This window comes from Erwinia sp. B116, from assembly GCF_002865965.1.
Classification (GTDB): domain Bacteria; phylum Pseudomonadota; class Gammaproteobacteria; order Enterobacterales; family Enterobacteriaceae; genus Erwinia.
Genome location: NZ_JRZZ01000015.1, coordinates 1 through 56,511, shown reverse-complemented (window position 1 = coordinate 56,511; position 56,511 = coordinate 1). Strand labels below are relative to the sequence as shown.

The 56,511-nt window shown below is 58.9% G+C and carries 54 protein-coding genes (1 of these 54 only partly in view); 31 read left to right on the top strand and 23 right to left on the bottom strand.

The features are described from left to right. From ybiO to rhtA, 7 genes are all read right to left on the bottom strand, one after another. Positions 1 to 1,406: the 5' portion of a mechanosensitive channel protein gene (gene ybiO, locus NV64_RS12385; protein ID WP_101506026.1), read on the bottom strand. Its footprint begins 868 nt before the window's first position; only the first 1,406 of its 2,274 coding nucleotides appear in the window; the start codon lies at positions 1,404 to 1,406; the stop codon falls past the left edge of the window. A gap of 269 nt (positions 1,407 to 1,675) precedes the next feature. Then, entirely contained in the window at positions 1,676 to 2,398 is a 723-nt protein-coding gene (gene glnQ, locus NV64_RS12380; RefSeq protein WP_056237006.1) for a glutamine ABC transporter ATP-binding protein GlnQ, read from the bottom strand. Then, complete coding sequence (gene glnP, locus NV64_RS12375) at positions 2,395 to 3,054, bottom strand: glutamine ABC transporter permease GlnP (RefSeq protein ID WP_056237004.1); 660 nt, start codon at positions 3,052 to 3,054, stop codon at positions 2,395 to 2,397. Before glnP ends, glnQ begins: the two co-directional genes overlap by 4 nt. A 155-nt stretch (positions 3,055 to 3,209) precedes the next feature. Beyond that, positions 3,210 to 3,956 carry a glutamine ABC transporter substrate-binding protein GlnH gene (gene glnH / locus NV64_RS12370; RefSeq protein WP_056237002.1) on the bottom strand — a complete coding sequence of 249 codons (747 nt, stop codon included), beginning with the start codon at positions 3,954 to 3,956 and terminating at the stop codon, positions 3,210 to 3,212. Between the two features lie 290 nt (positions 3,957 to 4,246). Further along, positions 4,247 to 4,510 (bottom strand): DksA/TraR family C4-type zinc finger protein, encoded by a 264-nt coding sequence (locus tag NV64_RS12365; RefSeq protein ID WP_056237001.1) that lies wholly within the window; start codon positions 4,508 to 4,510, stop codon positions 4,247 to 4,249. A gap of 86 nt (positions 4,511 to 4,596) precedes the next feature. Next, positions 4,597 to 5,100 (bottom strand): DNA starvation/stationary phase protection protein Dps, encoded by a 504-nt coding sequence (gene dps, locus NV64_RS12360; protein ID WP_056237189.1) that lies wholly within the window; start codon positions 5,098 to 5,100, stop codon positions 4,597 to 4,599. Positions 5,101 to 5,466: 366 nt separating this feature from the next. Then, positions 5,467 to 6,363 carry a threonine/homoserine exporter RhtA gene (gene rhtA, locus NV64_RS12355; protein ID WP_056236999.1) on the bottom strand — a complete coding sequence of 299 codons (897 nt, stop codon included), beginning with the start codon at positions 6,361 to 6,363 and terminating at the stop codon, positions 5,467 to 5,469. Positions 6,364 to 6,729: 366 nt separating this feature from the next. Here rhtA and ompX point away from each other — a divergent pair, with 366 nt between their 5' ends. Continuing rightward, a complete protein-coding gene (gene ompX, locus NV64_RS12350) occupies positions 6,730 to 7,239 on the top strand; it encodes an outer membrane protein OmpX (protein WP_056236997.1) in 510 nt (169 codons plus the stop codon). Between the two features lie 99 nt (positions 7,240 to 7,338). Here the strand turns inward: ompX and NV64_RS12345 are convergent, their stop codons facing one another. Further along, complete coding sequence (locus NV64_RS12345) at positions 7,339 to 8,919, bottom strand: phosphoethanolamine transferase (RefSeq protein ID WP_056236995.1); 1,581 nt, start codon at positions 8,917 to 8,919, stop codon at positions 7,339 to 7,341. Positions 8,920 to 9,433: 514 nt separating this feature from the next. Between NV64_RS12345 and mntR the strand changes: the two genes are divergently transcribed. The 8 genes from mntR to NV64_RS12305 all read left to right on the top strand — a co-directional run bounded on the left by mntR (position 9,434) and on the right by NV64_RS12305 (position 18,493). Next, a complete protein-coding gene (gene mntR, locus NV64_RS12340) occupies positions 9,434 to 9,886 on the top strand; it encodes a manganese-binding transcriptional regulator MntR (RefSeq protein ID WP_056236994.1) in 453 nt (150 codons plus the stop codon). A gap of 24 nt (positions 9,887 to 9,910) precedes the next feature. After that, entirely contained in the window at positions 9,911 to 11,026 is a 1,116-nt protein-coding gene (locus NV64_RS12335) for an SLC13 family permease (RefSeq protein ID WP_101506025.1), read from the top strand. Positions 11,027 to 11,146: 120 nt separating this feature from the next. After that, entirely contained in the window at positions 11,147 to 12,286 is a 1,140-nt protein-coding gene (locus tag NV64_RS12330; protein WP_056236990.1) for an HlyD family secretion protein, read from the top strand. Then, positions 12,283 to 13,848, top strand: a complete 1,566-nt coding sequence (locus NV64_RS12325) for a DHA2 family efflux MFS transporter permease subunit (protein ID WP_056236988.1) — start codon at positions 12,283 to 12,285, stop codon at positions 13,846 to 13,848. Before NV64_RS12330 ends, NV64_RS12325 begins: the two co-directional genes overlap by 4 nt. Before the next feature lies 1 nt (position 13,849). After that, entirely contained in the window at positions 13,850 to 15,397 is a 1,548-nt protein-coding gene (locus NV64_RS12320) for an efflux transporter outer membrane subunit (RefSeq protein WP_101506024.1), read from the top strand. A gap of 510 nt (positions 15,398 to 15,907) precedes the next feature. Continuing rightward, positions 15,908 to 16,513 (top strand): TetR/AcrR family transcriptional regulator, encoded by a 606-nt coding sequence (locus NV64_RS12315; RefSeq protein WP_101506023.1) that lies wholly within the window; start codon positions 15,908 to 15,910, stop codon positions 16,511 to 16,513. A gap of 110 nt (positions 16,514 to 16,623) precedes the next feature. Continuing rightward, positions 16,624 to 17,304 carry a type 1 glutamine amidotransferase domain-containing protein gene (locus tag NV64_RS12310; protein WP_101506022.1) on the top strand — a complete coding sequence of 227 codons (681 nt, stop codon included), beginning with the start codon at positions 16,624 to 16,626 and terminating at the stop codon, positions 17,302 to 17,304. A gap of 223 nt (positions 17,305 to 17,527) precedes the next feature. Continuing rightward, on the top strand, positions 17,528 to 18,493 hold the full coding sequence (locus NV64_RS12305; RefSeq protein ID WP_056236982.1) for a zinc-binding alcohol dehydrogenase family protein: 966 nt from the start codon (positions 17,528 to 17,530) through the stop codon (positions 18,491 to 18,493). A 134-nt stretch (positions 18,494 to 18,627) separates the two neighbouring features. Here the strand turns inward: NV64_RS12305 and NV64_RS12300 are convergent, their stop codons facing one another. Both NV64_RS12300 and NV64_RS12295 read right to left on the bottom strand, forming a co-directional pair. Continuing rightward, a complete protein-coding gene (locus tag NV64_RS12300) occupies positions 18,628 to 19,098 on the bottom strand; it encodes a GNAT family N-acetyltransferase (protein WP_056236980.1) in 471 nt (156 codons plus the stop codon). A gap of 84 nt (positions 19,099 to 19,182) precedes the next feature. Beyond that, positions 19,183 to 20,121: a LysR family transcriptional regulator gene (locus NV64_RS12295; protein ID WP_056236979.1), complete on the bottom strand. Its 939-nt coding sequence runs from the start codon at positions 20,119 to 20,121 to the stop codon at positions 19,183 to 19,185. A 103-nt stretch (positions 20,122 to 20,224) separates the two neighbouring features. On the opposite strand from NV64_RS12295, the gene NV64_RS12290 reads away from it, so the two are divergent. Together NV64_RS12290 and NV64_RS12285 are read left to right on the top strand one after the other, a co-directional pair. Beyond that, positions 20,225 to 21,433 carry an MFS transporter gene (locus NV64_RS12290; RefSeq protein WP_101506021.1) on the top strand — a complete coding sequence of 403 codons (1,209 nt, stop codon included), beginning with the start codon at positions 20,225 to 20,227 and terminating at the stop codon, positions 21,431 to 21,433. 253 nt (positions 21,434 to 21,686) lie between these two features. Next, positions 21,687 to 23,279 carry an ABC-F family ATPase gene (locus NV64_RS12285; protein ID WP_056236975.1) on the top strand — a complete coding sequence of 531 codons (1,593 nt, stop codon included), beginning with the start codon at positions 21,687 to 21,689 and terminating at the stop codon, positions 23,277 to 23,279. Here NV64_RS12285 and NV64_RS12280 read toward each other — a convergent pair. The 3 genes from NV64_RS12280 to moeA all read right to left on the bottom strand — a co-directional run bounded on the left by NV64_RS12280 (position 23,276) and on the right by moeA (position 26,959). Further along, positions 23,276 to 24,862 (bottom strand): sensor domain-containing diguanylate cyclase, encoded by a 1,587-nt coding sequence (locus NV64_RS12280; protein WP_056236974.1) that lies wholly within the window; start codon positions 24,860 to 24,862, stop codon positions 23,276 to 23,278. The genes NV64_RS12285 and NV64_RS12280 overlap by 4 nt on opposite strands. A gap of 105 nt (positions 24,863 to 24,967) precedes the next feature. Beyond that, positions 24,968 to 25,726 carry a molybdopterin-synthase adenylyltransferase MoeB gene (gene moeB, locus NV64_RS12275; protein WP_056236972.1) on the bottom strand — a complete coding sequence of 253 codons (759 nt, stop codon included), beginning with the start codon at positions 25,724 to 25,726 and terminating at the stop codon, positions 24,968 to 24,970. Next, on the bottom strand, positions 25,727 to 26,959 hold the full coding sequence (moeA, locus tag NV64_RS12270; RefSeq protein ID WP_056237188.1) for a molybdopterin molybdotransferase MoeA: 1,233 nt from the start codon (positions 26,957 to 26,959) through the stop codon (positions 25,727 to 25,729). It abuts the gene before it with no gap. Between the two features lie 283 nt (positions 26,960 to 27,242). Between moeA and NV64_RS12265 the strand changes: the two genes are divergently transcribed. The 6 genes from NV64_RS12265 (at position 27,243) to NV64_RS12240 (ending at position 34,714) form a co-directional block, all read left to right on the top strand. Next, positions 27,243 to 28,199 carry an isoaspartyl peptidase/L-asparaginase gene (locus NV64_RS12265; RefSeq protein ID WP_101506020.1) on the top strand — a complete coding sequence of 319 codons (957 nt, stop codon included), beginning with the start codon at positions 27,243 to 27,245 and terminating at the stop codon, positions 28,197 to 28,199. Continuing rightward, complete coding sequence (gsiA, locus tag NV64_RS12260; protein ID WP_101506019.1) at positions 28,196 to 30,046, top strand: glutathione ABC transporter ATP-binding protein GsiA; 1,851 nt, start codon at positions 28,196 to 28,198, stop codon at positions 30,044 to 30,046. Before NV64_RS12265 ends, gsiA begins: the two co-directional genes overlap by 4 nt. A 33-nt stretch (positions 30,047 to 30,079) precedes the next feature. Then, entirely contained in the window at positions 30,080 to 31,615 is a 1,536-nt protein-coding gene (gene gsiB / locus NV64_RS12255) for a glutathione ABC transporter substrate-binding protein GsiB (RefSeq protein ID WP_199177658.1), read from the top strand. 51 nt (positions 31,616 to 31,666) lie between these two features. Further along, entirely contained in the window at positions 31,667 to 32,587 is a 921-nt protein-coding gene (gene gsiC / locus NV64_RS12250; protein WP_056236967.1) for a glutathione ABC transporter permease GsiC, read from the top strand. Positions 32,588 to 32,596: 9 nt separating this feature from the next. After that, positions 32,597 to 33,502 (top strand): glutathione ABC transporter permease GsiD, encoded by a 906-nt coding sequence (gsiD, locus tag NV64_RS12245; protein WP_056237184.1) that lies wholly within the window; start codon positions 32,597 to 32,599, stop codon positions 33,500 to 33,502. A 102-nt stretch (positions 33,503 to 33,604) separates the two neighbouring features. Further along, a complete protein-coding gene (locus NV64_RS12240) occupies positions 33,605 to 34,714 on the top strand; it encodes a PQQ-dependent sugar dehydrogenase (protein WP_056236965.1) in 1,110 nt (369 codons plus the stop codon). A gap of 12 nt (positions 34,715 to 34,726) precedes the next feature. Here the strand turns inward: NV64_RS12240 and NV64_RS12235 are convergent, their stop codons facing one another. Continuing rightward, positions 34,727 to 35,380 (bottom strand): HAD family phosphatase, encoded by a 654-nt coding sequence (locus NV64_RS12235; protein ID WP_101506018.1) that lies wholly within the window; start codon positions 35,378 to 35,380, stop codon positions 34,727 to 34,729. A 276-nt stretch (positions 35,381 to 35,656) separates the two neighbouring features. Here NV64_RS12235 and NV64_RS12230 point away from each other — a divergent pair, with 276 nt between their 5' ends. Beyond that, positions 35,657 to 36,859, top strand: coding sequence for a serine hydrolase (locus tag NV64_RS12230; RefSeq protein ID WP_056236962.1), 1,203 nt, complete (start codon positions 35,657 to 35,659; stop codon positions 36,857 to 36,859). Positions 36,860 to 36,987: 128 nt separating this feature from the next. On the opposite strand, the gene NV64_RS12225 is transcribed toward NV64_RS12230, so the two are convergent. The 3 genes from NV64_RS12225 to NV64_RS12215 all read right to left on the bottom strand — a co-directional run bounded on the left by NV64_RS12225 (position 36,988) and on the right by NV64_RS12215 (position 41,531). Then, positions 36,988 to 38,271: an HAAAP family serine/threonine permease gene (locus tag NV64_RS12225; RefSeq protein ID WP_056236960.1), complete on the bottom strand. Its 1,284-nt coding sequence runs from the start codon at positions 38,269 to 38,271 to the stop codon at positions 36,988 to 36,990. A 619-nt stretch (positions 38,272 to 38,890) separates the two neighbouring features. After that, a complete protein-coding gene (gene ybjG, locus NV64_RS12220; RefSeq protein ID WP_101506047.1) occupies positions 38,891 to 39,496 on the bottom strand; it encodes an undecaprenyl-diphosphate phosphatase in 606 nt (201 codons plus the stop codon). Positions 39,497 to 39,842: 346 nt separating this feature from the next. Next, positions 39,843 to 41,531, bottom strand: a complete 1,689-nt coding sequence (locus NV64_RS12215) for an aspartate:alanine antiporter (RefSeq protein ID WP_056236959.1) — start codon at positions 41,529 to 41,531, stop codon at positions 39,843 to 39,845. A 272-nt stretch (positions 41,532 to 41,803) separates the two neighbouring features. Between NV64_RS12215 and ybjM the strand changes: the two genes are divergently transcribed. Beyond that, complete coding sequence (ybjM, locus tag NV64_RS12210) at positions 41,804 to 42,178, top strand: inner membrane protein YbjM (RefSeq protein WP_056236957.1); 375 nt, start codon at positions 41,804 to 41,806, stop codon at positions 42,176 to 42,178. Between the two features lie 231 nt (positions 42,179 to 42,409). Here ybjM and NV64_RS12205 read toward each other — a convergent pair whose 3' ends face one another. Then, complete coding sequence (locus NV64_RS12205) at positions 42,410 to 42,673, bottom strand: GrxA family glutaredoxin (RefSeq protein WP_101506017.1); 264 nt, start codon at positions 42,671 to 42,673, stop codon at positions 42,410 to 42,412. Between the two features lie 246 nt (positions 42,674 to 42,919). Here NV64_RS12205 and NV64_RS12200 point away from each other — a divergent pair, with 246 nt between their 5' ends. The 10 genes from NV64_RS12200 to rlmC all read left to right on the top strand — a co-directional run bounded on the left by NV64_RS12200 (position 42,920) and on the right by rlmC (position 52,105). Beyond that, positions 42,920 to 43,207, top strand: a complete 288-nt coding sequence (locus NV64_RS12200; protein ID WP_056236954.1) for a YbjC family protein — start codon at positions 42,920 to 42,922, stop codon at positions 43,205 to 43,207. Beyond that, complete coding sequence (gene nfsA, locus NV64_RS12195) at positions 43,191 to 43,913, top strand: oxygen-insensitive NADPH nitroreductase (protein ID WP_101506016.1); 723 nt, start codon at positions 43,191 to 43,193, stop codon at positions 43,911 to 43,913. Before NV64_RS12200 ends, nfsA begins: the two co-directional genes overlap by 17 nt. Before the next feature lie 24 nt (positions 43,914 to 43,937). Further along, a complete protein-coding gene (rimK, locus tag NV64_RS12190; RefSeq protein WP_056236950.1) occupies positions 43,938 to 44,840 on the top strand; it encodes a 30S ribosomal protein S6--L-glutamate ligase in 903 nt (300 codons plus the stop codon). An 86-nt stretch (positions 44,841 to 44,926) separates the two neighbouring features. Then, positions 44,927 to 45,412 (top strand): YbjN domain-containing protein, encoded by a 486-nt coding sequence (locus tag NV64_RS12185; protein ID WP_056236948.1) that lies wholly within the window; start codon positions 44,927 to 44,929, stop codon positions 45,410 to 45,412. 439 nt (positions 45,413 to 45,851) lie between these two features. Next, positions 45,852 to 46,961, top strand: coding sequence for a spermidine/putrescine ABC transporter substrate-binding protein PotF (potF, locus tag NV64_RS12180; protein WP_101506015.1), 1,110 nt, complete (start codon positions 45,852 to 45,854; stop codon positions 46,959 to 46,961). Between the two features lie 129 nt (positions 46,962 to 47,090). Further along, positions 47,091 to 48,224, top strand: a complete 1,134-nt coding sequence (gene potG, locus NV64_RS12175) for a putrescine ABC transporter ATP-binding subunit PotG (protein WP_199177659.1) — start codon at positions 47,091 to 47,093, stop codon at positions 48,222 to 48,224. A gap of 10 nt (positions 48,225 to 48,234) precedes the next feature. Continuing rightward, complete coding sequence (gene potH / locus NV64_RS12170; protein WP_056236942.1) at positions 48,235 to 49,200, top strand: putrescine ABC transporter permease PotH; 966 nt, start codon at positions 48,235 to 48,237, stop codon at positions 49,198 to 49,200. Further along, positions 49,197 to 50,039 (top strand): putrescine ABC transporter permease PotI, encoded by an 843-nt coding sequence (gene potI, locus NV64_RS12165; RefSeq protein ID WP_056236940.1) that lies wholly within the window; start codon positions 49,197 to 49,199, stop codon positions 50,037 to 50,039. The genes potH and potI overlap by 4 nt, the downstream gene beginning before the upstream one ends. A 383-nt stretch (positions 50,040 to 50,422) precedes the next feature. Beyond that, positions 50,423 to 50,908: a YbjO family protein gene (locus NV64_RS12160; RefSeq protein WP_101506046.1), complete on the top strand. Its 486-nt coding sequence runs from the start codon at positions 50,423 to 50,425 to the stop codon at positions 50,906 to 50,908. Positions 50,909 to 50,977: 69 nt separating this feature from the next. Continuing rightward, positions 50,978 to 52,105 (top strand): 23S rRNA (uracil(747)-C(5))-methyltransferase RlmC, encoded by a 1,128-nt coding sequence (rlmC, locus tag NV64_RS12155; RefSeq protein WP_056236938.1) that lies wholly within the window; start codon positions 50,978 to 50,980, stop codon positions 52,103 to 52,105. A gap of 57 nt (positions 52,106 to 52,162) precedes the next feature. Here rlmC and NV64_RS12150 read toward each other — a convergent pair whose 3' ends face one another. The 5 genes from NV64_RS12150 to artP form a co-directional block, all read right to left on the bottom strand. Next, the gene (locus tag NV64_RS12150) at positions 52,163 to 52,894 is read right to left on the bottom strand and encodes an arginine ABC transporter substrate-binding protein (protein WP_101506014.1); all 732 of its coding nucleotides are present in this window, start codon (positions 52,892 to 52,894) and stop codon (positions 52,163 to 52,165) included. A gap of 124 nt (positions 52,895 to 53,018) precedes the next feature. Then, positions 53,019 to 53,687: an arginine ABC transporter permease ArtM gene (artM, locus tag NV64_RS12145; RefSeq protein ID WP_056236933.1), complete on the bottom strand. Its 669-nt coding sequence runs from the start codon at positions 53,685 to 53,687 to the stop codon at positions 53,019 to 53,021. Further along, positions 53,687 to 54,403, bottom strand: coding sequence for an arginine ABC transporter permease ArtQ (artQ, locus tag NV64_RS12140; protein WP_101506013.1), 717 nt, complete (start codon positions 54,401 to 54,403; stop codon positions 53,687 to 53,689). The genes artM and artQ overlap by 1 nt, the downstream gene beginning before the upstream one ends. Positions 54,404 to 54,406: 3 nt before the next feature. Continuing rightward, entirely contained in the window at positions 54,407 to 55,138 is a 732-nt protein-coding gene (artJ, locus tag NV64_RS12135; protein ID WP_101506012.1) for an arginine ABC transporter substrate-binding protein, read from the bottom strand. Positions 55,139 to 55,152: 14 nt separating this feature from the next. Continuing rightward, positions 55,153 to 55,881 (bottom strand): arginine ABC transporter ATP-binding protein ArtP, encoded by a 729-nt coding sequence (gene artP / locus NV64_RS12130; RefSeq protein ID WP_101506011.1) that lies wholly within the window; start codon positions 55,879 to 55,881, stop codon positions 55,153 to 55,155. A gap of 177 nt (positions 55,882 to 56,058) precedes the next feature. On the opposite strand from artP, the gene NV64_RS23430 reads away from it, so the two are divergent. Both NV64_RS23430 and NV64_RS12125 read left to right on the top strand, forming a co-directional pair. Beyond that, on the top strand, positions 56,059 to 56,235 hold the full coding sequence (locus NV64_RS23430) for a hypothetical protein (protein WP_156365592.1): 177 nt from the start codon (positions 56,059 to 56,061) through the stop codon (positions 56,233 to 56,235). A gap of 16 nt (positions 56,236 to 56,251) precedes the next feature. Next, a partial coding sequence (locus tag NV64_RS12125) for a heavy metal-binding domain-containing protein (protein ID WP_101506045.1) occupies positions 56,252 to 56,511 on the top strand: 260 nt, incomplete at its 3' end.

Below are 56,511 nucleotides of genomic sequence, written 5' to 3'. Positions count from 1 at the left end.
CAGTGCCACAGGTCAAACAGGTGCCAGGCGCTGAGCAGCATCAGCGTTACCGCAAACACGCTGACGATGCGGGCCAGCTTGAGCAGCGCCGAGACCCAGCCGTTGATGCGCTGCTGCAGCGCCGGGTAGCTGCGCTGCGTCTCCGGCGAGAGGATAATGGTCTTGTTGATCCAGCGGGTCAGCATGCCGGAGACCAGCGCGCCGATGGCGACAATCGCCAGCGAACGCACGGTGGCCGACATCATAAACTGCAGGCTGTCGCCGGGGTTAAACAGCGACATAAAGAACAGCGCGATAAAGTAGGCGCTGGCCAGCCAGTGCCACACCAGGGCAAAGGCGCGAATAAACAGGCCAAAGAAGGCCAGCGAACGGTCGGCCAGCCGGTGCAGTTCGTGGCGGATATTCAGCCGGTTGTGGAAAATCAGGTACAGCGCCCAGACGGTAATCAGCCCCATAATCACCACGTTGGTCAGCGCGCCGATCTGCACGTTCACCTGGTTTGAGACGATCGGCACGATCACCAGCAGGCCGTAACCGATCAGCCCGATCAGCCCGCTCAGCCAGCTCAGGCGGGTATTCCAGTAGTGGGCGCGGTTATCCGCAAGGTGGAAGAAGCGCAGCTGCGGGTAGCGCGGGCAGAACAGCAGCCGCAGCACCGCCTTGAAGAACTCGATCAGGGCAAAGGCGTTGAGGAATAACCCCTGCTGGTAGGCGATGGTGCGGCTGCCGCCGTTCATATTGTCGATGAGGATCTGGCCTGTAAACAGCGCCAGCGCCAGCAGCAGCAGGTCGATCACGAACGCGCCGGTAATCATCGCCGGCAGCTGCAGCCAGTTGTTGCGCGCGCTGTTTTTCCTGTGCCCCCAGTCGCCCATGCGGCGATAGAGCGGGGTGACGGCGAAACGGATCAGCCAGTAGAAGGCGAACAGCGCCGCCGCCAGCATGGCAAAGTGGCTGACCGCGTTGAAGAAGGTGGCCTGGTTAAACGGCTTGTGCGGCGCGTTGGTAATATTGTGGTGCAGCGCCTGCAGCCGGGCGGCAAACTCGCCGCCGAAGTGACGGCTGACGTCGGTAACGCCCTGCAGCACCGTTTTATCCTCCGCCTCCTGCGGCGGCGTCAGCACCGGCTCGTTGTTAACCGGTGGGGTAACAGAGGCGCTGCGCAGCTGGTCGATCAGCTCTTTTCTGGCGCTGTCGTTTTCCAGAATATTGGCCAGCGCGGCATAGGCGGCTTTTTTGTCCGCGATGTCCGGTGCGTTCTCGCTGGCGGCCGCAGGTTGCGTGCTTTGCGAAGCCGCCACGGCGGCGGCGGGCAGGGTAACGGCATGGGTAAACGGGCTGGCGAGCAGTAACAGTAACAGCATTGATTGCAGCAGCGCGCGAAGCGATGGCGTAATTCCTGACATCCGGTTCTCCTGAAGTCCGACGGCGACAACAGAACAGTATAGACGGCGTGAGTGGACGGAAGGGCAGAAGGGTACCGCACAGAAAGCAGGGCGGACTGAAAGAGAGCACAAAGAAAGCAGTATAGATAGAATGAGAGAAGCAGGGAGGAAAGAATGAGAGCGACAGAAGGCAGCATGGACAGAATGAGAACGAACAGAAAGCAGGGTGACAGATAAGGTCGGCAGGTAAATAAAACGGGGCAGGCGGATGCTGCCCCGGGAGTGCAGGATTAAGAAACGTGCTGCAGGAACTCGCGCAGGCGTGCGCTTGGCGGGTTAGTGATCAGCTCGTCCGGGTTACCGTCTTCGGCAATCCGGCCTTTATCGATAAAGATCAGCCGTGAGGCCACCTTCTGCGCGAAGCCGACTTCATGGGTCACGATCACCATGGTCATGCCCTCTTCGGCCAGGTCCTGCATCACTTTCAACACTTCATGACGGAGTTCCGGGTCGAGCGCGGAGGTCGGCTCATCAAACAGCATCATCTTCGGTTTAACCGCCAGCGCACGGGCAATCGCCACGCGCTGCTGCTGGCCACCGGAGAGCTCGGACGGGAAGTGGTTGGCGCGCTCGGCCAGGCCAACTTTACCCAGCAGCTCGCGCGCCAGGCGCTGTGCGTCTTCTTTCTTCGCACCGCGTACGCGGATCGGGCCAAAGGCGACGTTGTCCAACGCGCTCATCTGCGGGAACAGGTGGAACTGCTGGAACACCATGCCGGCTTCCTGACGGATCAGGCGGTCGTCCACTTTCGGGTCGTTAACCTTCAGGCCGTCGACGATCAGCTCGCCGCTGGTGATCTCTTCCAGCTTGTTGATGCAGCGCAGCAGGGTAGATTTACCTGAGCCGCTCGGGCCGATAATCACCACCACTTCACCCTGATTGATTTTCAGGTCGATGTCGTGCAGCACCTGGGTCTGACCGAAGTGCTTGGATACGTTTTTAAATTCAATCACAGGATTTTCATCCTTCTCTCAAGGCGACGCAGAACAAAGCTCAGCACCAGCGTAATAATCAGATAGATGACGGCAACGGCGCTCCAGATCTCCAGCGCACGGAAGTTACCGGCAATAATTTCCTGCCCCTGACGGGTCAGTTCAGCCACGCCGATCACGATAAACAGCGAGGTATCTTTGATGCTGACGATCCACTGGTTGCCCAGCGGCGGCAGCATACGGCGCAGCGCCAGCGGCATAATCACGTAGCGCAGCGTTTCACGGCTGGAGAGGCCCAGCGCCAGGCCGGCTTCGCGGAAGCCGCGGTTAATCGACAGCACCGCACCACGGGTGATTTCAGCGATATAGGCACCGGAGTTGATCATAATGGTGACCACCGCCGCGCTGAACGGGTCAATGCGCAGGTCGGTGAAGGCCATCGGCAGCGCAAAGTAGATGAACATCACCTGCACCACGATCGGGGTGCCGCGAATTAGCTCAATAAAGACCAGCGCAACGTTGCGCGACAGCCAGCCGCCGTAGGCGCGGGCAAAACCCGCCGCCAGGCCGATAATGACGCCGCCGAGCAGACCGAGGACCGAGATCCACAGGGTCATCTTGGCGCCTTCAAGCAGGATTGGGATAGCAGGCCAGATGGCGCTCCAGTCAAACTGCATGTTTATTCTCCGGTTCAAAAACCATTTTGTTGATGTGGAAAAACGCAGGAGCGCCGTGTAACGCTCCTGTCATTAATGTATACCCTTCCTGCTTTATCCCCGATGCCAGAGTTAACCGGCACCGGGGTCGAAAATCATTTGGGTATCTTCTGTTATTATTTTGGCTCAGTACCGAACCATTTTTTGTAGATCTGGTTATAGGTACCGTTGTCGCGAATAGTTTTCAGCGCGCCGTTAATCTTCTCACGCAGGTCATCACTGCCTTTTGGCAGAGCGATGCCGTACTGCTGGGCTTCAATAGACTCACCGACTGACTTGAACTGGCCTTTACCGGCGGTGTTGATGAAGTAGAGGATATTTGGCGTGTCGTGCAGCACCGCGTCAGCACGGTTGGTACCCAGTTCCATATAGGCGTTATCGATGTTCGGGAACTGACGCAGGTCTTTGGTTTTGATGTGCTGTTTCGCGTAGTCTACAGAACCGGTACCGCTCTTCACCGCCACCACTTTACCGTTCAGATCGTCGATGCCTTTCACTTCGGTGTTGTTGGCTTTGACCATCACCAGCAGGCCGCTTTTGTAGTAGCCGTCGGAGAAGTCGATCGCTTTCTTACGTTCTTCGGTGATGGTGATACCGGCCAGCGCCACGTCAACGTTTTTGGTCTGCAGCGCAGGGATGATGCCGCTGAAGTCCATTGGCTTCAACTCGTAGGCAACGTTCAGCTGCTTAGCGACGGCGTCCCACAGGTCGATGTCGAAACCGACATACTTATCACCCTGCTTGAATTCGAAAGGAACAAAAGCGGTGTCGGTAGCGACAACCAGCTTCTTGTCAGCAGCGGTGGAAGTAACAGCGAATGCCAGCGTTAATGCGGCAAGTGACAGCTTGAAAATCGACTTCATCATTTTATCCTTTTTGCTTCTCGGGAACGGTAGTCGCCCAATGTTGTGCCTGCAGCGCTATGAAAAAATCGTGCCAGCTTTGCAATGGTAATAAAAAACAGTGGCTTGAACACGCTTTTTCTGACGATTCCTGGCGCGCACTGGGGTGCTGCACGAAAGTGGGGCACCGTTTTGGTGCGAATCATCTGTCGTGGTGCAGGTGAAGTTGTAGCAAACTGGCGGATAAAAACAACAGATAGTGCCGCAGGAAATGAATTTGTTGCTGTACAGCGCTGGTTTTGTAAAAAAATTCAGCGCAGCTGGCTGTCCTTACTGCCCCGGCGGTTGAACAGCGCCGCGTCATGACGCTCGTCGTGCGCCTGCTGGCACGCGATGCAGTAACGGACGCCGGGCAGCGCTTCACGGCGCGCCTGCGGAATCGGCTCACCGCACTCCTCGCAGAACTCGGCGCTGGCCCCGTGGTGCAGCGCCCGGCGCGCGCGCAGCACGGCATCATCAATGGTTGAGTCAATCTGCTCCTGCACGGCATCATCCCGTGCCCAGCCGCTGGCCATGGTTACCCCCTGAAATGCAAAAAAGCAGAGGAGTGAGCCTCTGCTTTGGTATCGTTCAGCTGGCCGCCGCGGGCGGCCGGCGTGGATTACTCAATATTGGCTTCGATAAACCACAGGAACTTGTCCAGATCGCGCGAGGCGGCGGTGAAGATATCGGCGGTGTCTTCATCAGAGACTTCGCCAATCGCCTTACGGGTGTCGTTGGCGACGATAGCATAACGATCGGCCAGCGCTTTCAGGTGGTCCTGCACGCTGTGAATGTTCAGCGGGTAGCTTTTCAGCGGGCTTTTGTCCGCCACGATCTGCGCGGTACCCAGCGCCACGCCGCCCAGCTGCACGGCACGTTCGGCTATGGTGTCCTGGTGGTCGGTAATGGCGGTACGGAAGCCGTCCAGCATCTCATGGACGCCGATAAAGTTGGCACCGCGCATGTTCCAGTGCGCCTGTTTGGTGATCAGCGACAGGTCGATAAATTCAATCACCAGACGGTTAAGCACGTCGATGGTGGCTTTTTTCTCGCCGTCGGCCACGTCGTTACGGGTGTAAATCAGATCGGAAGATTTGGCTTTAACCAGTTTTGCGGTACTCATCATTAACGTCCTCTTAATAGTCGGGGTGTCCTGAATTTCTACGAGGTTAAGTATAGCACCGGATCCTGACTCTGCAGCGACGTTAACAGCTATCGCTTTAATAGCGGCTGACTGTCGCTGGTGAAGAGCTGATAATTTGGTAAAAGCGGAGAGGAAAGTATTATTGAGAATTATTACTATAATTGTTTGTGTTTTATGTTATTGATTTAAAATGTTTTGCTTCTGAGGTGATGGTGAGGTTGCGATATTTTATTCGCACCGGTAACAGAATGTTTCATGTAACCGGTGTGAGATCCGCAGATTAATTCACCGCTCAGCGCCTGCGCCGGCAAATAAGGCGCGGCACCCCATCAATCCGTTAACATTTTATTTACCCGACGGCTTCACCGGCACGATCTCAGATTTTGCCGGTCGTAGGGTCAGCGTTGAGCCGACCGAGGCGCTGATAATCGCCAGCAGCGCCAGCCACTGCACCGGGCTGAGCACTTCACCGAGAAACAGCATACCGGACAGCGCGGCCATCGCCGGCTCAAGGCTCATTAAGGTGCCAAAGGTGCGGGACGGCAACCGGGTCAGCGCCACCATCTCCAGCGAGTAGGGCAGCGCGCTGGAGAGAATGGCAATCAGCAGGCCGATCGGCAGCAGCGCCAGCGTCCAGGCTCCGCCGTTGGCCAGCGCCAGTCCCAGCGGCACAAACACCAGCGAGCCGATCAGCGAACCCATCGCTACCGTGGCCGGGCCGTGTTCACTGCCGGCGCGCTGGCCGGCGAGGATATAGACCACCCACAGCGCGCCCGCGGCCAGCGCCAGCAGGGCACCCTGAGGGTCGACGCCGTTAATCTCATTGCCGATCGGCAGCAGCCAGTACATACCCAGTATCGCCAGCGCAACCCAGACAAAGTCCAGCGGCCGCCGCGAGCCGAGCAGCGCCAGCGTCAGCGGCCCGATAAACTCCAGCGCTACCGCGATGCCCAGCGGCACGGTGCGCAGCGAGAGATAAAACAGAAAGTTCATCCCCCCCAGCGACAGGCCATAGAAAATCAGCGGCAGCGCCTGCTGGCGGCTGAAGCGCAGTCGCCAGGGGCGGAAGATGGCGCAGAGGATCAGCGTGCCCAGCCCCAGTCGCAGCGCGGTGATCCCCGGTGCGCCAACCTGCGGAAACAGCGTCTTCGCCAGCGCCGCGCCGCCCTGAATCGAGGTCATGGCGATAAGCAGCAAAAGCACCGAAAACCAGGGGGACTCTTTAACCGTTGGTGAGAACATCCTGTTTGCGCCTTCTATTCCAGTAATCAGTCGGGGGGATCGGCCATGAGTGTAACGGATATGTCTGGCAAAACAGGAGAGGGAAGTAAGAAAAAAACGTCGCGGTAGGGCAAAAAGGGCGATTTTTGGTAAAGAAACGTCAGCTTTTGATTAGGATTACTCTTAATGAACTTTTTTTTACAACGGATGACAATAGCGCATTAATTCCGATAAATATAAGTAAAAAGAATGACATAGGTTGTTTCATTAACTTCCTGTTACACCAAACATTCTATTGGACAACAAAATCAGGGCAGAGTTTCTCGCTGACCTTTGTTATATTTTCAGCGTTGTCAGGAGAGAAGTACTTTCACATTTGAGGTGGTTATGAAAAAAATTGCATGTCTTTCTGCGCTGGCTTGCGTACTGGCCGTTTCTGCTGGTTCTGCGATGGCACAAAGCACCGTCTCTGCCGGTTATGCTCAGGGTGATGCCCAGGGCGTGGCTAACAAAGCTAACGGTCTGAACCTGAAATACCGTTATGAGAACGGTAACGACCCACTGGGTTGGATCGGTTCCTTCACCTACATCAACAAAAACCGTACCGAGTCTGGCGACTACATCAAAGCCCAGTACTACGGCTTCACCGGTGGTCCGGCTTACCGTCTGAACGACTGGGCAAGCGTATACGGTGTTGTAGGTATCGGTTACGGTAAGTTCCAGTACAACGAACCAAACCGCGAAAAAAATGATTCAAGCGACGTAGGTTTCTCCTACGGTGCAGGTCTGCAGTTCAACCCAATCCAGAACGTTGCTCTGGACATGGGCTACGAGCAGAGCCGTATTCGTAACGTTGACGTTGGCACCTGGACTGCTGGCGTAGGCTACAGCTTCTAATCGCTGCTGCCTGACCCGCCAAGCGGGTCCGCGTGAAAATCCGCCCCCCGGGGCGGATTTTTTTTGCCTGTTAACCGGACGTGCGGCGCGGTTAAGCGGCTATTTGAGGATCGGGTCCTGCTGCAGCTGGCTGAACGGCAGCCGTTTCAGCGCAAAGTTAGTCACCTCCACCGGCGGGGCTTTCTCAGCGGAGATAAAGCGGTAGCCTGGGGTGATTTCGCGGGTGCGGATGCCGGTCCACTGCGAGAACAGCGTTAAAAAGTCGTTTGCCGAGCGCGGCTGGTCAATCACCTGATGGTGGGTATCGCCGCTCGAGGCGACGAACAGCGGCACCTCAAAGTTCTGCCGGTACTTATCATCGTGGGTCAGGTATTCGTTGACGGTGCCTTTCTCTTTAAAGGCCAGGCCGTGATCGGAAAAATAGATCATCGAATAGCTCAGTCCGCTGTTGTGCAGCTGCTGCCACAGCTGCTGCAGAAAACCGTCGGTCTGGGTGATGCTGTAGAGGTAGCAGGACGTCTCTTTCGAGTGCAGAAACTCGACGTAGCGCCCCCGGGTGCGGTCGCAGGCCTTAGGATGCGACCCTACCAGGTGATAAACCAGCAGGCGCGGGGCATCCACCGGGCGCGCCAGCGCGGCAGCGGTAAAAGGCAGCAGGTCTTCATCACGGGTGTTCTTATCGGCTTCAAAATCGCCCTGCTTGAGAAAGTGAACGTTTTTCGCCCGCAGGGCGATGCTGGCTACCGGCGTATCGTACTGGCCGATCTGCCCCTGATTTGAGATCCACCAGGTGTCAAAACCGGCGCGGTTGGCGAGGCTGATGATGTTGTTCTGATACTGCGGCGTGCCGTCACTCACCAGGTTTAAGGTCAGCCCCAGCGATTTCTGCGTTGACGAGGCGGCAGAGGTATAACGGGTGAAAAACTGCCCCGGTAGCTGGCTGGCAAACGGCGTGTTATCCCAGCGGCCGCCAAAAGCGCCGAGCGCATCGCGGCGGGCGCTCTCACCGATCACCACCACGTAGATCTGCCGGTCAGGCTTCACGCCGAGCAGGTGCCAGTCGTCCTGCAGGGTGGAGAGCTGCTGCATGCGGCTGATTTCACGGTTGACCGACAGCTTGCTCTCCAGCGTGTCTTTCACAAAGCGCACCAGCGGAATACCGGCATCTTTCGGGTTAAACACGCCGCCGGTAAGCTGGTTAAGCACCGGCTGCGTCAGCCAGGCGATCGCCACCAGCGCCAGGCCGGCGCTGTGCAGATGACCCCAGCGCCGTCTGACCGGTGCTTTTCGCCACAGGGCGATCGCGCCACAGACGACGATCAGCAGCCCCAGCAGATAGTCATGCAGCGGGAAGATCAGCAGCGTTTCGCTGGCCTCTTCCACGCTGGTGGCGTGCATCGCCAGCAGGGTATTGAAGTTGGGCGGGCCGAACGCCTGGCCAAAAGGATAATAGAGCCCGGCGACCAGCGCGGTACCTGCCACCAACACTTTCAGGCTGCGCGGCGCAACGGCGGCCAGCAGCAGCAGCAGCACGGTAAACGCCACGCTGTAGGGCAGGCTGAGCGGGTAGCCAAAAGCCAGATTAATTAAAACAGAAAACAGCAGGTACAGTCCGGTCCACGGGCTCAGCCACGCACGGTAGCGGCCTGCCGCGGCAGTTTTTATCAGTGTCAGATTCATTCTCGGTTCTTAATCAAAAGCCAAAGCGCGTCGCTTCAGAGGGCTGAAGTGGCAGAGTGCCTGAAACAGCTCGTCAGAAATGGGGGGGACGGGAGGAAGGTGATCCGGTCTGCCTGCACTCTTTACGAAAGGCTGGCAAGATAATCGCTGTTTTAAAGAAAGGCAACCAGTGAAATGAAGTCGTTATGTGAGGGACTAAACAAAAGTGTCATATTGGCCGGGGGTCAGGAAGCCTGACGGGCAGGCTTCCGATCGGTCAGCATTTCCAGCAGCATCAGGCGCAGGGTAAACGGCGAGCGGCAGAGCAGTTTCAGCAGCAGCGGTCGTTTCATGGCAATGTCCCTCCGGTTAATCGGGGTAAGGTCGAATTATCAACAGGTATAGCACAGGCTATACCCTATAGCCAGAGCTAATACGCTAAATTTTGTGCTTCTTTGAGCTTCGATTACAATGTCACTCCAACAGACCGACGCGGTGTTGAAAATGACGTCGGTTAATAAGAAGAGGAAGCTGAATGAGTCGTCGCGCAAAAGTTGCAGTGCCCGCGCCACTGAAAGAGATTGAAGAGCATGTCGAAGGCTTCCGCCAGGTACGTGAGGCCCACCGTCGCGAATTAATCGATGACTATGTTGAGCTGATTTCCGACCTGATCCGCGAGTTTGGCGAGGCGCGTCAGGTTGATATGGCCGCCCGCCTTGGCGTGTCACAACCCACCGTGGCGAAGATGCTGAAACGCCTTGCGGGCGGGGGCCTGGTCGAGCAGGTGCCGTACCGTGGCGTGTTCCTGACCCCGGAAGGGGAGAAGCTGGCGGAAGAGAGCCGCGAGCGCCATCACATCGTCGAGACCTTCCTGCTGGCGCTGGGCATCAGCCCCGATACCGCGCGGCGCGATGCGGAAGGCATCGAACATCACGTCAGCGACGAGACGCTGGCGATTTTCAGGCAGTTCAGCGACAGCCGTCAGTAATATCTATCACCTTTGCGAGCCAGTATGACAACCCTGCTCAGGCCTTTTTTGCACGATCGTTTTCTGCATCTGTTAGTGGTTCTGGGCCTGCTGCTGGCCTGCTTTGTTCCGTTCACCTTCGCCGAGCTGCCGCGCGCCGTCGACTGGCCGACCATGGTAACCCTGTGCGGCCTGCTGATGCTGACCAAAGGCATCGAGGCCAGCGGCTATTTTGACGTGCTCGGCCGCCGCCTGGTACAGGGCTTTCACCGGCAGCGCTCGCTGGCGCTGTTTCTGGTGGCCGCCGCCGCGCTGCTCTCCACCTTTCTGACCAACGACGTGGCGCTGTTTATTCTTGTGCCGCTGACGCTGTCGCTGCGCAAGTACTCGGCGCTGCCGATCGCCCGGCTGATCATCTTTCAGGCGCTGGCGGTTAACGCCGGTTCGCTGCTGACGCCGATCGGCAACCCGCAAAACATTCTGTTATGGCGGCACGCCGGCAGCGGCTTTTTCACCTTTATCGGCCAGATGGCGCCGCTGGCGGCGATGCTAACCGCCAGCCTGCTGCTGCTGACCGCCTGCTGCTTCTCCGGTAAACGCATTGAGCGCCACGAGCACGTTGAGGAGAGCGGCTGGCAGCGACCGCTGCTGTGGACCAGCGCCGTGCTGTACGGCGTGTTTCTGGCGGCGCTGGAGCTGGATCTGGCGCTGTGGGCGCTGGGGCTGGTCGTGGTGGTGTTCCTGATGATGGCGCGGCGCATTCTGCTGACCATCGACTGGAGCCTGCTGGTGGTGTTTATCGCCATGTTTGTCGACGTGTTCCTGCTGACAAAGCTGCCGCTGCTGCAGACTGGCCTGCAGGCGGCGGGTTCGCTGTCGGAACTGCACGGCTTCCTGCTGGCCGCCGGGCTCTCCCAGCTGATCAGCAACGTGCCGACCACCATCCTGCTGTTAAGCAGCCTGCCGCCGACGGTGTTGCTGGCCTGGGCGGTAAACATTGGCGGCTTCGGTCTGTTACCCGGCTCGCTGGCCAACCTGATCGCGCTGCGGATGGCGAAAGATCGCCGGATCTGGTGGCATTTCCACCTCTACTCCGTGCCGATGCTGGTGTGGGCGCTGGTCAGCGGATGGCTGCTCTACCTGGCTATTTATGCTATTTAGCCACGCTTAGCACAAGTTTTGTCAGGAAAGCCTGGTATATGTCAATTTTGGCTCTATGTTTATATACCAGACTGACCACTTGCGGCCTCAGTTTGGGGCCGCCTTATCCTGACGGGAATTATGGCTAATCAAACTTCTTCTGCGGACGACGCACATCGTCCGCAACACGCACCAGAGACTTCATCACAACCCGAACCGCAGCAAGACGATGACGCGCCGCGTAAAACCCCCGGCAAAAAGCCGCTGATTATTCTGGCTCTGGTGGTGGTGATAGCGCTGATCGTCGGCCTGTGGTTCTGGCTGACCACCCGCAATATCGAAACCACCGATGACGCCTTTACCGAAGCGGACGCGGTGACCATCGCCCCAAAAGCCTCCGGCTACGTTACCGAACTGCGGGTGAAGGATAACCAGCGGGTGAAGAAGGGCGATCTGCTGCTGGTGATCGACCCGCGTGACAGCACCGCGCAGCGCGATCAGGCGCAGGCACAGCTGGGGCTGGCCGAGGCGCAGCTGCATCAGGCTCAGGCGCAGCTGGCGCTGGCCCGCGTACAGTACCCGGCGCAGAAGGATCAGGCGCTGGCCCAGCAGGCGCGCGCCGAAGCGAACCTGAAAAATGCCCAGGCGGACGATAAACGCCAGCGCGGCGTCGACCCGCGCGCCACCTCGCAGCGTAATATCGACAGCGCCAGCGCCCAGCTGCTGAGCGCCAGAGCGGAGCTGGCCAACGCCCGCGCGCAGGTTGAAGTGGCCTCGCAGATTGCCCTGCAGATCCGCCAGCAGGAGACCAACGTTGAAGCGCGCCAGAGCCAGGTGCAGCAGGCACAGGCGCAGCTGAACACCGCTAACCTCAACCTCTCCTATACCGAAGTGCGCGCGCCGTACGATGGCTTTGTTACCAAGCGTAACGTGCAGGTCGGCACGCTGGTGCAGGCCGGCACCTCGCTGTTTTCGCTGGTGTCTGCCGATACGTGGATTGTCGCCAACTTTAAAGAGTCGCAGCTGGCGCGCATGAAGCCGGGCGACAAGGTTGAGATCAGCGTCGATGCCTGGCCGGATCGCCAGCTGCAGGGGCATGTTGACAGCGTACAGATGGGCAGCGGATCGCGTTTCTCCACCTTCCCGTCGGAAAACGCCACCGGCAACTTTGTGAAGATCGTCCAGCGCGTGCCGGTGAAAATCATCATCGACAGCGGGCTGGATGCGAATCAGCCGCTGCCGATCGGCCTGTCGGTTGAGCCGAAGGTGACGGTGGAATGAGCCCGCAGAGCTGGAAACCGGCCAGCAACCCCTGGCTGGTCGCCCTGACGGTGACGCTGGCGGTGTTTATGGAGATCCTCGACACCACCATCGTTAACGTTGCCCTGCCGCATATTGCCGGCTCGGTGTCGGCCAGCTATGACGAATCTACCTGGGTGCTGACCTCCTATCTGGTGGCCAACGGCATCGTGCTGCCGATCTCCGCCTTTTTCAGCCGCCTGCTGGGGCGCAAGCAGTTCTTCCTGATCTGCATCGTGATGTTTACCGTCTGCTCATTCCTGTGCGGCATCGCCACCGAGCTGTGGCAGATCATCCTGTTCCGCATTATGCAGGGCTTTTTCGGCGGCGGCCTGCAGCCGGTGCAGCAGTCGGTGCTGCTTGACTACTTTAAGCCGGAGGATCGCGGCAAGGCGTTTGGCCTGTCGTCGATCGCCATCATCGTCGCCCCGGTGCTCGGGCCGACGCTGGGCGGCTGGATCACCGATAACTACAGCTGGCGCTGGGTGTTCTTTATTAATATCCCGGTAGGCATCATCAGCGTGCTGGCAATTTACCAGCTGCTGGAAGATCCGCCGTGGGAACGCAAGTGGGCCAAAGGCAAACTGCGCGTCGACTATATCGGCATCAGCCTGATCACCCTCGGCCTCGGCTGCCTGCAGGTGATGATGGACCGCGGTGAGGACGCCGACTGGTTCCACTCCAGCTTTATCGTCACCTTTGCGCTGCTGGCCGTTGTCGGGCTGGTGGGGGCCACCTACTGGCTGCTGTATGCCAAAAGGCCGGTGGTCAACCTGGAGGTGCTGAAGGATAAAAACTTCGCCGTTGCCACGCTGCTGATGTCCGGCATGGCGGCGATCCTTTACGGCAGCTCGGTGGTGATCCCGCAGCTGGCGCAGCAGGACCTTGGCTACACCGCCACGCTTTCCGGGCTGGTGCTGTCGCCGGGGGCGGTGCTGATCGTGCTGTCGATTCCGCTGGTGCTGAAGCTGATGCCGCTGGTGCAGACCCGGCTGCTGATCATGTTTGGCTTTCTGCTGCTGGGCGGGTCGTTTATTTACTCGACGCGGCTGACGCCGGATATTGATTTCGGCTCGCTGGTCATGCTGCGCAGCCTGCAGACCATCGGGCTGGGCTTCCTGTTTGTGCCGCTGACCACCGTGGCGTTTATCACCATCCCGCAGCGGCTGAACGCCGACGCCTCGGCGATCCTCACCATGTTCCGTAACGTGGCCGGCTCGATCGGCATTTCGCTGTCGACGGCGATGATCACCGAGCGCACCCAGGCGCACAGCGCGCACCTGGTGCACAATATGACGCCGCTTAACGAGCCCTTTAATCTGGCGGTGGAGCGCTGGGCGCAGGGGGTGCGCGATGCGGTGCATGCGGCGGGCGATCCGCTGGTGATTGCCACCGGGCAACTCTATAAGCAGATGATCGTGCAGGCGCGTTTCCTCGCCTATATCGACGTCTTTATGTACCTGAGCGTGGTTGCGCTGGTCATGATTCCATTTTGTTTATTGCTTTCGCCGATTCGTAGCGAAGGCAGTGCGGGAGCACACTGATATGCTGGCATTACCTCAATTTTCCCGCGCGCGCGGCGCGCTGTTGATTTCTGCGGCGTTGCTGCTGAGCGCCTGTGCCGTCGGGCCGGATTTTAAAGCCCCGAAGCCGGCCACGCCAGGCAGTTTTAACAGCCTGCAGTCGGACAGCGCCTCAACGCCGCTGGCCGCGAAGATTAACGCCCGCTGGTGGCAGTCGTTTAACGATGCGCAGCTCAACGGCCTGGTCGAGCGGGCGATGCGCGATAATCTGTCGCTGCAGCAGACGGTGCTGCGCATCGCCGGCGCGCGGCAGCAGCTGAACCAGGCGCGCGGTGCCTGGGCACCTTCCGTTAACGGCAACGCGCGGTTTACCCGCCAGCAGCTGGGGATTAAAGGCGAGCTGGAGTCGGAGGGCGTGTACGATCGGGTGCAGCAGGCCGGTGGCGATACCGATCTGACCCCGGTGCTCGACAGCCTGTCGCAGCCGGTCGGGCTGTATCAGGGCAGCCTGGATGCGTCGTGGGAGCTGGATCTGTGGGGCAAGGTGCGTCGCCAGGTGGAGATGGCCGGGGCGCAGCAGCAGCAGCAGGTTGAGAGCCGCAACGACGCGCTGGTGTCGCTGCAGGCCGAGGTGGTGCGCGCCTATCTGCAGCTGCGCGGCGCGCAGTCGATTAGCCAGACGTTGCAGACGCAGATTGACGTGGCGCAGCAGACGCTGGAGCTGACGCAGAGCCAGCAGCAGAACGGCCTGGCGCCGCAGACCAGCGTGGAGAGCGCCCGCGCGCAGCTGAACGGGTTGCGTGCCCAGCTGCCGCCGTATCAGGCGCAGATCCATCAGGCGATGAACGGTCTGGCGGTGCTGACCGGCCGGGTGCCGGGGGCGCTGGACGGCGAGCTGACGGCGGTGAAGCCGCTGCCATTGCTGCCGAAGGTGGTGCCTGTGGGGGTGCCGTCGGAGCTGGCGCGTCGTCGTCCTGACGTGCGTGAGGCGGAGGCGCAGCTGCACGCCGCCACCGCCAATATCGGCGTGTCGATTGCCCAGCTGTTCCCGAGTTTTTCGCTGACCGGGCAGTTTGGTATGCGTAACAGCGACGCCGGTTATCTGGATAACTGGAGCAGCCATTTTTACAGTTACGGGCCGTCGGTGAGTATTCCGATTTTCCAGGGCGGGCGGCTGGTGTCGAGCGTGAAGCTGGCGCGGGCGCAGCAGGCCAGCGCGGCGCTGGGTTACCGGCAGGCGGTGTTGACCGCGCTGCAGGACGTGGAGAATGCGCTGGTGAGCTATCGTAGCGATCAGCAGCAGGTGGACGGTCTGGATGAGACGGTGGCGGCGCAGCAGACGGCCTTTACGTTGGCCAGCGATAGTTACCGGCAGGGGATTTCCAGTTTTGTTGAGGCGCTGGATGCGCAGCGGCAGCTGGCGCAGGCGCAGCAGCAGGCGGAGCGGGCGCGGGTGCAGAGCAGTCTGGATTTGGTGGCGTTGTATAAGGCGCTGGGGGGCGGCTGGGAAGTGTATCAGCAGGTTAAGCTGCCGGAGTATACGGTGTTTGGGGAGGCGGAGACGCCTTAACCTTTCTGGGAGGTTGCTGCTAAGGTCAACGTCAACGTCAACGGCCTGTCGTCTGGCAGATCGAGACTGTCGGCATTCCAAAAGCAACGTCAACGTCAACGGCCTGGGGTCTGCGGGATCGAGACTGTCGGGCCTGTCAGCGGGCGACCCTCCGCGGGTTACCCCGCTCCGGGCTCATCCCGCTGCCCTCCCTGTTAATTGGCACTTGTTTGGCCTGGCTGGGGCAACGTCCACTGCTTCGGTACGGTCAACGTCAAATGCTACGGCAGGGCAGGGCTTGGTGTCTGGTTGATGGAGACTCACAGCCGTCATGCGGGCGACCCTGCGCGAGTTACCCCGCTGCGTGCTCATCCCGCTGCCCTCCCTGTAATTTAGCTTCTTTTTGGCCTGCCTGGAGCTGCGGCCGCAGTTTTGGGCCTTGCTACAGGGTTGAACCGCAAATTTTTGACAAGGTCAGTAAAATGCATTTATTTTATAGACGACCGGTCGAATTGTTGTTATCTTAAGCTTATGAAAACTGCAACGTATCAACATAACCAGCAAGTCCGCGAACATATACTGGCCGTTGGCCAGCGGATTATGGCGGGTAAAGGCTTTTCAGCCGTTGGCCTGAAAGAGATCCTTGACGAGTCAGAGGTGCCTAAAGGCTCCTTTTACTATTATTTTGCGTCGAAAGAAGATTTCGGTGTGGCAATGCTGAGCCACTATTTCGCCGCCTATCTGCTGGAACTTGATGAAATGCTGGCGGATAGCAGTATGAACCATGCTCAACGGTTGATGAACTACTGGTTGCAGTGGCGTAAAACGCAGTCCTGTGAAGATTGCCAGGGCAAATGCCTGGCGGTAAAACTGGGCGCTGAAGTATCCGATCTGTCAGACAAAATGCGTGCCGCCCTGATGAACGGTACGGCAGGGATCATTTCCCGGCTGGCGGATGCGCTGGAAGCTGGCGCTGCGGAAGGCTCTTTGCAGTTTGAAGGTGAGGCAGAAAAGGTGGCCGAAGCGCTTTATCAGCTGTGGGTCGGGGCCAGCATTATGGTGAAGATTGTCCGTACGGCCTCGCCGTTTGATGCAGCGCTGAGCCTGACCCGACAGACTTTACGTATCTCCCTCTAGGAGGGGGTATTTTTTTATCCATTTTATAGACGACCGGTCAGCTTTAAGTGGTGTATTAATCATCACCCGGTCTGCTAATCATCACCACCGCGATAAACAGGAGTGAGACAATGAAAGTTCTGATGGTACTGACCTCGCATGACAAACTGGGTGACACCGGCCTTAAAACCGGCTTCTGGCTGGAAGAGCTGGCGGCACCGTACTACGCCTTTAAAGATGCGGGCGCGGAAATTACGCTGGCTTCACCGCAGGGCGGCAAGCCACCACTCGATCCTAAAAGCAATGAAACTGACTTCCAGACCGATTTTACCCACCGTTTTGAAGCCGATGCGGATGCCAATGCCCAGCTGGCAACCACCGTTAAACTGGACAGCCTGTCTCAGGCTGATTTCGATGCCGTATTCTATCCAGGGGGGCACGGCCCATTGTGGGATCTGGCAGAAGATAAACACTCTGTCGCGCTGATCGAAGCGTTCTTTGCCGCTGGCAAGCATGTCGCCTTTGTCTGTCACGCGCCTGGCGTGTTGCGTCATGTGAAAACACCGGACGGCAAGCCGTTGGTGGCAGGGCGTCAGGTTACGGGCTTCACCAACACCGAGGAAGAGGCCGTAGGTCTGACTCAGGTGGTGCCATTCCTGGTCGAAGATGAGCTGATAGCGAAGGGCGGTCTGTATTCAAAAGCCGCGGACTGGTCATCCTATGTTGTCACTGACGGCCTGCTGATCACCGGACAAAACCCGGGTTCATCAGAAGCCACCGCCGCACAGCTGATTAAAGCGCTGGCGAAGTAAATGCAATAGACGGCTGAGCGTTATTTTTCGCTCAGCCAGTCTGCAGCAGTAATGAAGGATTGGTATGCAACCTGAAGCACGGTTACAGCTGGCGCGCTGGGCCCTTTGCCACTGAACGCGCTGAACGCCGAAATCTGTACGGTGGCGCGGAACAGGGCTTCACTGATTATCCGCTTTATCACTCTTCATTTAAGTCATTCACTCATATTCAAGGACACTCAAGATGAAAGCAGTAACCTATGCACGGCCTGGCGGCCCGGAAGTTTTGCAACTAGTGGATATCGCTGAGCCGGCCATCAAACCGCATGAACTGCTGGTAGCGGTAGAAGCCATCAGTGTTGAGGGTGGCGATATCATTTCGCGCAACAGCCAGTCTTTGCAGCCTGATGAATGCCTCGGCTATGCGGCTGCGGGCACCGTTCTGGCAACCGGTAGCGAGGTACAGGACTTTGTCGTGGGGCAGAAAGTGGCCACGTTTAACTGGCGTGGCGCTTACGCCGAGCGGCGTGCGGTTGCGGCGTATAATTGTTTTCCCATCCCGGAAGGCCTGGATCCGCGCGTAGCGGCAGCGATCCCGGTTGGCCCCGGCACTGCCGCATGGGCATACCATCTGGGGAAACTGCAGCCCGGCCAGACTGTCTTGATCCTGGGCGCAGCGGGTGGCGTGGGTGTAGCAGCAGTCCAGCTGGCAGCACGGATGGGCGCACGCGTTATCGGTACCGGAACGCGTGCTGAATCACTTGAGGCGCTGCGCCAGTTTGGCCTGAATGATGCGATCGTTGTCGGCGAGAAGCTGGCGGGTGAGCAGGTTCGTGAACTGCTTGGCGGTAACCACGTCGACCTGCTGATCGATACCATCGGTGGCGATGCGTTATCTGATGGCGTTAAAGTCCTGCGCGATGGCGGTACGGCGGTTATCATCGGTATTCTGGCCGGTCGTAATCATATGATCGATACCGAATATCTGCTGCTGCACCGCATCACGCTGATTGGCTGCCTGTTAGGCGTCGAGTGGGGCGAAAAACAGATTGCGCGCGACCTGGTGAATGAGCTGCTGCATATGGCAGCTAAAGGTGAGTTGATTGTGCCGATTGACAGTACGTTCCCGCTGGAACAGGCTGTGGAAGCACATCAGCGTGCAGAAACACGCGGACGTATGGGTAGGGTCTTCATCACGTTAGCGCCGTAAAAGAATCAGGTCTAATCCGTTACCGGATCTGCAAAGCATCTTTGGCAACTAAGGGTTCCAGTAACAGGCCCTCTGTTGCGAGAATGGGTGTCTGTATGTTTAATTATCCTTAATAATTAATAGGTTGCTGACCATTATAGCCTGCAAATCATATCCATACAGCGCAGATCCGTTTCGGTAAGACCTGATGGATAGAGGCTTTCTCTGACGAGAGTAAAACCGTGTTTTTCATAAAAAGACTGTGCATTCGGCGTTGAGGATAAAGTTAACTCCTCAAACCCCTGTCTCCTCGCTTCGTCTTTGATAGCCTCGATAATCAGGCTACCAAAGCCCTTCCCCAGGTGCTCTGGCAGAGTGAAAACAGCCTCAACGCTTCCCGCAGAAATGTCCAGGAAACCCGTGGCTACCGGTCTGTTACCCGGACAATCAACGACAAAAAAAGGATTTGCCGCGATAACTCTCCTGAAACTCTCGGGCATTGCTGCTGGCGTCCACGCTTCAATAACCGCAGCGTCGTAGCTGCATTTGCATCCATAGCGAATAGCCTGGTTCCTGATGTTCCAGCATTCTTCTGCCTCAGCAGATGTTGCGAGTCTGGCCTTCATAGCTTCCCCTTATCTTTTCTGTACCAGCAAGTTACCCGAATTTACCATAGCATTTGTTGCCCGCCATTGAGCCAGTCGGGTGCTTTATGGCGATGCAATGCCGCACTCTGTTGCTAAGGAGGGATTGCTCAGTTTCTGCTGCATGAAATCAATCAGCGCTCTTGTTTTGGCGGGCAGGTAACGCCGGTTTGAATAAACGGCGAACAACTGCAATGGGGCTGCCGATTGTTCAAACCCGACCTCGATTAACCGTCCATCGCTAATCCAGGGTTGGCAGCCTTGTTTCGATAGTATGGCGAAGCCGACACCTGCCAGCGCAGCGCGTCCTGCCATCTCTCCGCTGTTAACCCGGTAATGCCCTTTAACCTTAATGGTCTCGAACCCTCCCTTTGCATTGACGAACTGCCAGGCAGCCCCTTTCAGTGCGCTTACCGTGGTTATACAGGGTAATTCTTCAAATTGGCGGATATGAGACGGGGTGCCATAACGCTGAATGACGGAGGGGGCTGCAACAATAGTGCAGGGGATAGTCAGCAGATGACGGGCTATATAGTCACTGTCATCCATCTGACCACGGGTAATAATGACCGCTAAATCCAGATCGTCTCGCAGGGAGTCGAAACCAGACAAATTGGTGATGCAGCTGATCTCCAGGTCCGGGTGCTGACAGGCAAACTCAGCAATAACAGAACCCAGTAACGCAGGACCTGATTCATTGGGAATACAGAGTCGTAATGGGCCCTTAAGTTGCATCTGCCGCAGCGTCAATTCTGCCTCAGTTTGCTCGAGTGCCTCCAGCAAGGGCTTCGATCGGGTATAGAGCAGGTGCCCCGACTGGGTGAGTTTCATATGCCGGGTGCTGCGCTCAATAAGCTGAAGATTCAGTTTTTCTTCCAGCTGAGCAATACAACGGCTGACATTTGATGTGGGCATTTCAAGGACTTTCGCAGCACCGACAAAACTATCCCTTTCAACCACAGCAATGAACACTTTCAGCGTATTAAAATCAAGAGCCGGACGCATTAATTATCCCATTTATGGTAATGGTGTGTGCCATTTTTACCCTATTATAACCATCATTGCCAGCGGTTAAACTCAGGTATCTTTCATCCACAGGTCGCTTGCTATGGCACTGGTCACACAAACGTTTAATCATAAAGCCCTTGCGCGGATAGCCATGGTAATGGCTTTTATTCAGTTCACCAATGCGCTGGAGTACATGGCGTCCACGCCCGTATTTGCTTTTATGGCAGACGGGTTTTCGGTTCCCGTAACATTTTCTGGCTATGTCTCTGGTATGTACACGCTGGGTGCTGTCCTTTCCGGAATTGCTGCTTTTTACTGGATCCACCGGTTTAATAAAAAACGGTTCCTGATCAAGAATATGCTGCTGCTGGGAGTGCTGACATTTTTGTCCACACTCACGGCTGATTTTGACACGCTGCTGGTGCTGCGATTTTGCGCAGGATTGGTGGGTGGCACAACAATGGGTGTGGGTATAAGCATTCTGATCAATGCGGCCCCGGAAAACTTACGTGGAAAAATGCTGGCAACGGTGATTGCATCATTTTCTATGGTCAGTATCGTCGGTATGCCGGCTGTCTTATTTCTTTGCACGCACTATGGCTGGCACACTGCGCTGTGGTTGATCGGCTTACTTTGTCTGGTGTCTGTACCCTTGATAATATCTATCCTTCCGGGAGATGCCGTACCATCAGACCTGAAGGCCAGCCTGTCTGTTAATACCCGAACCTTGCTTTTCGCCTCCTGCACTGCACTGGTACAGTTTAGTCCGATGCTGATTATTCCCATCCTGACGCCACTAATGATGCAGTTTCTGGGGGCACAACAGCACCTGTTGCCATTATTGTTCTTAAGTGGCGGGGTTGCTGGTTATCTGGCGACAAAAATAACAGGGATCCTGACGTCACGTTTGTCTGCTCTGATGCTGGCAACCCTTTCAACGCTGCTCTTTGTAGCCAGTTTGCTGATTCCTGCGCTGGGCTATCATCATGCATTTCTGTTTATAACCCTGTTTCTTGCGGCCTCATACAGCCGGCTTGTTTCCGCTTCGTCTGTCGCTGTGCGGTATCCTGAGGATGAACAACGCGCCAGTTTTTCTTCACTACAGTCAGCAATGATGTACCTGATAACCACTTTCGCATTCTTTCTGTGTTCCTTATTACTACCTGAGCAGGGCATAACAACGCAAAATCTAAACAGAGTGCTGGTTGTCAGTGCGTTGGCCGCATCCGGATTTCCCATATTAGTCATCATACTTCAAAAGAAACTGGCTAAACGCGCTGTGCCGCCTGACCACCCGATCGTTGATTAACGTAATGCCCGCTGTTGGCACAGGGTTGCGCTAGCAACCCTGAGAATATCAAACCGCAAACCTCAGTCGATGCAGATGGCCGAGGCGCGTCAGGTACTGATGATCTTTGTCGGCATCTGGCTGCCAGGGCGCATTGGCCGACAACTTCTTCCCGGGGCGACGGCCTTCTGCTCACTGCGCTGTATTCATACCGTCCTTTTTGGCATAATGCGCGCTGACTCACATCCCCATACGCTAACGAAAGGCTATCTCTGTGCTAGTTTCCAGCAACGTCACCATGCAGTTTGGCAGTAAGCCGCTGTTCGAAAACATCTCTGTTAAATTTGGCGGCGGCAACCGCTATGGTCTGATCGGTGCTAACGGCAGCGGCAAGTCCACCTTTATGAAAATCCTCGGCGGCGATCTGGTGCCGACCGCCGGCAACGTCTCCCTCGATCCGAACGAGCGTCTGGGTAAACTGCGTCAGGATCAGTTCGCCTTTGAGCAGTACTCTGTGCTGGATACGGTGATCATGGGCCACGGCGAGCTGTGGGCGGTGAAGGAAGAGCGCGATGCCATTTACGCGCTGCCGGAAATGAGTGAAGAAGACGGCTATAAAGTGGCCGATCTGGAAGTTAAGTACGGCGAAATGGACGGTTATACCGCCGAGGCGCGCGCCGGTGAACTGCTGCTGGGCGTGGGTATTCCGCTGGAGCAGCACTACGGCCCGATGAGCGAAGTGGCACCCGGCTGGAAACTGCGCGTGCTGCTGGCACAGGCGCTGTTCTCTAACCCGGAAATTCTGCTGCTCGACGAACCGACGAACAACCTGGACATCGATACCATTCGCTGGCTGGAGCAGGTGCTGAACGAACGTAACAGCACCATGATCATCATCTCGCACGACCGCCACTTCCTGAATATGGTCTGCACGCATATGGCCGATCTCGACTACGGCGAGCTGCGCGTTTATCCGGGCAACTATGACGAGTATATGACTGCGGCGACCCAGGCCCGCGAGCGTCTGCTGTCGGATAACGCCAAGAAGAAGGCACAGATTAACGAACTGCAGTCGTTCGTCAGCCGCTTCAGCGCCAACGCCTCGAAATCCCGTCAGGCCACCTCACGCGCCAAGCAGATCGATAAGATCAAGCTCGACGAAGTGAAGGCGTCCAGCCGCCAGAACCCGTTCATCCGCTTCGAGCAGGACAAAAAGCTGTTCCGTACCGCGCTGACGCTGGAAGAGGTGACCAAAGGTTTCGACAACGGTCCGCTGTTTAAAAAACTGAGCATGCTGCTGGAAGTGGGCGAAAAGCTGGCGATCCTCGGCCCGAACGGTATCGGTAAAACCACGCTGCTGAAAACGCTGATCGGCGAGCATCAGCCCGATCACGGCACGGTTAAATGGTCCGAGAACGCGCAGATTGGCTATTACGGCCAGGATCACGCCCATGACTTCGCCGACGACCTCAACGTCTTCGACTGGATGAGCCAGTGGATGCAGGAGGGCGACGATGAGCAGGCGGTGCGCAGCATTCTGGGTCGCCTGCTGTTCAGCCAGGACGATATCAGGAAGCCGGCTAAGGTGCTGTCCGGTGGTGAGAAGGGCCGTATGCTGTTCGGCAAGCTGATGATGCAGAAGCCGAACGTGCTGATTATGGATGAGCCGACTAACCACCTCGATATGGAGTCGATCGAAGCGCTGAACATGGCGCTGGAGATGTACGAAGGCACGCTGATCTTCGTCTCCCATGACCGCGAATTCGTCAGCTCGCTGGCCACCCGCGTGATTGAGATGACCCCGGGCAAGCTGAACGACTTCACCGGTAACTACGAAGACTACCTGCGCAGCCAGGGTATCGTTTAATCCTCCGGCGATGGGCCTGCGTTGTCAGGCTCATCGCCGTAAATTACCAGCCGGTTTTTCCCCGCCCGTTTTGCGGCATACAGCGCGTTATCCGCCTCTGCGACCAGTCGTGGCCCGCTGAGCGCATCATTACCCCCTGTCATCACCTGTAGCCCGACGCTGATGGTCACCACCTGCTGGACCGCAGTGGCATCCCCGTGCGGAATTTGCAGTGCGGCAATCGCCGCAATCGCCCGGCGGGCAAAGGCCGCTGCGGCCGGCAGCGAACAGCCGGGCATAATCACCGCAAACTCTTCGCCGCCGTAGCGGGCGATCAGATCGTCGCTGCGGTGCGGCAGGGCGCTTAGCGCGCTGGCGATCTGCGTCAGACAGGCGTCGCCGGCCGGGTGGCCGTAGCGGTCGTTAAAGGCTTTAAACGCGTCGACGTCAATCATCATCAGCGCCAGCGGGGTATGCAGCTTCTGCGATCGCTCGATGCTGCGTTGCAACCACAGGTCGAAGTGACGGCGGTTGGCCAGCCCGGTCAGGCTGTCGATCAGCGCCAGCGACTGCAACGTATGGTTGCTGGCGGTCAGCTTATCGCGTACCCGGGTCAGCTCCTGCTGGTTGGCGAGGTCAAGGCTGATATGGCGCAATAGCAGCAGGCCGAGCCACATCAGCAGCAGCAGCAGAATGGTACAGAGCGCAATATAGACGCTGATGGTCGGAAACCACGCCTGCATCAGTGGCTGCTTTGCGTAACCGGCGGCGACCACCAGCGGGTAGCGCGGCAGGCTGGCGTAGCCAAACACGCGTTCCACCCCGTCGAGCGCCGACTTATAGATCGCGGTGCCGCTGGGGGCGTCCTTTAGCAGCCGGGTAAACAGCGGACTGCTGGCAATATTCTGGTTAACGGCGCTGTCCAGGAACGGCCGCAGGTAAAGGATGGTGCCGTCGTTCTGCATCAGCGCCAGCACGTCCTGACGGCCGAGGTTGTAGTAGTCATACACGGTGCGGAAGAAATCCAGGCTGACCGAGGCCATCACCACGCCGCGGAAGCTGCCGTCGTCATTGTTCAGCCGCATCGATACCGGGATCACCAGCCGCCCGGAGGAGCGGCTGCGGATCACCGTGCCGATATGCACGCCCGGATCGTCATGGGTGGCGTGATAGCGAAAGTAGTTGCGGTCGCCGTTATTGGCGCGCTGGGGGATGTTGCCGTCGGAGGTCACCACCCAGTTACCGGCGGCGTCATAAATAAAGATGCCGCTCAGCTGCGGCAGCGCGGCTTTGCGCTCGGTGAGAATCGACTGCAGATAGCCGTTGCGTTCGTGGCGCAGGCCGATCAGCTTGATGCGATCGCGCAGATCCTGCAGCGTCAGATCAACCTGGAGAAAGGCATCTTCCGCCTGGCGCGACAGCGACTGGGCGAGGTTGTGGGCGTTGTCCTTCGCGGTATCGAGAGCGCTGTTCCAGGAGTTCCAGATAATCCAGCCGTTCACCGCGGTTACGGCACCGGAGATCACCAGCAGAAAAACGATCATCATCTGACGTAATGACAGTTTTCCGCCGTAGGCTGGGGTGCTGCGAAGGTGATCGGTCATCCAGCTGCGCCTCCTCGGCCGGGGTGATGGTTTAACTATAGCCTGGCTGTGCCGAACCCTTTGTTTTTCCTGCCAGGTATCCTGTAAATCGTCGCGGCCATCACGCTATCGTGGGGCCGAACACACGTCGCAGCCGGGGTCTTTCGCCACCTTCAGCGTGCGGAACTGCAGGGTCATGGCGTCGTACAGCAGCAGCTGGCCGGCGACCGTGCTGCCGTAATCGCTGAGCACGCGGATCGCTTCCATCGCCTGCAGCGAGCCGATCACCCCGACCAGCGGGGCCATTACCCCGGCTTCGACGCAGCTCAGGGTGGCATCACCAAACAGGCGGCTCAGGCAGCGGTAGCAGGGCTCGTCGTCACCCCAGCGAAACACGCTGATTTGCCCCTCCATACGGATCGCCGCGCCGGAGACCAGCGGCGTTTTGCTGGCAAAGCAGACGCGGTTAAGTCGTTCGCGGGTGGCGACGTTGTCGCAGCAGTCGACCACCAGATGATGATCGTTAACCAGCGCGGCCAGTTCCGTTTCGCTCAGCCGCGCGTCCAGCGCGCGATAACCGACCTGCGAATTGATCGCCTGCAGCCGCTGGCGGGCGGACTCGACCTTTGCCATCCCCAACTGCGCCTCGCCGTGCAGCACCTGGCGCTGCAGGTTGGAGAGCGACACCCGGTCAAAATCCAGCAGGGTCAGATGACCGACCCCGGCGGCGGCCAGGTACTGGCTGGCGGCTGAACCCAGCCCGCCCAGCCCGACCACCAGCACCCTGGCGGCCTTCAGCCGTTCCTGGCCGTCAAAGTCAAACCCGCGCAGTACGATCTGGCGGTTGTAGCGCAGCATCTCTTCGTCATTCAGTTCCGCGTGCATTCAGCTCTCCAGCAGGGCGTTGAACGGTTCCACCTCAACCCACTCGCCCGCCTCCACGTTGCCGCGTTCGCGCTCCAGCACGATAAAACAGTTGGCATGCTGGTAAGAGCTGAACACGTGCGAGCCCTGATGGCCGCTGCTGGCCACCTGCAGCGAGCCGTCCTCCGCCCGCGACAGGACGCCGCGCTGGAAGTCGAGGCGGCCGGGGGATTTTTTCAGCGGGCCGGAGGCGCGCACCCGCTGGCGCGGCGGCAGCGCCGCCCCCTGCTGCCCGGCCAGTTTCGCCAGCAGCGGCTGCACCAGCTGGTAGAAGGTCAGCACGGCGGAGACCGGATTGCCCGGCAGGCCGCAGAACCAGCTGTTGGCCAGACGCCCGAAGGCGAAGGGTTTGCCGGGTTTGATCGCCAGCTTCCAGAAGGCGACCTCTCCCAGCTCCTCGAGCATCTGCCGGGTATAGTCGGCGACGCCCACCGAGACGCCGCCGCTGCTGATCACCACGTCGGCGACGGTATCGGCCTCGATAAAGGCAGCGCGCAGCGCGGCGGGGTCGTCGCGAATAATCCCGAGGTCGATGACCTCGCAGCCGAGCTTGTTCAGCATCAGATGTACCGCAAAGCGGTTGGTATCGTAGATCTGTCCGGGTGCCAGCGGCTGGCCCGGCGACTGCAATTCGTCGCCGGTGGAGAGGATCGCCACCCGCAGCGGCCTGACCACCGCGACGTCGGCAACGCCCAGCGAGGCCAGCAGCGGCAGCTCGGCCGGGCCGAGGCGTTGTCCGGCCTGCAGTACCACGTTGCCCTGACGGATATCTTCCCCCGCGCGGCGAATGTTCTGCCCGGCGCTCACCGCCGCGGTGAGGATCATCCTCTCTTCCTGCTGCTGCGTCTGCTCCTGCATCACTACCACCTCACAGCCCGGTGGGATTGGTGCGCCGGTCATAATGCGCAGGCAGCTGCCCGTCGGCCACTCGCCCTGCCAGGGGGCACCGGCCAGCACGGTGCCGGCCACCGGCAGCGGCGCGCCCGTCAGGTCGGCCATGCGCAGCGCGTAACCGTCCATCGCCGAGTTATCAAACGGCGGTACGTCGATTGGAGAGGTGACAGGACGGGCTGCGATGCGTCCGGCGGCGGCGGGCAGCGGCAGGGTTTCAGCGTCCTGCAGCGGCGTGATGCGTGCCAGCAGGGTATCGAGGGCCTGTTCGAACGAGATCAGGCCGGCGGTAAAGGGTTCCATAATATCTCCACGGGCGTGCGCGGCGGGCACGGCATGCATAAGTTGCCGTTATTATGGCGCTAATCCGGCTGCCGGTCACCTGTTGTCCCGGTCCGCAGCACGGCGGGGCGGGCGGGAAAAGTGAGACATATATCTATGTTAGAACCATAAGTTATTATCAGGGAACCACGTTTCTTCTTTACATCCCCTGGCGGTCTACCTATATTCAAAAATGGATTTTTTCAAGTCAAAAAAAGCTAACTCAGTGTTTTGACAGCTGATTTGCTGAACGGGACAGGGACTTATGGTCAAAGCTACGATTGCCATTCACGGCGGAGCGGGCGCGATTGCCCGCGCCAGCCTCGATGCTGAAACAGAGCTACGCTACCGCCGTGCGTTGCGCGACGTTATCGCCAGCGGCCAGCTGCTGCTGGCCGACGGTGCCAGCGCGCTGGAGGTGGTGACCGAGGCGGTGCGTCAGCTGGAAGAGTGCCCGTTGTTCAACGCCGGGCGCGGCTCGGTGTTTACCGCCGCGGCAACTCACGAGCTGGACGCCTGCGTAATGGAGGGCCACACGCTGCAGGCCGGCGCGGTGGCGTCGGTCTCGCGGGTGCGCAACCCGGTGCTGGCGGCGCGCGCGGTGCTGCAGCACAGCCCGCACGTGCTGTTCTGCGGCGCGGGCGCGGAATCGTTTGCGGCCAGTCATGGCCTGGCGCTGGTTGAACCGGGCTTCTTCTCCACCCCTGAACGGCGGGCGCAGCTGACGCGGGCGCAGGCCAGCGGCCAGACCCTGCTCGATCACGATGCCGCAGCAGGTGACCCGCTCGACCCGGATCGTAAATTTGGCACCGTCGGGGCGGTGGCGCTGGATGCCGCAGGCCACCTGGCGGCGGCGACCTCGACCGGCGGCATGACCAACAAACAGCCCGGCCGGATCGGCGACTCGCCGCTGCCGGGGGCCGGCTGCTACGCCAGCGACGGCGTGGCCGTTTCCTGCACCGGCACCGGCGAAGTGTTTATCCGCACGCTGGCCGCTTACGATCTCGATGCGCAGATGCGTTACGGCGGATTGTCGCTGCGCCAGGCCGCAGCCCGTCTGATAGATGAAAAAATTGTGCAACTCGGCGGCAGCGGCGGACTGATCGCCATCGATCGCGAGGGGAACGTGGTGCTGCCGTTTAACAGCGAAGGTATGTATCGCGGTTACGGCGTGGTCGGTGACGCCCCTCGCGTGGCGATCTACGCTGAGGACGCGCAATGAGCGACGTTCAGCCCCCGCGCATCCCGGTGCTGGAGGTCAACAACCTCAGCGTCAGCTTTCAGCACCAGCAGCAGCGCATCCAGGCGGTTAACGACCTGTCGCTGAGCGTCTGCCAGGGCGAAACGCTGGCCATCGTCGGCGAGTCCGGCTCCGGCAAGTCGGTCACCTCGCTGGCGCTGATGCGGCTGATCGAACAGGGCGGCGGACGCATCGACAGCGGTGAAATCTGGCTGTCGCGCCCCGGCCAGCCGCGCGTCGATCTGGCCCGCCTGCCGCAGCAGCAGATGCGCAGCCTGCGCGGTGCCGATATCGCAATGATCTTCCAGGAGCCGATGACCTCGCTGAACCCGGTGTTCCCGGTCGGCGAACAGATCGCCGAATCGATCCGCCTGCACCAGGGCAAAAGCCATCAGCAGGCGCTGCACGAGGCGCGGCGGATGCTCGATCTGGTGCGCATTCCCGACGCAAACAACGTGCTGACCCGCTATCCGCACCAGCTCTCCGGCGGCATGCGTCAGCGGGTGATGATCGCCATGGCGCTCTCCTGCCGCCCGGCGCTGCTGATCGCTGACGAACCGACCACCGCGCTGGACGTCACCATTCAGGCGCAGATCCTGCAGCTGATCCGCGTGCTGCAGAAAGAGATGCAGATGGCGGTGATCTTTATCACCCACGATATGGGGGTGGTGGCGGAGATGGCCGATCGCGTGCAGGTGATGCTGCGCGGCGACGTGGTTGAAACCGGCAGCGTGGAGGCGATCTTCTCCCGCCCGCAGCAGCCCTATACCCGGGCGCTGCTGGCGGCGGTGCCGACGCTGGGTGAAATGGCCGGACGACCGCTGCCGGCGAAGTTCCCGCTGGTCGAAAACGGCCAGCGCGGCGACGAGACGCCGCAGGATACGGTGGTGCCTGGCGTGCCGCCGGTGCTGCAGGTGGCTAACCTGACCACCCGCTTTGACCTGCGCAGCGGGCTGCTTAATCGCGTGACCCGCCGCGTACACGCGGTGGAGAAGGTCAGCTTCGATCTCTGGCCCGGTGAGACGCTGGCGCTGGTCGGCGAGTCCGGCAGCGGCAAGTCGACCACCGGCCGCGCGCTGCTGCGGCTGGTCGAGAGCCAGCACGGCACCATCACCTTTAACGGCCAGCGCGTTGACCAGCTTAAAGGTGCGGCGCTGTCGCACCTGCGGCGCGATATCCAGTTTATCTTCCAGGATCCTTACGCATCGCTCGACCCGCGGCAGACGGTCGGTTTTTCGATTATGGAGCCGCTGCTGATCCACGGCATCGCCCGCGGCCGTGAGGCGCAGCAGCGGGTGGCGGCCCTGCTGGAGCGGGTCGGGCTGCTGCCGGAGCACGCGCAGCGCTACCCGCACGAGTTTTCCGGCGGTCAGCGGCAGCGGATCTGTATCGCCCGCGCGCTGGCGCTGAAGCCGAAGGTGGTGATCGCCGATGAGTCGGTCTCGGCGCTGGACGTCTCGATCCGCGCGCAGATCATCAACCTGCTGCTCGACCTGCAGCGCGAAGACGGCATCGCTTACCTGTTTATCTCGCATGATATGGCGGTGGTGGAACGCATCAGCCACCGGGTGGCGGTGATGTACCTCGGCCAGATCGTCGAGATGGGGCCGCGCCAGGCGGTGTTCGAGAATCCGCAGCACCCCTACACCCGTAAACTGATGGCCGCCGTGCCGGTCGCCTGTCCCGGCCAGCGGCGGCGCGAGCGGGCGCTGCTGGTGGATGAGATCCCCAGCCCGCTGCGCGCGCCGGGGGATGAGCCGCTGGTGGCACCGCTGGTTGAGGTCAGCGCCGGCCACTTTGTTGCCCGGCACACCATCAGCCGCGCATAAAATTTGAGCATAACGATACTAAAGGACTGAGATATGATGAATCACTCGCGTAAATGGCTGTTAACCGCCGGTCTGCTCGGCAGCATGGCTGCCGTACCGGCCTGGGCGGCGAAAGATATTACCGTGGCGGTCGGCTCGAATTTCACCACGCTGGACCCGTACGATGCCAACGACACCCTGTCGCAGGCGGTGGCTAAATCCTTCTATCAGGGGCTGTTTGGCTTCGACAAAGAGATGAAGCTGCAGAACGTGCTGGCCGAGAGCTATCAGGTCAGCGACGACGGGCTGAACTACACCATTAAGCTGCGTCAGGGGGTGAAATTCCAGGACGGCACCGATTTCAACGCGGCGGCGGTCAAGGCCAACCTCGATCGCGCAAGCGCGCCGGACAACCACCTGAAGCGCGGCAACCTGTTCCGCCCGGTGGCCGGCACCAGCGTGGTCGATGAGCATACGGTAAAAATTACCCTGAAGGCACCGTTCTCGGCGTTTATCAACACCCTTGCCAGCCCGGTGGCGGCGATGATTTCGCCGGATGCGCTGAAAAAGTACGGCAAGGATATCGGCTTCCACCCGGTGGGCACCGGCCCCTATGAGTTCGTCACCTGGAATCAGACCGATTTTGTGAAGGTGAAGAAATTCGCCGGCTACTGGAAGCCGGGCTATCCGAAGCTGGACAGCATTACCTGGCGTCCGGTGGTGGACAACAACACCCGCTCGGCGATGCTGCAGACCGGTGAGGCCAACTTTGCTTTCCCGATCCCGTTTGAGCAGGCGAAGCTGCTGGAAAAAAACAGCAAGGTTGATCTGGTGACCTCACCGTCAATCATGCAGCGCTATATCAGCTTTAACGTCACCCAGAAGCCGTTTGACAACCCGAAGGTGCGTGAGGCGATTAACTACGCGATTAACCGTGAGGCGCTGGTGAAGGTGGCCTTTGCCGGTTACGCCACGCCGGCCACCGGCATTGTGCCGCCGTCGATTCAGTATGCGCAAAGCTATCCGGCCCTTGAGTACAACCCAGCGAAAGCGCGCGAGCTGCTGAAGGAAGCGGGCTACCCGAACGGCTTTACCACCGCGCTGTGGTCGTCACACAACCACAGCACCGCGCAGAAGGTGCTGCAGTTTACCCAGCAGCAGCTGGCGCAGGTGGGCATTAAGGTCGAACTGACGGCGATGGACGCAGGTCAGCGCGCCGCACAGGTGGAAGAGAAGGGGCAGAAAGAGAGCGGAGTCCGTATGTTCTACACCGGCTGGTCCGCCTCGACCGGTGAAGCCAACTGGGCGCTGACGCCGCTGTTTGCCACCCAGTCCTGGCCGCCAGCCATCTTTAACACCGCCTTCTACAGCAATCCGCAGGTGGATAAAGACCTGACCGACGCGCTGAACACCACCGACGGCGCGAAAAAAGCCGCGCTGTATAAGGATGCGCAGGACCGCATCTGGAACGATCGCCCGTGGGCACCGCTGGTGGTGGAGAAACTGGTCTCGGCGAACAGCAAAAACCTCAGCGGTTTTTACATGATGCCGGACACCTCGTTCAGCTTTGATGATGCCGATCTGAAATAACAGAGCTTAACGCGCCCCCGCAGGGGGGCGCAGGGGGGCGCAGGGAAAAGCATGCTTAACTATTTTCTAAAACGCTTACTGGGCCTGATCCCCACGCTGCTGATCGTGGCGGTGGTGGTGTTTCTGTTTGTCCACCTGCTGCCCGGCGATCCGGCGCGGCTGATCGCCGGGCGGGAAGCTGATGCGACGGTGGTGGCAATGGTGCGTCAGCAGCTGGGGCTGGATCTGCCGCTGCCGCAGCAGTTCTGGCGCTATATTACCCACGCGCTGCAGGGCGATTTTGGCCAGTCGATGGTCTCTAAGCGGCCGGTTTCCGAAGAGATCGCGTTGCGCTTTCTGCCGACGCTGTGGCTGACGCTGTGCAGCATGGGCTGGTCGGTGGTATTTGGAATGGCTATCGGCATCAGCTCGGCGGTGTGGCGCAACCGCTGGCCCGACCGGCTGGGGATGGCGCTGGCCGTGTCCGGTATCTCCTTTCCGGCGTTTGCGCTGGGGATCCTGCTGATGCAGGTGTTCTCCGTTGAACTGGGCTGGTTACCGACCGTCGGTGCCGACAGCTGGCTGCACTATATCCTGCCTTCGATGACCCTCGGTGCCGCGGTGGCGGCGGTAATGGCGCGCTTTACCCGCGCCTCGTTTGTCGACGTGCTGCAGGAGGACTATATCCGTACCGCCCGCGCCAAAGGGGTGCGCGAGTCGCTGGTGGTTCTCAAACACGGCCTGCGCAACGCGATGATCCCGGTGGTGACCATGATGGGCCTGCAGTTTGGTTTCCTGCTCGGCGGCTCGATCGTGGTCGAGGTGGTGTTTAACTGGCCGGGGCTCGGACGGCTGCTGGTCGACTCGGTGGAAATGCGTGATTACCCGGTGATACAGGCGGAAGTGCTGCTGTTTTCACTGGAGTTTATTCTGATTAACCTGGCGGTTGATATGCTGTACGCGGCGATCAACCCGACGATTCGTTATAAATAAGGGCAGATGATGATCAACTGGCGGCGCGACGCTGCGCTCTCCACGATGCCGGTTCTGGAACGGGATCGGATTCGTACGCCCTGGCGTGAATTCTGGCGGCGCTTTCGCCGTCAGCCTGTAGCGCTGGCCGCGGCCGGCTTTGTGCTGCTGCTGCTGCTGGTGGCGCTGTTCGCCCCGCAGCTGGCCCCCTTTGATGCCGAAAACTACTTTGACTACGATCGGCTGAACGAGGGGCCCTCGGCGCTGCACTGGTTTGGCGTGGACGCGCTGGGGCGCGATATTTTCAGCCGGGTGCTGGTTGGTACCCGGCTGTCGCTGATCGCCGGCTTCTTCTCAGTGGCCGTCGGTGCCGCCATCGGCACGCTGCTGGGGCTGCTGGCGGGCTACTATGAGGGCTGGTGGGACCGCATCGTGATGCGCATCTGTGACGTGCTGTTTGCCTTTCCCGGCATTTTGCTGGCGATTGCCGTGGTGGCCATCATGGGCAACGGTATGGGCAACGTGGTGGTGGCGGTGGCGATCTTCAGCATCCCGGCCTTTGCCCGCCTGGTGCGCGGTAACACCCTGGTGCTGAAGCATCAGACCTTTATCGAGTCGGCGCGCAGCATCGGTGCCGGTGACGGCACCATCATTTTTCGCCATATCCTGCCCGGCACGCTCTCGTCGATCGTGGTCTACTTCACCATGCGCATCGGCACCTCGATCATTTCGGCGGCCAGCCTCTCTTTTCTCGGGCTGGGCGCGCAGCCGCCGACCCCGGAGTGGGGAGCGATGCTTAACGCGGCGCAGGCCGATATGGTGATGGCCCCCCACGTGGCGGTGTTCCCCAGCCTGGCCATCTTCCTCACCGTACTGGCGTTTAACCTGCTCGGCGATGGCCTGCGCGACGCGCTGGATCCGAAGCTGAAAAGCTGAGCCATAAGCTGAACAGCCGAACTTAAGCTTTTGTAAAAAACGCCGCGTTCTGCCGGTCATTCGCTAAATTTAGCAAGCCCCCCTTTTTTCTGGAGAATTTTTATGCGGCTTGCTGCCATTCTGTTCAGTGCCTCTGCCGTGCTGCTTAGCGTCAGCGGCGCGCGGGCCGATAACGTCAAGGTTGAAGAGCTGCTGGACGGGCTCGATCACCCGTGGTCGCTGGCATTTCTGCCTGACAATCAGGGGATGCTGATCACCGAACGTTCCGGTCAGCTGCGCTGGTGGCAGCCGGGCCACGCCCTCTCTGCGCCGATTAGCGGGGTGCCGCAGGTGTGGGCGCAGCGCCAGGGCGGGCTGCTCGACGTGGTACCGGCGCCTGACTTTGCCAGCAGCCGCCGCGTCTGGCTCAGCTACACGCTGAAGGGCGAGCAGGGCGCAGGGGCGGCGGTGGGCTACGGTACGCTGAGTGAAGATCATCGCCAGCTGCGCGACTTCCGCGAGGTGCTGCGCCAGCCGGGCCTCTCCTCCGGCGCGAATCTCGGTTCAAGGCTGGCCTTTGACCGTAACGGCGACCTGTTTATCACCTTCGGCGATAACTTCCACGCGGAGAAAGCGCAGGATCTCAACGCGCTGCAGGGGAAAATTGTGCGTCTGAAGGCCGATGGTTCGGTGCCTGAGGACAATCCGCTGGTCGGGCGTAAGGACGCCCGACCAGAGATCTGGAGCTGGGGAATGCGCAACCCGCAGGGTATTGCGCTTAATCCGTGGACGCATGAAATCTGGGAGAGCGAACACGGGCCGCGCGGCGGCGATGAGCTGAATATCCCGCGTAAGGGCCATAACTACGGCTGGCCGCTGGCGACCTGGGGCATTGACTACGGCGGCGACAAGGTACCGGGCTCGCAGGGGGGAGAGGTGAAGGGCACCGAGCAGCCGATCAAGTACTGGCCGGTCTCCCCGGCGCTCAGCGGCATGGCGTTCTATAACAGCGCGCGCTTCCCGCAGTGGAAAAACTCGCTGTTTATCGGCGCGCTGAAGGAGAAAAACCTGATCCGCCTGACGCTGAACGGCGACCGGGTGGTGGATGAGCAGCGGCTGCTGGGCGACCGCGGCGAGCGCATCCGCGACGTGCGCAGCGGCCCCGACGGCTGGTTGTACGTGCTGACCGATGAGGCTAACGGCAGGCTGCTGAAGGTGGGACTGGCGCCCTGATTGCGGGCTCTTTTATCTCACCCAGCGATGCACTTCCCAGCCGTGCTGTTCTGCCAGCGCGTGCAGCGGTGGCGCGGGGTTAATCACCCACGCGTGGTCGGCGTGCGCCAGCATCGGCGCGTCGTTTATCGAGTCGCTGTAGGCCCAGGTTTTATCGAATAGGTGAGGCTGTTCCGCCTGCCACTCCGCCAGACGGGTCAGTTTACCCTGCTGGTAGGTGATGGTGCCGAAAATGCCGCCGCTGTAGCGTTCATCGACGATCGACACGCCGACCGCCAGCGCCACGTCGGCACCCAGCGCCGCGGCGATCGGGTTGACCAGCTGTTCACCGCTGGCGGAGATCACCAGGATCAGGTCACCGCGCTGGCGGTGCCACTCAAGCCGCTCGCGGGCCTGAGGATAGACGCGGGGCAGGATATCGCGCTGAATAAACCGGCCGATCCAGCCGTCCACGGTGCGGGTTGCCAGCCCGGCCAGCGGGGCTAACGTGGTACGCATATAGTCTTCCATCGACAGGCACCCCTGATAGTAGTGCTCCATCAGCACCCGCTCTTCATCCAGCAGGCCGGGCGGGGCGAAGCCTTCGGAGACCAGCCAGCGCAGCCACAGGCTGGTGGTGTCATCGCTGATCAGGGTTTCGTCGAGGTCGAACAGGGCTAAATCCATTTTTTTACTCCGGTAGGGGACTGGCGGCAGCCTAACGGATTTTTGTGACAGTCATAACCTTTTTGCCAGGAAAAATCCTTCAGCGCGCCCTTACCGGCGTTATCCGTGCAAAAAAACGGCGACTCAGGCGGCAGACCAGGCGATCCTCTTATAAACTTTAGAAAACTTTACGGTTCTGCGGTTCAATTTAACGTCGTAACGCCTTAGTGTAGGACGGTTAATCGTCAGATTACGCTTCACCACTAAATGTCTTTCAAATGGATACCCGGTCCCGCCATGAAGAAAACGCGCCTGCTAACCAGCCTCACCGTGCTGGCCACCACCTCAACGCTACTGTTAACCCTCTCCACCGCTTACGCTGAGCAGGCACCTGCCGCGCCGCAGGTCGACGCCAAAGCCTGGGTGCTGATCGACTATCACAGCGGTAAGGTGTTAACCGAATCGAACGCCGATCAGCGTCTTGACCCGGCAAGTCTGACCAAAATGATGACCAGCTACGTCATCGGCCAGGCGCTGAAAAGCGGCAAAATTAACAACGACGATCTGGTCACCATCGGCAAAGATGCCTGGGCCACCGGTAACCCGGCGCTGAAAGGGTCGTCGCTGATGTTCCTCAAGCCCGGCGACCGTATTCCGGTTTCAGAGCTGAACAAAGGCATCGTCATCCAGTCGGGTAACGATGCCAGTATTGCGCTGGCGGACTACGTCGCCGGTAGCCAGGACTCGTTTGTCAGCCTGATGAACAACTACGTCAAGGCCTGGGGCCTGCAGAATACCCAGTTTAAAACCGTGCACGGGCTGGATTCAGAAGGTCAGTACAGCACCGCGCGCGATATGGCGCTGATCGGCCAGGCGCTGATCCGCGACGTGCCGGACGAGTACGCGCTGAATAAAGAGAAAGAGTTCACCTTTAACAAAATCCGCCAGTACAACCGCAACCGCCTGCTGTGGAGCACCAATCTGCAGGTTGACGGCATTAAAACCGGCCACACCTCCGGTGCCGGCAATAACCTGGTAGCCTCGGCGGTGGACGGCGATATGCGTCTGATCTCGGTGGTGCTGGGCACCGCCACGGACGCCATTCGCTTCCGTGAAAGCGAAAAGCTGCTCACCTGGGGCTTCCGCTTCTATGAGACCGTGACGCCGATTAAGGCCGATAAACCCTTTACCACCCAGCGCGTCTGGTTTGGTGACCGCAGCGAAGTCAGCCTCGGAGTGGCTAACGATGCGGCGGTAACGTTGCCGAAAGGTCAGCTGAAAAATCTGAAGGCCAGTTTTACGCTTAAAGATCCGCAGCTGACCGCGCCGCTGGCGAAAAATCAGGTGGTGGGCACCATTGATTTCCAGCTGGACGGAAAATCGGTGGAGCAGCGGCCGCTGGTGGTGATGGAAGAGGTGAAAGAGGGCGGCTTCTTCAGCCGCATCTGGGACTTCGTGATGATGAAACTGCACGGCTGGTTTGGCAGCTGGTTCGCGTAATCCAGACAACCCGTTGTTTGCTTAATCAATAAAAAAACCCGGCGTTTTTGCACTGCACCTGAATCAGTTGGCTAACCAACTTCTGGGGTGCAGGACAATTGCCGGGTTTCTTTATGAGCGAGTCAGGATCAGAACAGGGTGTAGGCCACTGCAGAGATGGCCACCAGGCCAACCAGCACCACAAACACGTTGCTCAGCTTGCCGCTGTACTGGCGCATCGCCGGTACTTTGTTAATGGCATACATCGGCATCAGGAACAGCAGCACGGCGATAATCGGGCCGCCCAGGCTCTCGATCAGGCCGAGGATGCTCGGGTCCAGCGTGGCGACGATCCAGGTGGTCACCAGCATAAACAGCGCGGTAAAGCGGTTCAGCTTGCTCTCGGTAATGCTCTTGCCGCGGCTGCGCAGCATCTTGTTCACCGTACCGTTAAAGCCTTCACGCGCGCCAAGGTAGTGGCCGAGGAAGGATTTGGTAATTGCCACCATGGCGATGATCGGTGCCAGCCAGGCCATCAGCGGCGTATCGAAGTGGTTAGCCAGGTAAGACAGAATTGAAATATTCTGCGCCTTGGCTTCCGCCAGGTTTTCCGGCGTCAGGCTCAGCACGCAGCTGAACACGAAGAACATCACCGTCAGCACCATCATGATATGGCTGCGCGCCAGGATGCGTGAGCATTTCTTCTCTGCCTGGTCGCCGTACTCTTCACGTTTTGCCACCGCAAAAGCGGAGATGATCGGCGAGTGGTTGAAGGAGAACACCATCACCGGGATCGCCAGCCACATTGTCATCATCAGCCCTTTACCGCTGCCGCTCAGGCTGACGTTGTCGAAAATCGCGCTGTTCCAGTGCGGGATCAGGTACAGCGCCAGCGCCATCAGCACCAGCACAAACGGATAGACCAGCACGCTCATGGTCTTCACGATCATCTCTTTACCGAAGCGCACGATGGTCATCAGGCCGACGATCAGCACCAGCGCCAGCAGCGCCCGTGGTGGGGCCTGCATATGCAGCTGGTGGGTCATAAAGCTTTCAACGGTGTTGGTGATCGCCACGCTGTACACCAGCAGAATCGGGTAAATGGCGAAGAAGTAGAGCAGGGTGATCAGCTTACCGGCACCGACGCCAAAATGCTCTTCCACCACCTCGGTGATGTCTTCACCTGGTTTACGGCCGGAGAGCACAAAGCGGCACAGCCCGCGGTGGGCGAAGAAGGTCATCGGAAACGCCAGCAGCGCCATGATCACCAGCGGGATCAGACCACCGATGCCGGCGTTGATCGGCAGGAACAGCACCCCGGCACCGATAGCGGTTCCGTACAGGCCCAGCATCCACATGGTATCGCTCTTGTTCCAGCCGCTGGCATCCTGAGTTGCCTCCGGGCTGAGCACCGCCGTTTGTGAAGATTCCATCGATTTCTCCCGTGTTGAAAAGGTAAATTGCTGTGCCAGACCGCTGGCTGACGTTTTGCTGCCCTTCAGACAGGCGGCGCGTCCGCAATCAATCTGGCTTTAAATACGCCATCAGCGCGCTATCAGAATGGGCAATGACAATGCCGTTTTTATTAATCGCGCTAATTTAATGGCGCACACTCTACCATCAGAAAAAATAGAAGAAAGTGCTGCTTTGATAACTCCTGGTGATCCTAATCACACTTTCATCACCTTTTTTAGGGGTAATGTCTGTCAGCCCTGGCTTACAAGGGGGAATTGACCACTAAACTGGCTTTAAAACAGGGGTTTAAACTGAATTTCACTATTTTTAAATGGTGAAATAATGAGTGGGTTGCGTGTTTTTACTACAGGGTTTACTGATAATATATTAATTTACAACAGGTTATGAATTTTATCCTGCAGCAGGTTGTTGCGCTTTTAATCATTTGCGCAACATATTTGTCTGTAAGCCGGCAACAGTATTCCGGTTGCGCAAAACAGGCAGAGTGGGTAGGAACAGGCTTACGTGGCGTCAGTAAAGGCGGGAAGGGAAATAAGCGGCAGGCGGGCAGATGATTCTTACCCGCCTGCGTTTAAATCAGTCGCGTACCCAGCCCTTGCCAATGGGCACGGCAAACAGCAGGCGATATAGCGCAGACAGGCGGGGCAACAGGCGCTGGCCAAACAGCAGCCAGAAAATTTGCGCAAACAGGCAGGCGAGCATGCCCACCAGCAGTCCGCCGAGCATATCCAGCGGCCAGTGAATCCCCAGATAGACGCGTGACCAGGCGATCGCCGCACCACAGACCAACAGCAGTATGCCGGACCAGACGCGGTGCCAGCAGATAAACGCGATGGCGAAAGTAAAGATCACCGTTCCGTGGTCGCTGGGATACGAGTCATCCGGCGCGTGGTCGAGGAACTGATGGCCGAGGCCGATGGCAAACGGCCGCGGGTGGGGAAACAGCTGCGCCAGGCACCAGGAGAATGCCAGTGCGTAAAGCAGCGCCACGGCGGTTTTCACCACCAGCACCCGCTGCGAGTGCAGCCGGCTGCGCGGCCCCCACAACCACAGGCTGACAATCAGCAGCGGCACGATGGCGATCAGGTCGCGGGCAATAAACGTGGCCAGGGCGATTAACCAGGCAGCAGAATCGCCGCTGGCGTTAATGGCCAGAAACAACCCGCGGTTTAACTCTTCCATCATAAAAAAATAATCCTCATCGATAGCCTGCGCATAAAGCGATCGCACCCGCCAGAGGCCCGTCGGTGCAGGCCCTGTGCAACGAAAAGTCGTTGTCAGGTGGGGGTATAGCACGAAATGCTTAAGGTAAAATTAGCGGCAGGCGACGTAAAGGGGGGCAGTCCCAAATCGCGTCTTTGTTTCAGTTGTGTTGAGGATTGATGACGGCTGGGTTACCGGAGGCATAAAAAAACCCGTTAAACAGAAGTTTAACGGGCTCCTCAATTTGGGGATTTCAAAGAAAAGCAGTGGCACTAATTAAGACTGTGACCCCTGCCGAAAGTTCGCTGAAATCGTCAAATTATTTTCAGCCACCCAGAACCGGCCAGAGTATCACGATCAGCGTCCCGGCCAGCGTCAGCAAAACGTTAGCAATGGCATAAGTTCCTGCATAGCCGAGTGCCGGAATGTTGCTGCGCGCGGTATCGCTGATGATCTCCATCGCCGGGGCGCAGGTGCGCGCGCCCATGATCGCGCCGAACAGCAGCGCGCGGTTCATCTTCAGCACCCAGGCGCCAAACAGGAAGCAGATTACCACCGGCACCAGGCTGACCACCAGCCCGGCGCCGAGCATCAGCAGCCCTGTTTCGCCGATGCCGTGGCTGATGCCGCTACCGGCGCTTAAGCCCACGCCGGCCATAAACACCATCAGCCCGAACTCTTTCACCATGGTCAGTGCACCCTGCGGGATGTAGCCGAACGTCGGGTGGTTGGCGCGCAGGAAGCCGAGCATGATGCCGGCAAACAGCAGCCCGGCGGCGTTGCCGATGCCAAAGCTGAAGCTGCTGAACTGGAAGGTGATCATGCCGATCATCAGGCCGATGATAAAGAAGGCGCAGAACGCCAGCAGATCGGTGACCTGGCTGTGGATGGAGATAAAGCCGATACGGTCCGCCACCGACTTCACGCGGCGGGCTTCGCCGCTGATATGCAGCACGTCACCCTTGTTCAGCATGATGCTGTCGTCGATCGGCATCTCAATCTGGCTGCGGATCACCCGGTTGAGGAAGCAGCCGTGATCGGTGAGGTTCAGCTGGCTCAGGCGTTTGTTCACCGCGTTGTTATTTTTGACCACGATCTCTTCATTGACGATGCGCATGTCCAGCAGGTCGCGATCGAACACCTCTTTGCCGTTGCGGAAGCTGGGGTCCAGCCGCGAGTGGGCATCAGGATAACCGACCAGTGAGATCTCATCGCCCGGTTGCAGCACCGCGTCGCCGTCCGGGCTGGCCAGAATACCGTTACGGCGGATGCGCTCAATGTAGCAGCCGGTCTGGCGGTAGATACCCAGTTCGCGCAGATTTTTGCCGTCGCTCCAGGCCACCAGCTCCGGGCCGACGCGGTAGGCGCGGATCACCGGCAGGTAGACTTTACGTTTGCTGTCCGGGTCGAGGCCGCGTTCGCGGGCAATCTGCTGCGCGCTGGTGGGCAGGTCCTGATGCTGCAGCCTGGGCATATAGCGCGCGGCCACGATCAGGCTCACCAGGCCAATCAGGTAGGTCAGCGCGTAGCCGAGGCTCAGGTGATCCTGGGCCAGGCTCAGGCTGCTGCCCGGCGGCAGCGTTTGTCGCAGCGTATCCCCGGCCCCGACCAGCACCGGGGTGGAGGTCATCGCCCCGGCCAGCATGCCGGCGGTCAGGCCGATATCCCAGCCAAACAGCTTGCCCAGCCCCAGCGCCAGCGTCATGGCGCTGGTCACCATCACGATCGCCAGCATCAGGTAGTTTTTTCCGTCGCGGAAGAAGATCGAGAAAAAGTTCGGCCCGGCTTCGACGCCGACGCAAAAAATAAATAACATAAAGCCGAGGTTTAACGCCTCGGTATTAATCGCAAAATGCTGCTGGCCGAGCAGCAGAGAAACAACCAAAACACCAATAGAATTACCCAGTTGAACAGGTCCCAACCGAATTTTTCCTAAACAGAGCCCCAAAGCCAGTACGACAAATAACAACAGAATGTAATTATTACTTAACAAATCTGCGACGTTTATATTCACGGTTTAACTTCTTGTTTACCAGTAAGCTATTGATGAGAAGCGGTTTATGGGATAAATTTAGCCGCCAGCACAGACGGTGGGATACGGGTTAATACCGATTGGTCACCAGCGCTAAACAGGGACTATTTTAATCGCTCTGCTCCCTTTCAGCCAGTCTGCACCGTGCCTGAATTATGCCTTATTGTATAAAACAAAATCATTATTGTAACAATCTGTCAGGCCGTTGCGGGCGTTGAATTGAATTGGGTTAAAAATAACCTGGAGAAAATTCTATGAGGTTAGAAGACATTAAGTGGTCAGGCGTGATTGCCTGCAGTTCCCTGTACGGCGTGCTGTTTCTGGCGATCCGCTATCTGATTGCCGTCAGCGGTGATGGCCACGCTCAACTCGGTCTGCTGCTGTTAATCCTGCCTGGCGCACTGGCCGCGCTGATGTCAAGAGACGCGCCGCTCACCGTGCTGCTGCTGGCGATGCTGCTGGCATCTCCTCCCTGCCTGGCGCTGATGCAGCTCAGCGTGTTTCACAGCATGGGCCTGGGCCAGGAGATCGCCCTGATCAGCAGCGCGGTCTTCTGGTGCGGTTCCGGCACGCTCGGCGTGATGCTGTGGCGCACGCTCACCAGCCTGCACCACCAGCAACATCAGTAGGGGATAGGGGCAAGGCGGCAAGCGAGAGAATCCCCGGGAGCTGACATCAGTCAGTGACCGGGGTGAACGAGCGCAGCCAACGCAGCTACGTCGCTAAAGACGGATCAATACCCGAGTATTTCGTGCTGTAGCAAGGCGGCAAGCAAGAGAATCCCCGGGAGCTGACATCAGTCAGTGACCGGGGTGAACGAGCGCAGCCAACGCAGCTACAGCGCGAAAGACGAAGGGTATTTACTGGAAGAGACCGAGGTGGGCTTTGGCATGGGCTTCGAAATCGGTAAACCCACCAATATGCGTTGAGTCCAAAAAGATCTGCGGCACGGTTTCAACCGGTTTACCGACGGTTTTTTCCAGGTCAGCTTTGCTAATCCCTTCCGCGTGAATATCAACGTAACGGAAGTTAAAGTCATCACGCTCTTCGGTCAGTTTCTCAGCCAGCTCTTTTGAGCGTACACAGTAAGGGCAGCCAGGGCGTCCAAAAATCACTGCAAACATTGATGTCTCCTCAGAATTCAGATTCGATTGTGTGATGCTTATCACAACTTATCGCTTAGTGGCGCTATGATGCCCGCAACAGACCCTGAAAGAAAGAAGGAATTACCTGTTGGTCTGATACGCGCCGTCTATCCCCGGCCGCCTGCAAAATCGCCTGTCGCCGGCCTGGCGTTTGGCATCCGCGCCGGATCCAGGCTTTAATAACGCACTGTTTCCCCTGAGCGGTGTTGCCTGCAGGAGTCCTCTATGCGTGCGTTTAGCCAGTTACCCCGGCCGGTTTTGATCCTCGAAGTGCTGGGTATTTTACTGCTGGTGCTCTCTTACCTGACATTACACGAAATGCTACCCTTGCCGGCACCGTTAAGCGGGCGGCTGGCGGCAACGGTGATGATTTTCGCGGGTATTGCCCTGATGCTGCCTGCGGCGCTGGTGATGATGTGGCGTACCGCCAGACTGATGGCCCCCGATTTATTTAACACGCGCCCTTCGCGTGACAAGAAACCACCAGGAGACAACCATGACGCCGACCATTGAGCTGCTCTGCAGCCACCGTTCCATTCGCGCCTTCACTGAGCAAACGCTGTCTCAGCCGCAGCGCGAGGCGATTCTGGCGGCCGCCCAGTCGGCCTCCAGCTCCAGCTTTCTGCAGTGCTCATCGATTATCCGCATCAGCGACCCATTGGTGCGTGAGGCGCTGGTGCCGCTGAGCGGCGGCCAGCACTATGTCGCCCAGGCGGCCGAGTTTTGGGTGTTTTGCGCCGACTTTAACCGTCACCAGCAGATCTGCCCGCAGGCGCAGCTGGGGCTGGCGGAGCAGCTGCTGCTTGGCTGCGTGGATACCGCGCTGATGGCACAGAATGCCATGGTTGCGGCCGAATCCCTGGGCTTTGGCGGCGTCTTTATCGGCGGCATCCGCAATCATATCGCCGGGGTGACCGAGCTGCTGGGGCTGCCGAAATACGTGCTGCCGCTGTTCGGCCTGTGCCTTGGTGAACCGGCGCAGGATCCGCTGCGCAAGCCGCGTATGCCGGTCAGCATGCTGGTGCATGAAAACCGCTATCAGCCGATCGACGCGGCCACGCTGGCAGAGTATGACCAGACGCTGGAAAACTATTATCAGCATCGCGACAGCAACCGCCGGGTGGAGAGCTGGAGCGAACATATCCAGAAAACCATTATTAAAGAGAGCCGCCCGTTTATTCTCGATTACCTGCATCAGCAGGGTTGGGCAACGCGCTAAGCGTATTTATGCCGGAGGTTACCGTTGAAGATTGCTTTGCTGTCCCGTGATGGTTCGCTTTACTCCTGCCAGCGTCTGCTGGAGGCCGCGCGTCAGCGGGGCCACAGTATGGAGGTGATCGATCCACTCTCCTGCTATATGAACATCAACCCCGGTGCCTCGGCGATCCACTATCGCGGGCGGCAGCTGGAGCCGTTTGACGCGGTGATCCCGCGCATCGGCTCGGCGACCACCTTTTACGGTACGGCGGTGCTGCGGCAGTTTGAGATGTGCGGCAGTTACCCGCTCAACGAGTCGCTGGCCATCGCCCGCGCGCGTGACAAGCTGCGCTCGCTGCAGCTGCTGGCGCGCGCCGGCATTGCTATGCCGGTGACCGGCTTTGCCCACTCGCCGGACGACACCAGCGACCTGATCAAGATGGTCGGCGGCGCGCCGCTGGTGGTCAAGCTGCTGGAGGGAACCCAGGGAATCGGCGTGGTGCTGGCCGAAACGCGGCAGGCGGCGGAGAGCGTGATCGACGCCTTTCGCGGGCTGAACGCGCATATCCTGGTGCAGGAGTTTATTAAAGAGGCGCAGGGGCGGGATATTCGTTGCCTGGTGATTGGCGGGGAAGTGGTGGCGGCCATCGAGCGCGAGGCGAAAGAGGGGGATTTTCGCTCAAACCTGCATCGCGGGGGGACGGCAAAGCGGGTCAATATTACCGCGGCCGAGCGGAACATTGCGGTGACCGCCGCCACCACGCTGGGGCTGGACGTGGCGGGTGTGGATATTCTGCGGGCCACGCGCGGCCCGCTGGTGATGGAGGTTAACGCCTCGCCGGGGCTGGAGGGGATTGAAAAGACCACCGGGCTGGATATCGCCGGTATGATGATTGAATGGATAGAGCGCCAGGCCAGACCCGGTTTTTGTCTAAAAACGGGTGGATGAGTTCATATTTCTGTCGTAAACGTGGTGTTCAGCGATGTTTTTACGTAAGCTAGTGCGCAATTTTATTGCGGCAAGAGAGTAAGCAAATGGATTCACTCGTCGTTCCGGACCTCGACGTGTTACGACGCTGGTTGGATCAGCAAAGCATTACCTGGTTTGAGTGTGACTCCTGTCAGGCGTTGCATCTGCCGCATATGCAGAATTTCGACGGTGTGTTTGATGCCAAGCTGGATCTGGTCGATAACGTGATCCTGTTTTCGGCGCTGGCAGAGGTGAAGCCCACCGCGCTGATCCCGCTGGTCGGTGACCTGTCGCAGATCAACGCCAGTTCGCTGACGGTAAAAGCGTTCCTGGATATTCAGGATGATAACCTGCCGAAGCTGATCGTCTGCCAGTCGCTGAGCATTGCCGCCGGGGTCACCTACGGACAGTTCCTCAACTTTATGAAGCAGAGCGAAGAGCAGATCTCAATGATCGTGCTGGAAGCCTTTGCAAATAATCTGCTGATGGTCAGCGATGACGATGAGGATGCGCCTGGCGCGGTTGCGTCCGGCAATTCGATGCTGCACTGACCCGTTCAGTTCCATCACGCGATCCTGCGGGCAGCTCGGTAAGCTGCCCGTATTTTATTCTGCCCCACTGAATCCCTTCGTTTCCCGCGCCTGCTGACCCTTTGCCTGGCGTTTCTCCCGTTATTGTTGCCACATTTTCTTCTGAATTTTTCCGGTTTATACCAGATTTTCTTTGGCGTTTAGGCCACTGAAGGCCTGTCACCGTGCGCAAACTTGCATAGAAAATCGATAAAAGCCGTTTTTTACGCTTGAGGACTGGTCTGAAAGGGTGACTGCGGCTATGCTGGCGGGGCTGCATAAAAGCGTGCAACGTCCCCGGAAATATAGGTTTTTAGTATTAACAACACCTTGAATAATGATTCAAAGTGAACCTGTATTGGCAGGCGCAAACCGGTTCGCCTGCCCGGCTTAAGACTATCTCAGTTCAGGAGGATGGAAGATGTTCAACCAACGTAAAAAATGGTTGTCAGGCGTGGTTGCAGGGTCGCTGATGGCGATCTCTGCGGGTTCACTGGCCGCAGACAAGACGCTGCACGTTTATAACTGGTCTGACTATATTGCCCCGACCACCGTGGCAGATTTTGAGAAGCAAACCGGCATTAAAACCGTTTACGACGTCTATGACTCCAACGAAGTGCTGGAAGGCAAACTGATGGCCGGCAGCACCGGCTATGACGTGGTGGTGCCATCCTCCAGCTTCCTGGCGCGTCAGCTGCAGTCTGACGTGTTTCTGCCGCTGGATCGCAGCAAGCTGCCGAACTATAAAAATCTCGATCCCGATCTGATGAAAAAGCTTGAGCAGCACGATCCGGGCAATAAATTTGCGATTCCTTACCTGTGGGCCACTACCGGCATCGGCTATAACGTCGAGAAGGTGAAAGCCGCGCTGGGCAAAGATGCGCCGGTCGACAGCTGGGACCTGGTGCTGAAGCCGGAAAACCTGGAAAAACTGAAGGGCTGTGGCGTCTCCTTCCTTGATGCCCCGGAAGAGATCTTCGCCACCGTACTTAACTACCTCGGCAAAGATCCTAACAGCAGCGATCCGAAGGATTACTCCGGTGCCGCTACCGATCTGATGCTCAAGCTGCGTCCGAGCATCCGCTATTTCCACTCTTCCCAGTACATTAATGACCTGGCAAACGGCAACATCTGCGTGGCCGTCGGTTGGGCAGGTGACATCCTGCAGGGCAAAAAACGCGCTGAGGAAGCGAAGAACGGCGTGGTGATTAACTATGTGATCCCGAAAGAGGGCGCGCTGGCGTTCTTCGATATGCTGGCGATCCCGAAAGATGCCAAAAACCCGGATGAAGCCTATCAGTTCATCAACTACCTGATGGAGCCGAAGGTGATGGCGAATATCTCCAACACCATCTTCTACGCCAGCGGCGTGAAAGCGTCCCTGCCGTTTGTTAATGACGCTATTCGCAACAACCATGGCATCTATCCGACGCCGGAAACCATGGCAAAGCTGTTTATTCTGAAGGTTCAGGAGCCGAAACTTGACCGTGTGCGTACCCGTGCATGGACTAAAGTTAAAAGTGGTAAATAACTGAATCACTGAGCCTGGCTCATTTGCTTACGCAACAGAGGTGCAGTTACCGGCCTCTGTTTTGTTATTTTCAGGGCTGACCACCCCGGTGGCACGGGTCAGTCTGCACAGCGCCGGAGAGTAATGGTAGTGAACGACGCAATCGTCCGTCCTCAACAAAAAGCTGGCAAGGCGTTAACGCCGCTGCTGGAGATCCGCAATCTGACCAAGTCGTTTGACGGCCAGCACGCGGTGGATGATGTTAACCTCACCATCTATCAGGGCGAGATTTTCGCGCTGCTGGGTGCCTCAGGCTGCGGGAAATCGACGCTGCTGCGTATGCTGGCCGGCTTTGAGCCGCCGACGCACGGGCAGATCGTGCTGGATGGCAAAGATCTCTCCCACGTGCCGCCCTATCAGCGGCCGATCAACATGATGTTTCAGTCCTACGCGCTGTTCCCGCATATGACGGTGGAGCAGAATATCGCTTTTGGTCTGAAGCAGGACAAGCTGCCGAAGGCAGAGATTGCCGAGCGCGTGGCCGAAATGCTGACGCTGGTGCACATGCAGGAGTACGCCAAACGTAAACCGCACCAGCTCTCCGGCGGCCAGCGGCAGCGCGTGGCGCTGGCACGCAGCCTGGCGAAACGCCCGCGGCTGCTGCTGCTGGATGAACCGATGGGCGCGCTGGATAAAAAGCTGCGCGACCGCATGCAGCATGAAGTGGTGGATATTCTTGAGCGCGTCGGTGCGACCTGCGTCATGGTGACCCACGACCAGGAAGAAGCGATGACCATGGCCGGGCGTATTGCGATCATGAACCGCGGAAAATTCGTGCAGATCGGCGAGCCGGAAGAGATTTACGAGCACCCGACCACCCGCTTCAGCGCCGAGTTTATTGGTTCGGTAAACCTGTTTGAGGGGCTGCTGCGCGAACGTCAGGACGATGGCCTGATTATCGACAGCCCGGGCCTGATCCATCCGCTGAAGGTGGCGTCGGATACCTCGGTGGTGGATGGCGTACCGGTGTCGGTAGCGCTGCGCCCGGAAAAAGTGATGCTGTGCGACGAAGTACCGGCCGACGGTTGTAACTTCGCGGTGGGCGAGGTGGTGCATATTGCCTATCTCGGCGACCTGTCGATCTACCACGTGCGTCTGCAGAGTGGCCAGATGATCAGCGCGCAGCTGCAGAACGCCGACCGCTTCCGTCAGGGTACGCCAACCTGGGGTGACGAGGTGCGCCTGTGCTGGGAGTCTGACAGCTGTGTGGTTCTGACGGTCTGATGGAGGAGTAATGAGCCAACTATTTACCGAACGCCGCGCCAGAGCGCCAAGCGGCCAGCAGACCGGTATTAAAGGGCTGCTGACCCGTCTGCAGATGGCGCACGGCCGTAAGCTGGTGATCGCGCTGCCTTACGTCTGGCTGCTGTTGCTGTTTTTACTGCCGTTCCTGATCGTGCTGAAGATCAGCTTTGCTGAGGTGGCGCGCGCCATTCCGCCGTATACCGAGCTGCTGAGCTGGGCGGACGACCAGCTGACCGTGGCGCTTAACTTCGCCAACTATTTCACCCTGACCGATGATGCGCTCTATATCGATGCCTATCTGCACTCGCTGCAGGTGGCGGCGATCTCAACGGCGATCTGCCTGCTGATCGGCTACCCGCTGGCGTGGGCGGTGGCGCACGCCAGGCCGTCGACGCGCAATATTTTGCTGCTGCTGGTGATCCTGCCGTCGTGGACCTCGTTTCTGGTGCGCGTCTACGCCTGGATGGGCATCCTCAACGATAACGGCATATTGAACCGTTTTCTGATGTGGACGGGTCTGACCGATCAGCCAGTTGCCATCTTATATACCAACCTGGCGGTGTATATCGGCATCGTTTACTGCTACCTGCCGTTTATGGTGTTGCCGATTTACACCGCGCTGACGCGCATCGATTACTCGCTGGTGGAGGCCTCGCTCGATCTGGGCGCGCGTCCGATGAAAACCTTCTTCAGCGTGATCGTGCCGTTAACCAAAGGCGGCATCATTGCCGGTTCAATGCTGGTGTTTATTCCGGCGGTAGGGGAGTACGTGATCCCGGAACTGCTCGGTGGCCCGGACAGCATTATGATCGGCCGCGTGCTGTGGCAGGAGTTCTTTAACAACCGTGACTGGCCGGTCGCCTCGGCGCTGGCGGTGATTATTCTGCTGATCCTGATCCTGCCGATTATCTGGTTCCACAAGCATCAGAATAAAGAGATGGGGGATAAAGCATGAATCAGTTGCCAACCATTCGTTCGAAGTGGCGCACGCTGATCCTCGCGGTGTGCTTCTTCTTTCTCTACGCGCCGATGCTGCTGCTGGTGGTCTACTCGTTTAACTCCTCGCAGCTGGCGGCCTGGGAGAGCTTCTCGCTGCACTGGTATAAGGTGCTGTTTAACGACGATGCGATGATAAGCGCGGTGACCCTCAGCCTGACTATCGCCGCGCTGTCGGCCACCGCCGCGGTGATCCTCGGCACCATCGCCGCGGTGATTATCGTGCGCTTTGGCCGTTTCCGTGGTCATACCGGCTTTGCCTTTATGCTCACCGCGCCGCTGGTGATGCCCGACGTGATCACCGGCCTGTCGCTGCTGCTGCTGTTTGTAGCGATGGCCAACGCCTTCGGCTGGCCGGCCGATCGCGGCATGCTGACCATCTGGCTGGCCCACGTCACCTTCTGTACCGCCTACGTGGCGGTGGTGGTTAACTCGCGGCTGCGCGAGCTGGACCGCTCGATAGAGGAGGCGGCGATGGACCTGGGTGCGGCACCGCTGAAGGTGTTCTTTGTGATCACCGTTCCGATGATCGCTCCGGCGCTGGTCACCGGCTGGCTGCTGGCGTTCACCCTGTCGCTCGATGACCTGGTGATCTCCAGCTTCGTCACCGGGCCGGGTGCCACCACGCTGCCGATGCAGATCTTTGCCACGGTGCGCCGCGGGGTTAACCCGGAGATCAACGCGCTGGCCTCGCTGATCCTGTTCGTGGTCGGACTCGTCGGCTTTGTTGCCTGGCGACTGATGGCCCACGAAGAGAAGCAGCGCCTGAAAGATATTCAGCGGGCGCGCGGGCAGTAACCTGTAGCGGGAACGGTTCAGGCCGTTCCCGCTGTTTTTATCCCCCCGCACGGCCAGGTTATTCCGCCTGCCGGCGTACTGAACGCTGAGCGACGTTTCTGCACCTTCCTCTTATTCCTCTTTTCCTGCTGTCATTATTAAATCGCACAAAAAAACAGCGTCATGGCTGGCAACTTCTGCCGTTTTGAACTAAATAAAATGAGGCAGGCTTATCTATCAGATAATACTTAAAAATAAGCATTATTTTTAAGGCTATCATTTAATTCCTGCTTTTATTCAGGCGGTTAGCGGAATATTCTGTCACTTCAGTCAGGAGTATTGTCACACGCTCAGTCAGGTTGACGGTAATGGGCAGCGCCATCGGCAAACAGCAGGAGAGCATAATGTCAGAGGTGTTCAGGGCCGGTTCGGTATTATCCGGGCGCGAAGCCGCTATTCCGGTGCCGGTATGGGTGGCGGCCAGCGCCATCATCGCCACGCGGCTGATCGGCGTGCTGCTGCTGGCCAACGAGCTGGGATGGCAGGAGGCGCTGAACTTTGTCCACCGCAGCGCACAGTCGTGGGATTCGACGCTGCTGTTTGTCGCCAGCCAGCTGCTGTTTTTTGCCGAACTGCGCTGTGCCTTTGCCGTGCTGCGCGGGCAGAACTGGGGGCGCTGGGGTTTTCTTGCCGTCCAGCTGTTAACGGTAATCTATATGCTGGTCGCCTCGGTCAGCGGCTTCTATCCGGAAATTTTCAGCCTTAACGGCGAGAGCACCCTGCAGATGGTGCGTTCGCTGGCCGCCAGCCGCTTCCCGGACCTGCTGGTGCTGCTGCTGCTGTTTGTGCCGCAGAGCAGCCGGGGGTTTTACCGCCGCCCGGGAAGATAGCGTAAGCTGCCATCCCCGGCGGTTTCAGGGTATACTGGCGCACTGCACTTTTGTTCCCCGGATATCAACATGCATTGCGCGCTCTATGACGCCGGCCGCTGCCGCTCCTGCCAGTGGCTTGAAACCCCATACCCACAGCAACTTACTCAGAAACAGTCGCACCTGCAGCAGCTGCTGGACGCTTTTCCCGTGGCGCAGTGGCGCGAGCCGGTGGTTTCACCGCAGCAAAAATTTCGCAATAAAGCCAAGATGGTGGTCAGCGGCAGCGTTGAACGCCCGCTGCTGGGGATGCTGCACCGTGACGGCACGCCGGTTGACCTGGCCGACTGCCCGCTCTATCCCGACAGCTTTGCCGCCGTGTTTGCCGAACTGCGCCCGTTTATCGCCCGCGCCGGTCTGACCCCGTATAACGTGGCGCGCCGCCGCGGCGAGCTGAAGTACATCCTGCTGACCGAAAGCCAGTTCAGCGGCCAGCTGATGCTGCGCTTTGTGCTGCGATCCACCGCCAAACTGGCACAGCTGCGCGCGGCGCTGCCGGCGTTACGGCAGGCGTTGCCGCAGCTGGCGGCAATTTCGGCCAATATTCAGCCGGTGCCGATGGCGATTATGGAAGGGGAGGAGGAGATCCCGTTAACCGAAAATCAGGTGCTCAGCGAACGCTTTAACGACGTGCCGCTCTCGGTGCTGCCGAAAAGCTTCTTCCAGACCAACCCTCAGGTGGCGGCCGGGCTGTACGCCACCGCCCGTGACTGGGTGCGCGAGCTGAACATCAGCGCGATGTGGGACCTGTTCTGCGGCGTTGGCGGTTTTGGCCTGCACTGCGCCACGCCGCAGATGCATCTGACCGGCATCGAGATCAGCAAAGAGGCGATCGCCTGCGCGCAGCGGTCCGCCGCTGAGATGGGGCTGGAACGGGTGAGTTTTGCCGCGCTGGATTCCACCGCCTTTGCCACCGCCGAAGGCAGCGTGCCGGAGCTGGTGCTGGTGAATCCGCCGCGTCGCGGCATTGGCGAAGCGCTCTGCGATTATCTGGAGAAGATGGCCCCGCCGTGGATCCTCTATTCGAGCTGTAACGCCGTCAGCATGGCCAGCGACATCGGCCGCCTCAGCGCTTACCGCATCGTGCGGGTGCAGCTGTTTGATATGTTCCCGCACACCGCGCACTATGAAGTGCTGACGCTGTTACAGCGCGTCTGAGGCGGCTGGTGCAGCGCAGGCCTGCCGCTGCGCCAGCCGCTCAGATCCGGGCGTGGCTTATTCCGGGAACCAGCGCTGGTTAATCTTATCGATAGTGCCGTTGGCGCGTAAGGTGTCGATCGCCGCGTTCAGCTTCGCCAGCAGCGCGTCGTTATCCTTGCGTACGGCGATGCCCAGCCCGGTACCGAAGTAGGCGCTGTCGGTAACGTGCTCACCGACGGTGCTCAGGTTCGGGTTGGCCTTCAGCCACTGATTCACTACCGCCGTATCGCCGAAGATGCCGTCCAGGCGGTTGTTCTTCAGGTCGAGGATCGCATTCTGGTAGCTGTCATAGGCCACCGCGGTGATCTCCGGGTGCTGCTCCTGCAGGTACTTCTGGTGAGTGGTGCCGTTCTCAATCCCCACGCGTTTACCCTTTAACTCTGCCAGGCTGTTGTATTTGCCTTTGCTGGCAATGACGACGGCCGAGTTGGCGTAGTAAGGCTGGGTAAAGCTGACCTGCTTGCTGCGCTCCGGGGTGATGTCCATACCGGAGATCACCGCATCGTAGCGGCGGAACTTCAGCGCCGGTACCAGGCTGTCAAACGGGTTGTTAGTAAAGCTGCACTCCGCTTTCATCTCGGCGCACAGGGCCTTCGCCAGGTCGATATCAAAACCGACGATCTGGTTATCGCTGCCCAGTGATTCAAACGGTGGGTAGGTGGCCGATGAGGCAAAACGGATCTTATCGGCGGCAAATGTCCCAAAGGTCACGCTGGCAAGCAGGGTGGCCAGAAGCAGTTTTTTCATTTTTTCTTTCCTTGCGCTAAAAATGTGCTGAACAGTATCGGTTATCGCCCGGCGAATGATTCGCCGATTAAGCGGACGTGAAGGGGGATGATCCGCCGATGCAGGCGCACCTGCATCGGGCAGATCAGTGGCGTCGCTCGAAGGCCAGCGCGCGGCGCTCGATCAGCCGCATCAGCAGCGTCAGCAGGCCGTTGACGCACAGGTACACCACGCCGGCGGCGGCGAAAACCGTCACGTCATAGGTGCGGCCATACAGCATCTGACCGTGCCCCATCACTTCCATCAGCGTGATGGTATAGGCCAGCGAGGTGCTTTTAAACACCAGCACCACCTCGTTAGAGTACGAAGAGAGCGCGCGCTTAAAGGCGTACGGCAGCAGGATGCGCAGCTGGTCTTTGCGGCTCATCCCCAGCGCCGCACAGGCCTGCCACTGCCCGGCCGGTATCGCCCGCACCGCACCGTGGAACAGCAGCGCGGTATAGGCAGCACTGTTCAGCGACAGCGCCAGCAGGGCGCACAGCCACGGCTGCGACAGCAGCGCCCACAGCCACGGAATGGTCTGGATAGTCGGAAACTGCCCCGGGCCGTAGTAAATCAGGAAAATCTGCACCAGCAGCGGCGTACCGGTAAACAGGGTGATATAAGCCCGGGTCAGCAGGCTCAGCACCGGCACCTTCAGCGCCAGGATCACCGTGAACACCAGCGCCAGCACCAGCGCCAGCAGCAGCGAGGCCAGCGTCAGCGTCAGGCTGGTCTGCAGCCCTTTCAGCAGTTCGGGGAAATAGCTCAGCATCAGCCGTTCCCTCTTTCGAACCGGGTGGTGCGCAGCTCAATACGTTTTAAAATCGCCTGGCTGAACAGGGTGATCAGCAGGTAAATTGCCGCGGCGATCGCGTACCAGGTGAAGGGCTCCTGGGTGCGCACGGCAATACTTTTGGTTTGCAGCATAATATCGTTCACGCTAATCAGCGACACCAGCGCCGTGTCTTTCAATAACACCAGCCACTGGTTACCCAGCCCCGGCAGCGCATGGCGCCACATCTGCGGCATAATCAGCCGGAAGAAGATCGCCGAACGACGCATGCCCAGCGCCTGGCCCGACTCCCACTGGCCGGCGGGTACCGCCTGCAGCGCGCCGCGCAGCGTCTGCGAGGCGTACGACGCATACAGCACCGCCAGCGCAATCACCCCGCAGAGGAACGGGCTGACGTCGAAGTTGTCGATCTGCATCTGCACCGGGATCTGCACCACCCCCAGATTGAGGGTAAAGCCGTCCGACAGGGTCAGCAGCAGCTGCGACGCGCCGAAGTAGACAAACAGAACCACCAGGATTTCCGGCAGCCCGCGAAACAGCGTGACCAGCAGGGTGCCGAGCCACGCCAGCGGCCGCCAGCGGGCAGATTCCCACACGGCGAAGATCATCGCCAGGCTTAACCCGGCGATCAGCGAACAGACGGCGAGGCCGACGGTCATCCCGGCGGCGCTGGCAAGAGAATAAAGTTCGTTCATTACTTACTGCTGGAACCACTTGCTGTAGATGGTTTTATAGGTGCCGTCGGCTTTTACCTTGTCCAGCGCTGCGTTGAATTTACCCTGCAGCTCGCTGTTGCCCTGACGCACGGCGATGCCAAGACCGGTGCCGAAGTAGGCTTTGTCGGTCACTTTTTCACCCAGCGAGGCCAGGCTGGCGTTCTGCTTCAGCCACTCGTTGACCACCGCCGTGTCGCCGAACACCGCATCAATACGGCCATTTTTCAGGTCGAGGATGGCGTTCTGATAGCTGTCGTAAGGCACCACTTTCAGCCCGGTCTGCTTATCGCTGAGGTATTTCTGGTGGGTGGTCCCGTTCTGCACGCCGATGCGCTTGCCGTTGAGCGCCGCCACGTCGTTGAATTTACCCTTCTGGGTAATAAACAGCGCGGAGTTGTCGTAGTAGGCTTTGGTAAACAGCACCTGCTGTTCACGCTCCGGGGTGATATCCATGCCGGCCATTACCGCGTCGAAACGGCGGAACTTCAGGCTTGGGATCAGGCTGTCAAAGGCCTGGTTGGTAAAGGTACACTCCACCGCCATTTCACGGCACAGGGCGTTGGCCAGATCGACGTCGAAGCCCTGGATTTTGTTGTCGGAGTCAACAAACTCAAACGGCGGATAGGAGGCTTCAGTGGCGAAGCGCAGGGTTTGCGCCGCGCCGGCACTCAGGCTGACGCTGGCAAGCAGGGCGGCAATAACCATCTTTTTCATCGTTGTATCCTGAATTAGTGCGAAAGATAACTGGCAAAGGCCGCGGTTTGCGGCTGAGAGAAGCAGCTGGCGTCTCCCTGTTCGACGATATAACCGTTTTCCATATAGACCACCCGGCTGGCGGTTTTGCGCGCCACTTCCACCTCATGGGTGACGATCACCTGGGTGATCTGCGTTTCGGCCAGCTCGCGGATAATGCTGACGATCTGGGCGGTGATTTCCGGGTCCAGCGCGGCCGTGGGTTCATCAAACAGCAGCACCGCCGGCTCCATCATCAGCGCACGGGCAATCGCCACGCGCTGCTGCTGGCCGCCGGAAAGGTGCAGTGGATAGCGATCGGTAAACGGCGTCAGGCGCAGGCGATCCAGCAGCTTCGTGGCGCGATCGTGCGCCAGCGCTTTGCTGAGACCCAGCACCCGGCAGGGGGCTTCGATCAGGTTCTGCGCCACGGTCAGATGCGGCCACAGATTATACTGCTGGAACACCATGCCGACGTTCTGGCGCAGTTCACGGATCGCCGCATCAGCGGGAGGTTTGCTGAAGTCAAAGTGGCTACCGGCGATGGAGAGCGTACCGGTACGCGGCATCTCCAGCAGGTTTAACACGCGCAGCAGCGAGCTCTTACCGGCGCCGCTTGGCCCCAGTAAAACCAACGTCTCGCCCTGCGGGCAATCCAGTTGAATGTCAAACAGCGCCTGATGAGCACCGTAGAAGCAGTTAATAGCGTTTAGTTGAATACTCATGCGCAAAAAGTGAATAGCAATTGATGCCGCGAATCTTAACGTCGACAGAATAGTTATGCAATCATCGTGGGTTAAAATTTATAAATGCGGGCAGGGTGGATAAAGATTAGCACATCATAGCGTGATGTAAGCGATTTTGGGTAAATTTAGCGCTGCGGTTATGCAGGTGTGTGACTAATGTCGAAACCGGATGGGCCGCAGCGCCATATATCCGCCGGGCGTTGTTTGTTATCTGTTCATCTCTGGCCGGGGATCGCCATTGTGCTGCTGAAAAATGGCGCAATGGCCGCAGGTGATTTGCTTCTGCTGGCGCAAAACGTACTATTACTCCCCGGACAGCTTCCCCACTTCTGATGATAAGGTGCGTACGATGAAATTTTCCACAACACCCACGCTGGAAGGCCAGCCGATTCGCGAATACTGCGGCGTGGTCACCGGCGAGGCGATCCTCGGGGCCAACGTCTTCCGCGACTTTTTTGCCGGTATCCGCGATATCGTCGGCGGGCGTGCCGGAGCCTATGAGAAGGAACTGAGTAAAGCGCGGAAAATTGCCTTTGCCGAGCTGGAACAGCAGGCGCAGTCGCTGGGGGCGGATGCGGTGGTCGGCATTGATATTGATTACGAAACCGT

Excerpts from the sequence above, each read along its gene's own strand:
- glnP (WP_056237004.1), bottom strand. The coding sequence starts at position 3,054 with ATGCAGTTTGACTGGAGCGCCATCTGGCCTGCTATCCCAATCCTGCTT.
- glnH (WP_056237002.1), bottom strand. The coding sequence starts at position 3,956 with ATGAAGTCGATTTTCAAGCTGTCACTTGCCGCATTAACGCTGGCATTC.
- NV64_RS12365 (WP_056237001.1), bottom strand. The coding sequence starts at position 4,510 with ATGGCCAGCGGCTGGGCACGGGATGATGCCGTGCAGGAGCAGATTGAC.
- dps (WP_056237189.1), bottom strand. The coding sequence starts at position 5,100 with ATGAGTACCGCAAAACTGGTTAAAGCCAAATCTTCCGATCTGATTTAC.
- rhtA (WP_056236999.1), bottom strand. The coding sequence starts at position 6,363 with ATGTTCTCACCAACGGTTAAAGAGTCCCCCTGGTTTTCGGTGCTTTTG.
- ompX (WP_056236997.1), top strand. The coding sequence starts at position 6,730 with ATGAAAAAAATTGCATGTCTTTCTGCGCTGGCTTGCGTACTGGCCGTT.
- NV64_RS12345 (WP_056236995.1), bottom strand. The coding sequence starts at position 8,919 with ATGAATCTGACACTGATAAAAACTGCCGCGGCAGGCCGCTACCGTGCG.
- mntR (WP_056236994.1), top strand. The coding sequence starts at position 9,434 with ATGAGTCGTCGCGCAAAAGTTGCAGTGCCCGCGCCACTGAAAGAGATT.
- NV64_RS12335 (WP_101506025.1), top strand. The coding sequence starts at position 9,911 with ATGACAACCCTGCTCAGGCCTTTTTTGCACGATCGTTTTCTGCATCTG.
- NV64_RS12330 (WP_056236990.1), top strand. The coding sequence starts at position 11,147 with ATGGCTAATCAAACTTCTTCTGCGGACGACGCACATCGTCCGCAACAC.
- NV64_RS12325 (WP_056236988.1), top strand. The coding sequence starts at position 12,283 with ATGAGCCCGCAGAGCTGGAAACCGGCCAGCAACCCCTGGCTGGTCGCC.
- NV64_RS12320 (WP_101506024.1), top strand. The coding sequence starts at position 13,850 with ATGCTGGCATTACCTCAATTTTCCCGCGCGCGCGGCGCGCTGTTGATT.
- NV64_RS12315 (WP_101506023.1), top strand. The coding sequence starts at position 15,908 with ATGAAAACTGCAACGTATCAACATAACCAGCAAGTCCGCGAACATATA.
- NV64_RS12310 (WP_101506022.1), top strand. The coding sequence starts at position 16,624 with ATGAAAGTTCTGATGGTACTGACCTCGCATGACAAACTGGGTGACACC.
- NV64_RS12305 (WP_056236982.1), top strand. The coding sequence starts at position 17,528 with ATGAAAGCAGTAACCTATGCACGGCCTGGCGGCCCGGAAGTTTTGCAA.
- NV64_RS12300 (WP_056236980.1), bottom strand. The coding sequence starts at position 19,098 with ATGAAGGCCAGACTCGCAACATCTGCTGAGGCAGAAGAATGCTGGAAC.
- NV64_RS12295 (WP_056236979.1), bottom strand. The coding sequence starts at position 20,121 with ATGCGTCCGGCTCTTGATTTTAATACGCTGAAAGTGTTCATTGCTGTG.
- NV64_RS12290 (WP_101506021.1), top strand. The coding sequence starts at position 20,225 with ATGGCACTGGTCACACAAACGTTTAATCATAAAGCCCTTGCGCGGATA.
- NV64_RS12280 (WP_056236974.1), bottom strand. The coding sequence starts at position 24,862 with ATGACCGATCACCTTCGCAGCACCCCAGCCTACGGCGGAAAACTGTCA.
- moeB (WP_056236972.1), bottom strand. The coding sequence starts at position 25,726 with ATGCACGCGGAACTGAATGACGAAGAGATGCTGCGCTACAACCGCCAG.
- moeA (WP_056237188.1), bottom strand. The coding sequence starts at position 26,959 with ATGGAACCCTTTACCGCCGGCCTGATCTCGTTCGAACAGGCCCTCGAT.
- NV64_RS12265 (WP_101506020.1), top strand. The coding sequence starts at position 27,243 with ATGGTCAAAGCTACGATTGCCATTCACGGCGGAGCGGGCGCGATTGCC.
- gsiA (WP_101506019.1), top strand. The coding sequence starts at position 28,196 with ATGAGCGACGTTCAGCCCCCGCGCATCCCGGTGCTGGAGGTCAACAAC.
- gsiB (WP_199177658.1), top strand. The coding sequence starts at position 30,080 with ATGATGAATCACTCGCGTAAATGGCTGTTAACCGCCGGTCTGCTCGGC.
- gsiC (WP_056236967.1), top strand. The coding sequence starts at position 31,667 with ATGCTTAACTATTTTCTAAAACGCTTACTGGGCCTGATCCCCACGCTG.
- gsiD (WP_056237184.1), top strand. The coding sequence starts at position 32,597 with ATGATCAACTGGCGGCGCGACGCTGCGCTCTCCACGATGCCGGTTCTG.
- NV64_RS12240 (WP_056236965.1), top strand. The coding sequence starts at position 33,605 with ATGCGGCTTGCTGCCATTCTGTTCAGTGCCTCTGCCGTGCTGCTTAGC.
- NV64_RS12235 (WP_101506018.1), bottom strand. The coding sequence starts at position 35,380 with ATGGATTTAGCCCTGTTCGACCTCGACGAAACCCTGATCAGCGATGAC.
- NV64_RS12230 (WP_056236962.1), top strand. The coding sequence starts at position 35,657 with ATGAAGAAAACGCGCCTGCTAACCAGCCTCACCGTGCTGGCCACCACC.
- NV64_RS12225 (WP_056236960.1), bottom strand. The coding sequence starts at position 38,271 with ATGGAATCTTCACAAACGGCGGTGCTCAGCCCGGAGGCAACTCAGGAT.
- ybjG (WP_101506047.1), bottom strand. The coding sequence starts at position 39,496 with ATGGAAGAGTTAAACCGCGGGTTGTTTCTGGCCATTAACGCCAGCGGC.
- ybjM (WP_056236957.1), top strand. The coding sequence starts at position 41,804 with ATGAGGTTAGAAGACATTAAGTGGTCAGGCGTGATTGCCTGCAGTTCC.
- NV64_RS12205 (WP_101506017.1), bottom strand. The coding sequence starts at position 42,673 with ATGTTTGCAGTGATTTTTGGACGCCCTGGCTGCCCTTACTGTGTACGC.
- NV64_RS12200 (WP_056236954.1), top strand. The coding sequence starts at position 42,920 with ATGCGTGCGTTTAGCCAGTTACCCCGGCCGGTTTTGATCCTCGAAGTG.
- nfsA (WP_101506016.1), top strand. The coding sequence starts at position 43,191 with ATGACGCCGACCATTGAGCTGCTCTGCAGCCACCGTTCCATTCGCGCC.
- NV64_RS12185 (WP_056236948.1), top strand. The coding sequence starts at position 44,927 with ATGGATTCACTCGTCGTTCCGGACCTCGACGTGTTACGACGCTGGTTG.
- potF (WP_101506015.1), top strand. The coding sequence starts at position 45,852 with ATGTTCAACCAACGTAAAAAATGGTTGTCAGGCGTGGTTGCAGGGTCG.
- potH (WP_056236942.1), top strand. The coding sequence starts at position 48,235 with ATGAGCCAACTATTTACCGAACGCCGCGCCAGAGCGCCAAGCGGCCAG.
- potI (WP_056236940.1), top strand. The coding sequence starts at position 49,197 with ATGAATCAGTTGCCAACCATTCGTTCGAAGTGGCGCACGCTGATCCTC.
- NV64_RS12160 (WP_101506046.1), top strand. The coding sequence starts at position 50,423 with ATGTCAGAGGTGTTCAGGGCCGGTTCGGTATTATCCGGGCGCGAAGCC.
- rlmC (WP_056236938.1), top strand. The coding sequence starts at position 50,978 with ATGCATTGCGCGCTCTATGACGCCGGCCGCTGCCGCTCCTGCCAGTGG.
- NV64_RS12150 (WP_101506014.1), bottom strand. The coding sequence starts at position 52,894 with ATGAAAAAACTGCTTCTGGCCACCCTGCTTGCCAGCGTGACCTTTGGG.
- artM (WP_056236933.1), bottom strand. The coding sequence starts at position 53,687 with ATGCTGAGCTATTTCCCCGAACTGCTGAAAGGGCTGCAGACCAGCCTG.
- artQ (WP_101506013.1), bottom strand. The coding sequence starts at position 54,403 with ATGAACGAACTTTATTCTCTTGCCAGCGCCGCCGGGATGACCGTCGGC.
- artJ (WP_101506012.1), bottom strand. The coding sequence starts at position 55,138 with ATGAAAAAGATGGTTATTGCCGCCCTGCTTGCCAGCGTCAGCCTGAGT.
- artP (WP_101506011.1), bottom strand. The coding sequence starts at position 55,881 with ATGAGTATTCAACTAAACGCTATTAACTGCTTCTACGGTGCTCATCAG.
- NV64_RS23430 (WP_156365592.1), top strand. The coding sequence starts at position 56,059 with ATGTCGAAACCGGATGGGCCGCAGCGCCATATATCCGCCGGGCGTTGT.